This window comes from Polynucleobacter brandtiae (assembly GCF_002797575.1).
GTDB classification, from domain to species: domain Bacteria; phylum Pseudomonadota; class Gammaproteobacteria; order Burkholderiales; family Burkholderiaceae; genus Polynucleobacter; species Polynucleobacter brandtiae.
Map to the genome: position 1 here is coordinate 688,864 of NZ_PGTX01000001.1, position 55,410 is coordinate 744,273.

At 44.6% G+C, this 55,410-nt stretch carries 65 protein-coding genes and 1 tRNA gene; 27 read left to right on the forward strand and 39 right to left on the reverse strand.

Features of this window, described 5'->3' with window-relative positions; translation table 11 throughout:
• Nucleotides 1-59 precede the first annotated feature (59 nt).
• Genes B0G85_RS03585 through B0G85_RS03605 form a run of 5 tightly spaced genes read right to left on the reverse strand, consistent with a single transcriptional unit; the run spans nt 60 to nt 3,491 of the window.
• On the reverse strand, nt 60-716 hold the full coding sequence (locus B0G85_RS03585) for a cupin domain-containing protein (RefSeq protein ID WP_100379040.1): 657 nt from the start codon (nt 714-716) through the stop codon (nt 60-62).
• Nucleotides 717-729: 13 nt separating this feature from the next.
• Entirely contained in the window at nt 730-1,488 is a 759-nt protein-coding gene (gene modA / locus B0G85_RS03590) for a molybdate ABC transporter substrate-binding protein (protein ID WP_232725917.1), read from the reverse strand.
• A 4-nt stretch (nt 1,489-1,492) separates the two neighbouring features.
• Nucleotides 1,493-2,197, reverse strand: a complete 705-nt coding sequence (locus tag B0G85_RS03595) for a DUF2461 domain-containing protein (protein ID WP_100379041.1) — start codon at nt 2,195-2,197, stop codon at nt 1,493-1,495.
• Nucleotides 2,194-2,862, reverse strand: coding sequence for a DsbA family oxidoreductase (locus B0G85_RS03600; RefSeq protein ID WP_100379042.1), 669 nt, complete (start codon nt 2,860-2,862; stop codon nt 2,194-2,196). The genes B0G85_RS03595 and B0G85_RS03600 overlap by 4 nt, the downstream gene beginning before the upstream one ends.
• A gap of 2 nt (nt 2,863-2,864) precedes the next feature.
• The gene (locus tag B0G85_RS03605; RefSeq protein ID WP_100379043.1) at nt 2,865-3,491 is read right to left on the reverse strand and encodes a flavin reductase family protein; all 627 of its coding nucleotides are present in this window, start codon (nt 3,489-3,491) and stop codon (nt 2,865-2,867) included.
• Nucleotides 3,492-3,651: 160 nt separating this feature from the next.
• Between B0G85_RS03605 and B0G85_RS03610 the strand changes: the two genes are divergently transcribed.
• Nucleotides 3,652-4,431 (forward strand): hypothetical protein, encoded by a 780-nt coding sequence (locus B0G85_RS03610; RefSeq protein WP_100379044.1) that lies wholly within the window; start codon nt 3,652-3,654, stop codon nt 4,429-4,431.
• Here B0G85_RS03610 and B0G85_RS03615 read toward each other — a convergent pair.
• Both B0G85_RS03615 and B0G85_RS03620 read right to left on the reverse strand, forming a co-directional pair.
• Nucleotides 4,412-4,975, reverse strand: coding sequence for an SRPBCC family protein (locus B0G85_RS03615; protein WP_100379045.1), 564 nt, complete (start codon nt 4,973-4,975; stop codon nt 4,412-4,414). The two genes, B0G85_RS03610 and B0G85_RS03615, sit on opposite strands and share 20 nt — an antisense overlap.
• A 92-nt stretch (nt 4,976-5,067) precedes the next feature.
• On the reverse strand, nt 5,068-5,670 hold the full coding sequence (locus B0G85_RS03620; protein ID WP_100379046.1) for a nitroreductase family protein: 603 nt from the start codon (nt 5,668-5,670) through the stop codon (nt 5,068-5,070).
• A gap of 150 nt (nt 5,671-5,820) precedes the next feature.
• Between B0G85_RS03620 and B0G85_RS03625 the strand changes: the two genes are divergently transcribed.
• Nucleotides 5,821-6,690, forward strand: coding sequence for an oxygenase MpaB family protein (locus B0G85_RS03625; protein WP_100379047.1), 870 nt, complete (start codon nt 5,821-5,823; stop codon nt 6,688-6,690).
• 37 nt (nt 6,691-6,727) lie between these two features.
• Here the strand turns inward: B0G85_RS03625 and B0G85_RS03630 are convergent, their stop codons facing one another.
• Together B0G85_RS03630 and B0G85_RS03635 are read right to left on the reverse strand one after the other, a co-directional pair.
• Nucleotides 6,728-7,114: a DUF4149 domain-containing protein gene (locus tag B0G85_RS03630; protein ID WP_100379048.1), complete on the reverse strand. Its 387-nt coding sequence runs from the start codon at nt 7,112-7,114 to the stop codon at nt 6,728-6,730.
• 8 nt (nt 7,115-7,122) lie between these two features.
• The gene (locus tag B0G85_RS03635) at nt 7,123-7,434 is read right to left on the reverse strand and encodes a hypothetical protein (RefSeq protein WP_157799271.1); all 312 of its coding nucleotides are present in this window, start codon (nt 7,432-7,434) and stop codon (nt 7,123-7,125) included.
• Nucleotides 7,435-7,606: 172 nt separating this feature from the next.
• Here B0G85_RS03635 and B0G85_RS03640 point away from each other — a divergent pair, with 172 nt between their 5' ends.
• Genes B0G85_RS03640 through senB form a run of 3 tightly spaced genes read left to right on the forward strand, consistent with a single transcriptional unit; the run spans nt 7,607 to nt 11,070 of the window.
• Complete coding sequence (locus B0G85_RS03640) at nt 7,607-8,590, forward strand: NAD(P)/FAD-dependent oxidoreductase (protein WP_100379050.1); 984 nt, start codon at nt 7,607-7,609, stop codon at nt 8,588-8,590.
• Nucleotides 8,591-8,617: 27 nt separating this feature from the next.
• On the forward strand, nt 8,618-10,045 hold the full coding sequence (locus B0G85_RS03645; protein WP_100379051.1) for an exonuclease domain-containing protein: 1,428 nt from the start codon (nt 8,618-8,620) through the stop codon (nt 10,043-10,045).
• A gap of 14 nt (nt 10,046-10,059) precedes the next feature.
• Nucleotides 10,060-11,070 (forward strand): selenoneine biosynthesis selenosugar synthase SenB, encoded by a 1,011-nt coding sequence (senB, locus tag B0G85_RS03650; protein WP_157799272.1) that lies wholly within the window; start codon nt 10,060-10,062, stop codon nt 11,068-11,070.
• On the opposite strand, the gene egtD is transcribed toward senB, so the two are convergent.
• From egtD to B0G85_RS03685, 7 genes are read right to left on the reverse strand one after another with little or no spacing between them, the layout of a single operon-like run.
• Complete coding sequence (gene egtD, locus B0G85_RS03655; protein WP_100379053.1) at nt 11,035-11,958, reverse strand: L-histidine N(alpha)-methyltransferase; 924 nt, start codon at nt 11,956-11,958, stop codon at nt 11,035-11,037. The genes senB and egtD overlap by 36 nt on opposite strands.
• A 6-nt stretch (nt 11,959-11,964) precedes the next feature.
• Complete coding sequence (gene phnE, locus B0G85_RS03660; protein WP_100379054.1) at nt 11,965-12,807, reverse strand: phosphonate ABC transporter, permease protein PhnE; 843 nt, start codon at nt 12,805-12,807, stop codon at nt 11,965-11,967.
• Complete coding sequence (locus B0G85_RS03665) at nt 12,804-13,646, reverse strand: PhnE/PtxC family ABC transporter permease (protein ID WP_100379055.1); 843 nt, start codon at nt 13,644-13,646, stop codon at nt 12,804-12,806. Before B0G85_RS03665 ends, phnE begins: the two co-directional genes overlap by 4 nt.
• A gap of 12 nt (nt 13,647-13,658) precedes the next feature.
• A complete protein-coding gene (locus tag B0G85_RS03670) occupies nt 13,659-14,438 on the reverse strand; it encodes a phosphonate ABC transporter ATP-binding protein (RefSeq protein WP_100379056.1) in 780 nt (259 codons plus the stop codon).
• A gap of 45 nt (nt 14,439-14,483) precedes the next feature.
• Nucleotides 14,484-15,347: a putative selenate ABC transporter substrate-binding protein gene (locus tag B0G85_RS03675; RefSeq protein WP_100379057.1), complete on the reverse strand. Its 864-nt coding sequence runs from the start codon at nt 15,345-15,347 to the stop codon at nt 14,484-14,486.
• Between the two features lie 53 nt (nt 15,348-15,400).
• Nucleotides 15,401-16,441 (reverse strand): selenide, water dikinase SelD, encoded by a 1,041-nt coding sequence (selD, locus tag B0G85_RS03680; RefSeq protein WP_100379058.1) that lies wholly within the window; start codon nt 16,439-16,441, stop codon nt 15,401-15,403.
• A 48-nt stretch (nt 16,442-16,489) separates the two neighbouring features.
• The gene (locus tag B0G85_RS03685; protein WP_100379059.1) at nt 16,490-17,647 is read right to left on the reverse strand and encodes an SUMF1/EgtB/PvdO family nonheme iron enzyme; all 1,158 of its coding nucleotides are present in this window, start codon (nt 17,645-17,647) and stop codon (nt 16,490-16,492) included.
• Between the two features lie 56 nt (nt 17,648-17,703).
• Here B0G85_RS03685 and B0G85_RS03690 point away from each other — a divergent pair, with 56 nt between their 5' ends.
• The 5 genes from B0G85_RS03690 (at nt 17,704) to katG (ending at nt 22,545) form a co-directional block, all read left to right on the forward strand.
• A complete protein-coding gene (locus tag B0G85_RS03690; RefSeq protein WP_100379175.1) occupies nt 17,704-18,348 on the forward strand; it encodes an LON peptidase substrate-binding domain-containing protein in 645 nt (214 codons plus the stop codon).
• The gene (locus tag B0G85_RS03695; RefSeq protein WP_100379060.1) at nt 18,348-18,626 is read left to right on the forward strand and encodes a SemiSWEET transporter; all 279 of its coding nucleotides are present in this window, start codon (nt 18,348-18,350) and stop codon (nt 18,624-18,626) included. Before B0G85_RS03690 ends, B0G85_RS03695 begins: the two co-directional genes overlap by 1 nt.
• A 156-nt stretch (nt 18,627-18,782) precedes the next feature.
• A complete protein-coding gene (locus tag B0G85_RS03700; protein ID WP_100379061.1) occupies nt 18,783-19,442 on the forward strand; it encodes a peroxiredoxin in 660 nt (219 codons plus the stop codon).
• Nucleotides 19,443-19,685: 243 nt separating this feature from the next.
• Nucleotides 19,686-20,222: a TIGR00645 family protein gene (locus B0G85_RS03705; protein WP_100379062.1), complete on the forward strand. Its 537-nt coding sequence runs from the start codon at nt 19,686-19,688 to the stop codon at nt 20,220-20,222.
• Nucleotides 20,223-20,394: 172 nt separating this feature from the next.
• On the forward strand, nt 20,395-22,545 hold the full coding sequence (gene katG / locus B0G85_RS03710) for a catalase/peroxidase HPI (protein ID WP_100379063.1): 2,151 nt from the start codon (nt 20,395-20,397) through the stop codon (nt 22,543-22,545).
• Nucleotides 22,546-22,606: 61 nt separating this feature from the next.
• On the opposite strand, the gene B0G85_RS03715 is transcribed toward katG, so the two are convergent.
• A complete protein-coding gene (locus tag B0G85_RS03715) occupies nt 22,607-23,035 on the reverse strand; it encodes a BLUF domain-containing protein (protein WP_100379064.1) in 429 nt (142 codons plus the stop codon).
• A 121-nt stretch (nt 23,036-23,156) separates the two neighbouring features.
• Nucleotides 23,157-23,843 carry a glutathione S-transferase family protein gene (locus tag B0G85_RS03720; protein ID WP_100379065.1) on the reverse strand — a complete coding sequence of 229 codons (687 nt, stop codon included), beginning with the start codon at nt 23,841-23,843 and terminating at the stop codon, nt 23,157-23,159.
• Nucleotides 23,844-24,081: 238 nt separating this feature from the next.
• On the opposite strand from B0G85_RS03720, the gene yghU reads away from it, so the two are divergent.
• Nucleotides 24,082-24,936 (forward strand): glutathione-dependent disulfide-bond oxidoreductase, encoded by an 855-nt coding sequence (yghU, locus tag B0G85_RS03725; RefSeq protein ID WP_100379066.1) that lies wholly within the window; start codon nt 24,082-24,084, stop codon nt 24,934-24,936.
• A gap of 80 nt (nt 24,937-25,016) precedes the next feature.
• Here yghU and B0G85_RS03730 read toward each other — a convergent pair whose 3' ends face one another.
• The 9 genes from B0G85_RS03730 to B0G85_RS03770 all read right to left on the reverse strand — a co-directional run bounded on the left by B0G85_RS03730 (nt 25,017) and on the right by B0G85_RS03770 (nt 30,009).
• A complete protein-coding gene (locus B0G85_RS03730; protein WP_100379067.1) occupies nt 25,017-25,382 on the reverse strand; it encodes a hypothetical protein in 366 nt (121 codons plus the stop codon).
• Complete coding sequence (locus B0G85_RS03735; RefSeq protein ID WP_100379068.1) at nt 25,379-25,687, reverse strand: heavy-metal-associated domain-containing protein; 309 nt, start codon at nt 25,685-25,687, stop codon at nt 25,379-25,381. Before B0G85_RS03735 ends, B0G85_RS03730 begins: the two co-directional genes overlap by 4 nt.
• 19 nt (nt 25,688-25,706) lie before the next feature.
• On the reverse strand, nt 25,707-26,345 hold the full coding sequence (locus B0G85_RS03740; protein ID WP_232725918.1) for a hypothetical protein: 639 nt from the start codon (nt 26,343-26,345) through the stop codon (nt 25,707-25,709).
• Entirely contained in the window at nt 26,342-26,623 is a 282-nt protein-coding gene (locus B0G85_RS03745; protein WP_100379069.1) for a copper-binding protein, read from the reverse strand. Before B0G85_RS03745 ends, B0G85_RS03740 begins: the two co-directional genes overlap by 4 nt.
• Nucleotides 26,624-26,691: 68 nt before the next feature.
• A complete protein-coding gene (locus B0G85_RS03750; RefSeq protein WP_100379070.1) occupies nt 26,692-27,030 on the reverse strand; it encodes a hypothetical protein in 339 nt (112 codons plus the stop codon).
• A 177-nt stretch (nt 27,031-27,207) separates the two neighbouring features.
• Entirely contained in the window at nt 27,208-27,390 is a 183-nt protein-coding gene (locus B0G85_RS03755) for a hypothetical protein (protein ID WP_100379071.1), read from the reverse strand.
• A 9-nt stretch (nt 27,391-27,399) separates the two neighbouring features.
• Complete coding sequence (locus B0G85_RS03760; protein WP_100379072.1) at nt 27,400-27,630, reverse strand: hypothetical protein; 231 nt, start codon at nt 27,628-27,630, stop codon at nt 27,400-27,402.
• Between the two features lie 223 nt (nt 27,631-27,853).
• Nucleotides 27,854-29,380 carry a cryptochrome/deoxyribodipyrimidine photo-lyase family protein gene (locus B0G85_RS03765; protein ID WP_100379073.1) on the reverse strand — a complete coding sequence of 509 codons (1,527 nt, stop codon included), beginning with the start codon at nt 29,378-29,380 and terminating at the stop codon, nt 27,854-27,856.
• A 26-nt stretch (nt 29,381-29,406) separates the two neighbouring features.
• Nucleotides 29,407-30,009 carry an alternative oxidase gene (locus B0G85_RS03770; RefSeq protein ID WP_100379074.1) on the reverse strand — a complete coding sequence of 201 codons (603 nt, stop codon included), beginning with the start codon at nt 30,007-30,009 and terminating at the stop codon, nt 29,407-29,409.
• A gap of 251 nt (nt 30,010-30,260) precedes the next feature.
• Here B0G85_RS03770 and B0G85_RS03775 point away from each other — a divergent pair, with 251 nt between their 5' ends.
• From B0G85_RS03775 to B0G85_RS03785, 3 genes are read left to right on the forward strand one after another with little or no spacing between them, the layout of a single operon-like run.
• Nucleotides 30,261-31,031, forward strand: a complete 771-nt coding sequence (locus B0G85_RS03775) for an ATP-binding cassette domain-containing protein (protein WP_198508689.1) — start codon at nt 30,261-30,263, stop codon at nt 31,029-31,031.
• Nucleotides 31,024-32,580, forward strand: a complete 1,557-nt coding sequence (locus tag B0G85_RS03780) for an ABC transporter permease/substrate-binding protein (protein WP_100379075.1) — start codon at nt 31,024-31,026, stop codon at nt 32,578-32,580. The genes B0G85_RS03775 and B0G85_RS03780 overlap by 8 nt, the downstream gene beginning before the upstream one ends.
• Nucleotides 32,581-32,592: 12 nt before the next feature.
• Nucleotides 32,593-32,901: a hypothetical protein gene (locus tag B0G85_RS03785; RefSeq protein ID WP_100379076.1), complete on the forward strand. Its 309-nt coding sequence runs from the start codon at nt 32,593-32,595 to the stop codon at nt 32,899-32,901.
• A 116-nt stretch (nt 32,902-33,017) separates the two neighbouring features.
• On the opposite strand, the gene B0G85_RS03790 is transcribed toward B0G85_RS03785, so the two are convergent.
• Entirely contained in the window at nt 33,018-33,665 is a 648-nt protein-coding gene (locus B0G85_RS03790; RefSeq protein WP_100379077.1) for a PNPOx family protein, read from the reverse strand.
• Nucleotides 33,666-33,676: 11 nt separating this feature from the next.
• Nucleotides 33,677-34,021, reverse strand: a complete 345-nt coding sequence (locus B0G85_RS03795; RefSeq protein ID WP_100379078.1) for an HNH endonuclease — start codon at nt 34,019-34,021, stop codon at nt 33,677-33,679.
• A 166-nt stretch (nt 34,022-34,187) separates the two neighbouring features.
• On the opposite strand from B0G85_RS03795, the gene B0G85_RS03800 reads away from it, so the two are divergent.
• Nucleotides 34,188-34,808, forward strand: a complete 621-nt coding sequence (locus B0G85_RS03800; RefSeq protein ID WP_100379079.1) for a DsbA family oxidoreductase — start codon at nt 34,188-34,190, stop codon at nt 34,806-34,808.
• 144 nt (nt 34,809-34,952) lie between these two features.
• On the opposite strand, the gene B0G85_RS03805 is transcribed toward B0G85_RS03800, so the two are convergent.
• Nucleotides 34,953-35,027, reverse strand: a tRNA-Cys gene (locus tag B0G85_RS03805).
• Nucleotides 35,028-35,112: 85 nt separating this feature from the next.
• On the opposite strand from B0G85_RS03805, the gene B0G85_RS03810 reads away from it, so the two are divergent.
• Nucleotides 35,113-35,508 (forward strand): dihydroneopterin aldolase, encoded by a 396-nt coding sequence (locus tag B0G85_RS03810; protein ID WP_100379080.1) that lies wholly within the window; start codon nt 35,113-35,115, stop codon nt 35,506-35,508.
• A gap of 95 nt (nt 35,509-35,603) precedes the next feature.
• Here B0G85_RS03810 and B0G85_RS03815 read toward each other — a convergent pair whose 3' ends face one another.
• The 3 genes from B0G85_RS03815 to B0G85_RS03825 form a co-directional block, all read right to left on the reverse strand.
• Nucleotides 35,604-35,984 (reverse strand): VOC family protein, encoded by a 381-nt coding sequence (locus B0G85_RS03815; protein WP_100379081.1) that lies wholly within the window; start codon nt 35,982-35,984, stop codon nt 35,604-35,606.
• A gap of 108 nt (nt 35,985-36,092) precedes the next feature.
• A complete protein-coding gene (locus B0G85_RS03820) occupies nt 36,093-36,281 on the reverse strand; it encodes a hypothetical protein (RefSeq protein WP_100379082.1) in 189 nt (62 codons plus the stop codon).
• A gap of 32 nt (nt 36,282-36,313) precedes the next feature.
• Nucleotides 36,314-36,955 carry a hypothetical protein gene (locus tag B0G85_RS03825; RefSeq protein ID WP_100379083.1) on the reverse strand — a complete coding sequence of 214 codons (642 nt, stop codon included), beginning with the start codon at nt 36,953-36,955 and terminating at the stop codon, nt 36,314-36,316.
• A gap of 314 nt (nt 36,956-37,269) precedes the next feature.
• On the opposite strand from B0G85_RS03825, the gene B0G85_RS03830 reads away from it, so the two are divergent.
• Entirely contained in the window at nt 37,270-37,737 is a 468-nt protein-coding gene (locus B0G85_RS03830) for a DoxX family protein (RefSeq protein ID WP_100379084.1), read from the forward strand.
• An 85-nt stretch (nt 37,738-37,822) separates the two neighbouring features.
• On the opposite strand, the gene B0G85_RS03835 is transcribed toward B0G85_RS03830, so the two are convergent.
• Nucleotides 37,823-38,275, reverse strand: a complete 453-nt coding sequence (locus B0G85_RS03835) for a hypothetical protein (protein ID WP_100379085.1) — start codon at nt 38,273-38,275, stop codon at nt 37,823-37,825.
• 98 nt (nt 38,276-38,373) lie between these two features.
• On the opposite strand from B0G85_RS03835, the gene B0G85_RS03840 reads away from it, so the two are divergent.
• The 3 genes from B0G85_RS03840 to B0G85_RS03850 are packed head-to-tail and all read left to right on the forward strand — an operon-like array spanning nt 38,374 to nt 41,010.
• Nucleotides 38,374-39,012, forward strand: a complete 639-nt coding sequence (locus B0G85_RS03840) for a class II aldolase/adducin family protein (RefSeq protein ID WP_100379086.1) — start codon at nt 38,374-38,376, stop codon at nt 39,010-39,012.
• A 37-nt stretch (nt 39,013-39,049) separates the two neighbouring features.
• Nucleotides 39,050-40,414 carry a glutathione-disulfide reductase gene (gene gorA, locus B0G85_RS03845; RefSeq protein ID WP_100379087.1) on the forward strand — a complete coding sequence of 455 codons (1,365 nt, stop codon included), beginning with the start codon at nt 39,050-39,052 and terminating at the stop codon, nt 40,412-40,414.
• Nucleotides 40,415-40,464: 50 nt separating this feature from the next.
• Nucleotides 40,465-41,010: a cytochrome b gene (locus B0G85_RS03850; RefSeq protein WP_100379088.1), complete on the forward strand. Its 546-nt coding sequence runs from the start codon at nt 40,465-40,467 to the stop codon at nt 41,008-41,010.
• A 22-nt stretch (nt 41,011-41,032) separates the two neighbouring features.
• On the opposite strand, the gene ribA is transcribed toward B0G85_RS03850, so the two are convergent.
• Nucleotides 41,033-42,109, reverse strand: coding sequence for a GTP cyclohydrolase II (ribA, locus tag B0G85_RS03855; RefSeq protein WP_100379089.1), 1,077 nt, complete (start codon nt 42,107-42,109; stop codon nt 41,033-41,035).
• Nucleotides 42,110-42,237: 128 nt separating this feature from the next.
• On the opposite strand from ribA, the gene B0G85_RS03860 reads away from it, so the two are divergent.
• The gene (locus tag B0G85_RS03860) at nt 42,238-43,050 is read left to right on the forward strand and encodes a RibD family protein (protein WP_232725919.1); all 813 of its coding nucleotides are present in this window, start codon (nt 42,238-42,240) and stop codon (nt 43,048-43,050) included.
• A gap of 8 nt (nt 43,051-43,058) precedes the next feature.
• Here B0G85_RS03860 and B0G85_RS03865 read toward each other — a convergent pair whose 3' ends face one another.
• Genes B0G85_RS03865 through B0G85_RS10350 form a run of 3 tightly spaced genes read right to left on the reverse strand, consistent with a single transcriptional unit; the run spans nt 43,059 to nt 45,565 of the window.
• A complete protein-coding gene (locus B0G85_RS03865) occupies nt 43,059-44,150 on the reverse strand; it encodes a glycosyltransferase family 4 protein (protein ID WP_100379090.1) in 1,092 nt (363 codons plus the stop codon).
• Nucleotides 44,151-44,152: 2 nt separating this feature from the next.
• Nucleotides 44,153-44,554: a 6-pyruvoyl trahydropterin synthase family protein gene (locus tag B0G85_RS03870; protein WP_100379091.1), complete on the reverse strand. Its 402-nt coding sequence runs from the start codon at nt 44,552-44,554 to the stop codon at nt 44,153-44,155.
• A gap of 9 nt (nt 44,555-44,563) precedes the next feature.
• Nucleotides 44,564-45,565: a zinc-dependent alcohol dehydrogenase gene (locus tag B0G85_RS10350; RefSeq protein ID WP_232725920.1), complete on the reverse strand. Its 1,002-nt coding sequence runs from the start codon at nt 45,563-45,565 to the stop codon at nt 44,564-44,566.
• A 155-nt stretch (nt 45,566-45,720) separates the two neighbouring features.
• Between B0G85_RS10350 and mdoH the strand changes: the two genes are divergently transcribed.
• The 5 genes from mdoH to htpX all read left to right on the forward strand — a co-directional run bounded on the left by mdoH (nt 45,721) and on the right by htpX (nt 52,267).
• Nucleotides 45,721-47,502: a glucans biosynthesis glucosyltransferase MdoH gene (gene mdoH, locus B0G85_RS03880; protein ID WP_198508691.1), complete on the forward strand. Its 1,782-nt coding sequence runs from the start codon at nt 45,721-45,723 to the stop codon at nt 47,500-47,502.
• A 19-nt stretch (nt 47,503-47,521) separates the two neighbouring features.
• The gene (locus B0G85_RS03885) at nt 47,522-49,285 is read left to right on the forward strand and encodes a glucan ABC transporter ATP-binding protein/ permease (protein WP_100379093.1); all 1,764 of its coding nucleotides are present in this window, start codon (nt 47,522-47,524) and stop codon (nt 49,283-49,285) included.
• An 18-nt stretch (nt 49,286-49,303) separates the two neighbouring features.
• Nucleotides 49,304-50,188: a class I SAM-dependent methyltransferase gene (locus B0G85_RS03890; protein ID WP_100379094.1), complete on the forward strand. Its 885-nt coding sequence runs from the start codon at nt 49,304-49,306 to the stop codon at nt 50,186-50,188.
• A gap of 88 nt (nt 50,189-50,276) precedes the next feature.
• Nucleotides 50,277-51,251, forward strand: a complete 975-nt coding sequence (locus B0G85_RS03895; protein WP_100379095.1) for an alpha/beta hydrolase family protein — start codon at nt 50,277-50,279, stop codon at nt 51,249-51,251.
• Nucleotides 51,252-51,382: 131 nt separating this feature from the next.
• The gene (htpX, locus tag B0G85_RS03900) at nt 51,383-52,267 is read left to right on the forward strand and encodes a protease HtpX (protein WP_100379180.1); all 885 of its coding nucleotides are present in this window, start codon (nt 51,383-51,385) and stop codon (nt 52,265-52,267) included.
• 55 nt (nt 52,268-52,322) lie between these two features.
• Here the strand turns inward: htpX and B0G85_RS03905 are convergent, their stop codons facing one another.
• Nucleotides 52,323-54,098, reverse strand: coding sequence for an ABC transporter transmembrane domain-containing protein (locus B0G85_RS03905; RefSeq protein WP_100379096.1), 1,776 nt, complete (start codon nt 54,096-54,098; stop codon nt 52,323-52,325).
• Between the two features lie 392 nt (nt 54,099-54,490).
• On the opposite strand from B0G85_RS03905, the gene B0G85_RS03915 reads away from it, so the two are divergent.
• Nucleotides 54,491-55,195: a transporter gene (locus B0G85_RS03915; protein WP_255408127.1), complete on the forward strand. Its 705-nt coding sequence runs from the start codon at nt 54,491-54,493 to the stop codon at nt 55,193-55,195.
• Nucleotides 55,196-55,410 lie beyond the last annotated feature (215 nt).

The following is a 55,410-nucleotide window of genomic DNA, read 5'->3' on the forward strand; positions in this document are numbered from 1 at the left end:
CTCGTATAAACCTACAATCAATATCATTGAATGGTGAACAGGAAAGAAGCCTTAAACTTCTAGGACTGCATTAAATGCCCCGTTTTTACAAAGATCGTGCAGCCCTCTTTACTAAAAGGCTGATGCCTACTCATGTGCGGACTCCGAATCCAAGATCCAGTTGGATATCGTCCATGCTCATCTTCAAATACACCCTCCACCACAAAAATTTCTTCTCCACCAAAATGCTGATGAGGATTGAAATAGGTTTGCGGTGCCCACCTCACTAAAGTTGATCCAGATCCTTGTCGCATGAGCGGCATTACCGTCAAGCCCGGCACCATTCCCTGAAACCACTCAGCTGATTGAGTATCGAGCACCTCTCGCACTACCTGATCAACCCCTAAATGTCGTAACTTAACAAAAAGTATGCAGCCACTTTCGGTATATGGGGCATGCGCTGATCCCGGAGGATTCATGATGTAAGTACCAGCAGGGTAGTCCCCCATCTCATCACTCAAAATGCCATCCAATACCAATATCTCCTCACCAAGCTTATGCAGATGTAATGGAAAACGGGCACCAGGCTGATAGCGTACGATCGAAGTCGCTTTTGCCACTTCGTCACCAATACGATCTAACATTTTTCGCTCTACACCGGATTGGGGGCTTTTGGCCCACGGCAAATCATGATGATCAATCACTACTCGCTTGCTGTAATCACTATTGACATCCATTAATATCTCCTGTTCAGGGTAATACAAAACCATAACTAGACATCACTTGTCGCGCGGCAGGTTCCTGTAAATAGGTATAAAAAGTCTTCACGCCTGGAGTAGCACCCTTAAGCAAGACCATTTTTTGCCGCATCGGCCTATGTAGCTCCTCGGGAATCAGCGCAAAGTTTGAGAGTGGCTTTAGTTGTGGGGCCGACGCTAAAGATAAGGCAGAAATTCCAAAATCAGCAGCGCCTGTTAAAACATAAGTCGTTGCTTGAGAGATATTTTCACCATAGACTAGCTTGGGCTCAGCCATTTCCCATAAACCTAAAGATTGCAAGTACTCCTTACCAGCCCTGCCATAGGGTGCATGCTCAGGATTCGCGATGGCTATTTTCTTAGCCCGCTCAATGGCCTTGGTCAAATTTTCCTTATCGGCACTGATTCGAAAGGGGCTCTCTTTTTTCTGAATCAGAACAATTCTGCCGATTGCGTAAAGCTGACCGGCATCCTCAGTTTTACCTGCTTTGTATAACTGATGAATCATTTGCTCATCGGCAGACATCAACATTCCAAATGGCGCCCCGTTGATGGCCTGCTGAGTGAGAAGCCCCGATGAGCCAAAAATTAGCTTGATCGTATAGGAATGTGTTTTCTGAAAATTGACAGCGATGTGCTCTATAGCAAATTTCAAGTCTGAAGCGGCAGCTACGTTATCAGCTTGGGCTCGAGTAATGCCGTTAGCCATCACAAGTAAGACAAAGATAACAGCTTGAATCCAATATTTCATGGCATTACTCAGAAAATTTACTAATGGAGTGCCAACCAAAACTCAGCAATGGCAACAGATCTTTAGCGAAAATAGCTACCTCTTGAATTAATTCCGTTGAGCACACTACCTTTTTTGAAAGTGGTTTACGAATAATCCAGCTTTTCAGTTTGAGGGCATGCTCTATCTCGATAGGCGCATCTATAAATCCCCTGGGCACCCTTGCTAAGGCATCGGAATAGTCGAGCACATACCCTTTTTTATGAAGCGATTTCTCCAAGAGAAGCCAGGCTTTAGGGTTATCAAGGATCCCCATACGAAGCTTTTTAAGGACGTGTGGCTCTGGTTGCATATACCCCGCTGCCACCCTACTCCCCAATGGATCTAAGCGAAAATACAAAACACCAGGCGCATGTTTATCGCCCGTAATACTAAATAAGCCGCTGGCATGCATGTTGTATGGATGCTTCGCTTTTGAAAAACGTGCATCACGATTAATTCGAAATAAGGATCTTTTAGGATCGCCCCATAGAGGAATATCTTTAGTCCTCAGAAAATCAGAAAGCGTCACCGTAAATTCCCGCAGAGGATCGCGCACATAATCCTCATACTCAGAGCGGTGCTCATTAAACCAAAGACGGTTTTGATTATCTGTCAACGCCTCTAAAAAGGTAAACGCCTTTGGACTAAAGCCCTCAAATAATGGCTTATTTTGAGCGGCTGTTTTCATGAAGAGTGTGCTGAGTCGCTTAGTATTTTTTCTATCGCATTTTGATATGACTCGACAGACTGCGCTCCTGAAATCAACGATTGATTGTTGAAAATCACTGCTGGCACCGCTGAAATACCAGCCTGAGTGTATTCACGCTCGAGAGCCTTCACTTCGTCAACATATTGATTGCTCTGAATAATCTCCCGTGCTGCTACCCGATCCAACCCGGCCCGGTCCACTGCATTAAGCAATGTATTTATCTCGTCCATATCGCTAGCATCCTCAAAATATGCCTTGAGTAATTGATGCTTCAACTGATGCTGAGCACCAGAGCCTTTCTCAAGCAATGCCCAGTACAGCAATCGATGACAGTTAAAAGTGTTGTAAACACGCTTGCGCCCCTCTGGATGAAAATCATACCCAGCAGTTTTTGCTCTAGCGCGAATGTTCGCCTGATTTGCTTTTACTTGCGCCTCATCCATTCCATATTTTTGCGTCAAATGCTCAATCGCATCCTGGCCTCCGACTGGCATGGAGGGGTTTAACTCAAAAGGCTGAAACTCCAGATTAATTTTCTCTCGAATTCCCAGCGCGTCGATGGCTTGCATCAGATTACCAATCCCAACCGCACACCAAGGACAGGCAATATCGGAAACAACATCAATTTTAAGATTTGTAACCATATTTAGATTGATTTAGGTCTAGTCATTTTAAATAGCTGCTCTTGGCCTACGGTGAAGTAATCTGCTGGACCACCCCCTCTTAAAATATGGCCAGCGCTAGCAGTGTCATAGATACCACCCTTTAGAAACGCTTCATCAATATGAATATTTAGCACCTCCCCCAATATTAGCCAGCTTTGTACTTTTTGCTTGTCTAGACCTTCGAGTTGAATAATTTGTGTTGCCCTGCACTCAAAGCTCACAGGACTTAATGCCACTCTAGGGACTGATAAGATGGTGGAAGCCACAGTATCTAAGCCCGCCAATACAAATTCATTCACGTCAGGACCCACGCTGGTACAAGTCGTATTCATTTGTTCAGCCAAGGACTTGGTGACTAAATTCCAAACAAACTCTCCATTCTCTTCAATGTTTCTTAGGCTATCTTTATGGCCAATACTAGAAAAACCGATAATGGGAGGAACATAATTAAAAGCATTAAAAAAGCTGTATGGGGCAAGATTGCAGATTCCTGCATTACTTTTTGTCGAGATCCAACCTATCGGTCTTGGGCCCACAATGGCATTAAAAGGATCATGTGCCAAGCCGTGACCATTTTTGGGTTCGTAACTATAAAATCTGGAATGCATACAATTGACCCTTGGTGCTTTTTTTGCCGTTATAAATACTGAGTTGGTTTACCTCAAATCATAACAATAGAAATCCATCTACATACTTTTAGCTCATAAAAACAGGCTTATAAAAGCAGAGGGTGACTTAAAATAGAATGAAATACCTAAGTTAAAACCAATGATCTCCCAAAAAAAACCAAGCGTCGTGATCGTCGTAGGCAGCGCACCAGATGCCTCACGCTATACCCTATGGGATAAGTCGACACACACCATTGCCGTTATTAACAATGCGTGGCGTATTCGATCGGACTGGGATTATTTGGTATTTCCTGAAGACTTTCCCCCGGAAAATGCTCCAACAATCATTCAAGCAAGCCAGCGTCTGATTGTTGCCAAAGACTTTGTGCCCACCCAAAATGCCTATGGCGGTTTTGTCTATGGCGGTGGAACGATGGCCTATACAGCAGCCTATTGGGTCTTAGGGGCCCTTAAACCAGATGTAATGGCCTTCATTGGCTGCGATATGGTTTATCCAAGTGATGGTAGTCAAACGCATTTTTATGGCAATGGCGCGCCTGATCCATTAAGAGATGATGTGACCTTGCAGTCTCTCGAGGCTAAATCGAACCGACTATTAGCTCTAGCAGTGGGGCAGCAATGTCTTTGCGTCAACCTGAGTGATCAACCCGCTTCAAGGCTGATGTTTCCTCGCATGTCGATTGATCAACTACAGGCCCTTACTGAGCAGGACTTTAATCAACACCTCAAAAATCTTCAAGATCAACTTGATCAGCAACACATACAAGCGGCATTAGCCTCTGAAGAAAAATTAGGCTACTTTGTTGAGTCTGGACGCTACTGGGAAGAGGCGCACTTACTATCTCGCGTTGAACTTGCCAAAATCGATGATCAGTGGATGGCAGTACAACCCAAGCAGCCTACTTACAAGACAGGATAGACTTTTGAGCAAATTGGTAGGCATTTTCTGCCATTTTTTCGAAGCGTGACTGAATGCTATTTTCAATAAAGTACTCGATCACAATATTTGGCATCACAGAATTAGGCTCGACTAAGCTCTGATATTGAAAGAGGATCTTCTTTCCTTCGTCCGTAAGGCGCCATGTTCCTTTATAAAAATTGTTATCGCCGCTGATTTGCTCAAAATCTAAACCACGATTTGGTAACTCTGAATACTCAACTACCGATCGTATATTGATAGGAATAAAGAGGATCCTCTCTTGGACTAGCCTCTCCACCTGAACCTTACTTCTCGCCCTAGAAATTACCTTAGACTCAATAATGCCCGGGATATTTCTAGCGCCATCATAGTCAGTCAAAAATTGATAAGCAGCACATAAGGAGATAGGCAAACGATAAGATGCTTGCACTTTCAGATTTTTTCCCACCCTTGATACATCAACATCCACGTCAAAAGAACTAGAGGTCGATTGGGCTAAATCCGAAAAGTGGATCAAGACCAGAAGAGATAGGAGCCATTTCATAGAATGATTTTACGGCCAACCCAGAAAAATATAAATAAAAAATATAAGAAAATAGCTGACCAAGATCAGCTATTTTTTCTTAGAATCTTAAATTAGAAATGATTTTCTATCAGCATTTCAGTCTTGGAAATAAACCCTGGCTTAGGCCATGCAGACTGAATTCCCTTGCCAACGACGAGCATTGCGCCCACGGCATAGTTTTTTGGTAGCTTGATGATTTGCCCTACCTTATCAGAGTCAAAGCCAATCATGGGGCAAGAGTCATATCCCATTGCTTTTGCAGATAACATCATGGTTTGCAGCAATATACCCACAGAACGCATTGCCTCATCACGCTGGAGCTGCTCATTACCTGCATAAAATGGATTAATCCAAGGCACCAAAATATCTTGCGCCTCTTTAGGTGCATTAACCCAATATCGTTGCGGATCTTTTTCCCAGGCCTTCAAATCAGTACAGACAACGAACAATAAAGAGCCATCTGTTACTTGGGCTTGATCATGAGCCGCTGCACGCAATTGCATTCTGATTTTAGGATCTGTGACATTCACTAGTCTCCAGTGCTGGATATTAAAAGACGACGGGGATTGCATTGCTAAGTCAATTAATTGCTCTAGCTCTTCCTTTGGGATCGTAAATGCCGGGTCATAGTGCTTCACTGCCCGTCTTGCGCGAATTGCGTCCAGTGTATTCATAATCTTGGTCCTTAATGAGGGTAAAGGGTCACGATAGCATGTATGGCTCATTGAGACCTCAGGTTCAGGCGGGGATTTATGTGGGAACACACAACAAAACGCATTCCAGCCTAAACTGCGGTCTATTAAACTACTATTGCGTTGTCAACCATGATTGAAGAATCCATCCGCAAAGCCATTCGTGAAATGGTTGGGGGCAGCAAGGGTCCGCCGGTAGCTTTTTTAGAGCCAGCAGGTGACCGAGGTCTATTTGGCCCCGAATCCATGTCCTGGGAAATTCATGCAGATTTTATGTCCATGATGATTGGCGGCATTAGCTCCTTAATTTTGCAGGCGCTTCACCCGGGAGCGCTTGGTGGAGTCTGGGATCACTCTACCTTTAGAGAGGATCTTAAGGGACGCCTAGGTCGAACTGCATTCTTTATTGCTGCTACAACATACGGGCCAGTATCGATGGCTGAAAGTATCATCGCTAAAGTTAATCAGATTCATCAGAAGGTGCAGGGCATAGATGAGTATGGAAAGCCCTATAGCGCAACTGATCCCCACCTATTGGCCTGGGTACATAGCACTGAAACCAGTAGTTTTTTAAGCTCCTACTTAACACATAAAAATCGCAATATCAGCATACGCCAAGAGGATCAATATTTTGATGAGATGACTTTATTAGCCGCTAAATTGGGCACCCCTGGTTTACCAAAGACAAAAATAGAAACACTGCATCTCATTCGCCAATATAAATCGGAGCTTCATTACGGGGAGCGGGCCAAGAGTATCGTTCAGCTACTAGACCACTTTCCAGCAAGCTTGCCCACTAAACCGTTCGTTAAGCTCATTACTGAGGCGGGCTTTGCCAATCTTCCTGATTGGGCCTTTGCGTTTATTGAGCGAAAAAAACCTTCAGCACTACAAAGAGTGGCCATCAATACTGCGGTCGCCATGATTGCTAAACCAGTCCGAATGGCTTTAAAGGATGGTGTGGCAGCTCACAGCCATAGAAGAATTGATGGGAAAGGTTAATCTTTACAGAGAAAAGCAGCGGGGCTAGGTCTCATTTTTATTCGTAGAGCAATACGTAGATAAAAATACCAAACTGAATCAAATTAACCAACACACTCAGGCCATGAAGGAGTCCAAAGTACTTCTTATTCCCCGAGTCAGCGGCGCGATTAATCGCCGGCATCAATATTAACAGTGCGAACAAAAATAAAACTGTACACAAAATCAAAAGAAGGGTGTTCACATTTCCCTCAATCAAATAGGCAGACAGCAAGCTAAAAAGGCCTAGAAAAATATAATATTTTGGAAAAAAAGCCCTGACATACTTACTTGACCATTCTTGAGGCAGCACCTTAAATACCGTAGGCGCAACGGCAACAGTAAAAAATAACATGATGCCCAGCATTCCAGCAACGATATACAAACTCAGTAAATTTGAACTCATGCTATTCCCTAAGCTTTCATTTTGGCATCATTGACCATGCATACTTTTTCGGCTGATTGTTGAGCCTCTTTAAACCGGCTTGATTTATTATCCCAGCCATTCATTTTCAACTCATTTAACTGACGATTGTTGAGCTTATCGGAAACTGCTTTGGCTACACATGCGCAATAGGGCTGAAAATCTTTTTCCACAAGGGATTTGTTCAGATTGCTATGCGCCTTGACTTGCTCTCTTTGGCAGGCTTGAATCAAGTCTGAGGGTAGATCTGCAAAGACAGGCGAAGAGAGCATCGCTAGAGTAAGAAAAAGAAATCGGATCATATTTTTTGAGCGCTTAAGTATTCACAACACTACGAGATATCAATATAGTCTTTTATTGAAAATTGTGCAGCTAGAAACACCCCTCCTTTTAGAGGAATAGAGATCCCTGTGCCAAGCAGGCAAGACCCAAAGGGATTAAAATATAGCTCAATTTAATGAATTATCCTTTTTAATGAAATCTCTCAAAGTTGGCATCATCGGCGCTGGCATCGCAGGACTCTCTTGCGCCCATCAACTCACACTAGCAGGACATAAAGTAGTCATCTTCGATAAGAGTCATGGTGTGGGTGGACGCATGAGCCACCGCAATTACGAAAAATGGGGCGCCGATCATGGAGCTCAATACTTCACTGCAAAAGATCCTCTTTTTGCTGAAGAGGTACAGCGGTGGATTCAGGCTGGAGTTGCTAGTCCCTGGCTGGGCAAGATCGTCAGCTACACCCACGGTCAGATTGTAGACTCAGATCCCACCAAAAAAAGATACGTTGGCGTGCCAGAAATGAGCTCCCCCGCCAAGTATCTAGCAAAGAATGTTGTACTTGAACTTTCTCAGACTATTACGGAAATTACCAAAATAAATGGTTATTGGGAAGTCTCCTCAAAAGAATCTGGTGTACTACCTCACCAGTTTGACTTTTTGATCTGCGCCACTCCTCCAGCCCAAGCGAAGAACCTCATTGGAAAAAACTCACAGAACCTTCAAGTGATGTGCAGTGAAGTTCAGATGCAGCCCTGTTGGACTTTTTTAGCTTACCTTAGAAATCCCTTAACGCTTGATTTTGATGGTGCTTTTATCAATGACCATATTTTCTCTTGGATCGCTAGGGATAATACGAAACCTGAACGCTCAAGATACGAAACATGGGTAGCCCAGGCTAACCCTGCTTGGTCTGAAGAGCATCTTGACCTCAGTCACTATGAAGTAGAGCCTTTATTAATAGAGGCCTTCCAAAACTTAACGGGCGCTGAATGTGATTTATATCAAACACATTTATGGCGTTACGCTAAATTAGAAAATGAAAGCCAGTCAAACTATGGCTTAGATACACAAAATCAACTCGCACTCTGTGGTGACTGGTTAAGAACGTCCACAGTAGAGGGGGCATGGATGAGTGGCTTTCATCTGGCTAAGGTTTTGAATCGAATGTATTCTTAAGGCGTATGTCAGCGCCCTTTTCTAATAATGAAAACCCTATCCGATGATTTTCCAGAACTTGCTTTTGTTGATATAGAAACAACCGGGTCTAATTTTGAGCGGGATCGCATCACGGAAGTTGGAATCGTCACACTACACAAGGGCGAAATAGATGTTTGGGAACAGCTCATAAATCCAGAAACATGTATTCCAAGCAATATTCAAGCGCTCACCGGTATCCGACCTGATATGGTGGCTAATGCTCCAAACTTTGAAGAAATCAGTCGCGCATTATCTAAAAAATTAGAGGGGAAGATTTTTGTTGCCCACAATGCCCGCTTTGACTATGGATTCTTAAAAGCATCCTTCAAGCGGGTGGGAATTGACTTCAAACCCAAAGTACTATGTACCGTCAAGTTATCCCGTAAGCTTTTTCCAAATCAAGTAAGGCATAACTTAGATACCCTAATTCAGGCGCATCAACTCAAAGTGAGTAGCCGTCACCGCGCCCTAGGAGATGCTGATTTATTACTGCAGTTTTGGAATTGCTGTATCAGCAAATTAGGCTCAGAAGAGCTCTATGCTGCCGCTCAATCTTTATTGGGAAACTCAAGCCTACCGAGCCATATTGATCCAGATCTCATGAATCTGCTACCTGAAAAACCTGGGGTCTATATTTTTTATGGTGAAAATAAAATGCCAATTTATATTGGCAAAAGTATTTCGATTCGCACCCGTGTATTAAGCCATTTTCAAAGCGCCCTTTCTAAGCGAAAGGAAATGAACTTAGCCATGCAAGTAAGGGACATTGACTGGATTGAAACAGCCGGCGAAATTGGCGCTCTATTACTAGAATCTAAGCTGATTAAGCAGCGATTGCCCACACTAAATGTCAAATTAAGAAGATCTAAGGATTTATGTGCCTGGCAATTAACGACTAATTCTGCTGGCGTCCTCATTCCAGAGTTGGTAACCCACCATCAACTGAAGCCCGGAAGGCAAGATAATCTATTTGGACTTTTTTACAGTCGGCGTGAGGCAAAAATAATGCTTAGTTCGATAGCTGAACGAAATCACTTATGCCTTGGTCTGCTAGGTCTTGAAAAACTCACAAAAGATCAACCCTGCTTTGGATACCAAGTAAAAAAATGCCAGGGTGCCTGTATTGCCAAAGAGTCGTATGAATTACACAACATTAAACTTACTACGGTTCTTGAGAAATTTAAGGTAGCCCACTGGACTTTTAAGGGACCAATCGGCATCCAAGAGGGAAACGTGGTTCATATCATTGATCACTGGTGCTATTTAGGTACCGCCATGAATGAAGAGGAAATTGCAGAATTATTAGAATCTGGTGAACCTGAGTTTGATCTGGACATCTATAAGCTGATTCAGAAAAGCTTACGCACTATTACTAAATCTAGAGTATTTGAGCTCACTTCTAAACTTCATCAAAGACAAGCTGAATTGGGGTAGGTAAGATGGTAGCGATGACTATAAAACCCTCCTCCTCCCGAAACAAGATCAAAATTAATATCGTGACTCCTGCTCCGGTAGGCAGCCTACATGGCAATCGCATTACTGCTCAGCGTTGGGATAGATTTTTAAAGAAATTAGGCTACTCATCTCGAATAACTGAGTCATGGGCTCAAGGCGATACAGACCTTCTCATTGCACTACATGCTTATCGAAGCCATGACTCCATTTTGCGCTTTAAGCAAAAGTACCCTCATAAGCCTGTCATTTTGATGATGACAGGGACTGATCTTTATCGAGATATCAAACAACATCCCGAGGTACTGATCTCAATGCAGCTGGCGGATAAGATCGTATTACTCCAGTCGGCCGCTATGGAAATCATCCCTAAGGCACTACAGAAGAAGGTGCATGTCATTTATCAATCAGTGAAGGCAATTTCGCGTAAGCCCCTCTTAAAGCGGTGTTTTCTGGTTAGTGTTATCGGTCATCTACGCCCAGAGAAAGATCCTTTTTGCACCGCACGCTGTCTTGCAGAGCTTCCCTCTGAGAGCGTTATTCGCGTTCAGCACTTAGGTAAAGCCATGAGTCCCGATATGCGGCAGATGGCAATCAGATATCAAGCTAAACTCCCCCGTTATGAATGGCTGGATGAAGTGAGTCATGCCCAAGCATTGCAGAGGCTGGCGCGCAGTCATCTCATGGTAATTACCAGCCTCATGGAGGGGGGAGCTCATGTTGTATCCGAAGCGATTGCAATTGGGGTACCGGTAGTTGCCTCTGACATTCCTGGAAATCGGGGGCTACTAGGTGAGTCTTATTCTGCTTACTTCCCTGTGGGTGATGAAAAAGCTTTAGCTGCTTTACTTCATCGAGCTGAAACTGAGCCTCGGTTTTATCGATCCCTAGAAAAACAGATTCATGCACGCCAAAGCTTAATAAAGCCCGCTTTTGAAATGCGCTCTATCCAATCTTTAGTAAATTCCGTCTTACTGAGCACTGGCATAACACACCAAAAAGTGTGAGTTTGAATCAGTCCAAGTCTGCGCACTCTTAAAGCCTGCGTCCAGCAGCATCTGCGTAAAATTGGCAATCGTATATTTGTAGCTATTTTCCGTATGAATAAGCGCGTCCTTCTGAAATGACTGCTTCCCACTGGGCCAAGATACCTGGACATCACGTACGGCACGTAAGTACATCTCAATGCGTGAAAGAGATTCATTAAATATAGCGTGGTGCTCCCAATCGCGTACATCAAAGTTAGCATTAATCAATCGATTAATGTGAAGCAATGCATTGAGATTAAAGGCTGAGGTTACTCCAAGAGAGTCGTTATAAGCACGATGCAGCACCTCCCGATCTTTGATCAGATCCACACCAATTAACAGGCCACCAGCACCTTGACATACCTTAGCGATATTCTCAAAAAATCGTTTTGCACTCTCAGTATCAAAATTACCAATAGACGACCCTGGATAAAAGAATGTTTTACGCTGATTGATGAGATCCGGAAAATCCAAAGGCTGAATTAAGTCAAAGGCCTGTGCCTGCATCTCAATCATCGGAAACCGTTTTTGCAAATCTGCCACCGCAGACTCTAAAAACGCTTTAGAAATATCGAGTGCCCGATACTGTTTTGGCTTGATTGAATCAAATAACGCGCTGGCTTTTGCGCAATTGCCTGCACCGAGGTCTAGCAGCACATCGCACTGACCAACGGCAAGGGCAATTGCCTGACTATTGGCCTCCATAATAGACTTCTCAGTACGGCTTGGGTAATACTCATCCAACAAGGTAATCACCTCAAACAAGCGAGAGCCAATATCGTCATAAAAAAACTTAGGAGAAATCGATGGCGTACTTGCCTGCAGTCCAGAGATAATTTCTTGAGTGGTGTCTGAAGCCTGAGTCATGATTTATTAACCTAAGTTATGCATTTGTATTCGGCGTAATCGATTGCTGATGGCGTCCACTAAAAAAACTAGTAGCAACATAGCAATAATTACAGTGGAGGCTTTTGGTTCACGCAGCAAAGATAATTCATAAAACAGCATTTGCCCTAAACCACCGGCCCCAACAAACCCTAAAATCGTCGCCATTCGGATATTCATTTCCCAACGATAAAGGCTATAGGATAGGAGTTGTGGTGCTATGCCTGGGAAGGTGGCGTATAAGAAAGCGTCTATGGGCCCTGCGCCGCTGAGGGTTAATGCATTACTGGCGGCAGGCGGATAATTCTCTAAAGTCTCGCCAAATAAACGCCCAAGCACCCCGGTAGTATGTAAAGTCAGGGCAAGTGTTCCAGCAAACGGACCAAGCCCTACTGCCAACACCATTAAAACTGCCCAAACTAGTTCTGGCACAGAACGTAAAAAATTACACATAAAACGAGCGACAACTTTCGCGGGCAAACCAAAGCGCCCCGCCACTGGTAATGCTAGGCCGATACTCAGTACAGCAGCGGTCAGGGTAGCTAAGGCAGAAATAGCAATGGTTTCTAAAAAACCGGCACCAATTTTCCTCAAGAAATCATCACTAAGGTCTGGTGGGAAAAATCGCCCCACAAACCCAAATAGGCTACTCAATGCCTCACTGGTAAATAAAGCAGCAGGATTAAGCGAGAGATACATAAAACTCAGTACAGTTAAGCCCAAGATGAGGCCCAAGGTAATCAGGCATCGGATGCAATACAGACGGGCAGGCTCAGTGCCAATTGAATGGATGACAGTTTTGATCGCTTCACTATTGGCCTGTATCTTCATTCGAGCTGCTTTCGAATGAACAAGCTAATATAGTCAGCCAAAAGAACAAGGCCAAGAAACACTATCAGGATGGTGGAGACCTCACCACCGTTGAGCATCTTCATCGACTGATCCATCAGCTGCCCAAGACCGCCCGCTCCCACAAAACCCATAATGACGGACGCCCTGACGGCACACTCCCAACGATAAACCGTGTAAGAAGCTAATTCCTGCGCACAGCCTGGCAACATTCCATAAAAGAAGGCCGCTAAGCGACCCCCACCAGCTAGTAAGATCGCCCTTGCTGGCAAAGTATTACCTGACTCTAAAATCTCAGAGTAGACCTTAGCCAACATACCGCCATAAGTAATGGCAATAGCAAGCACCCCTGCAATGGGGCCCAGTCCAAAAATTCTTACTAACAATAAGGCCCAAACAATCTCGGGAATTCCCCGTAACACCAACATCAAAAAGCGAGCAAGCCAGCGAACACTTTGCGCAAAAGGATGATACGAGGCAGGGCCAATTCTAGAAATGGATAGGCTATAAGAAATAATCAGTCCTAAAGGTGCCGCTATTACTAACGCTAAAGCGATACCTGCTGTCGCCATTGCTAAGGTTTGGATCGTTGCCGTCAACACCAATTCCAAAAAATCTACCTGTAGATTGGGCGGAAAGAATTGAATTAGAAAATCACCAAACACCCGAATATTATTGGGGTCCAGCAACAACAAGGGATTGAACTGTGCCAACTGCAGCAGAGGCCACAACAAGCAGAGTCCCAAGACTATTCCCAAAAGGCGATAGGGGGCAGCAGGATCAAGGGTGCCTAGGTAAGATCGAGTTACTGTGGTCGCCATATTGCAGACTCTTTAGGCAATGGTGGGGTGATTTTGCATCGGAAGCATCCCCATTTCAGAGGAATACAGTTGTTTGAGTAAGTCTTGCGTAACTTTCTCAGCAGGAAGATCAAAGGCAATTTCACCATTGCGAACACCAATAATGCGAGGAAACCAGCGTAGGGCTACATCTACAGCATGCAGGCTAGCCACTAGAGTAATCTTTCTCTCCTTAGCCTCATTCATCAGCTCACTAATAATGAGATCCGATAAAACGGGATCCATAGCGGATATTGGCTCATCCGCCAACAGCAGATCAGGTGCTTGATATAAAGCCCTTGCCACTCCTACCCTTTGCAATTGGCCGCCTGATAGACAATCACACCGCTCAAATAGCCGATCCGATAAATCTAATCGCTCCAGGCAGGCGCGGGCACCAGCAATATCCAAGGGATAGATCAGAGAGACGATGGATTTCCATAGTGGCCATTGACCGAGGCGCCCTGCCAAAATTGCCGTTATCACACGCTGACGTGATGGAATGGGTGGAGCCTGATGAACTAGACCGATGCGCGAACGCAGTCGCTTGAGTTCACCGCTTGACAAGCTCCACGGATTCTTCCCATTGAGTGCTACAGAGCCACCAGTTGGCTTTAAAGCGGTAACTAAGATGCTGAGTAAAGATGTCTTACCCGAGCCCGATGCCCCAATCACTGCAATGCACTCCCCAGCTTTAGCCGAAAGAGTGATGTTCTTAAGGGCTTGAACGCCATTTGTATGCTGAAAACTGAGCTGCTGTACTGAAAAATCCATTTGCTTATTTAACTTTTTCTTAATGACTTACTTGGCTCACCGGAGTTATTTAATTAAACCGGCAGATTGCGCAGCTTTTTCAATATCGTCATAGTTTGAAGACTTGGTAGTCACATACTTAGTCGCACGCTGTAAGTCCATTAACTCCTTATAACTAGGATTACTGGCCTCTAATTTTAGGAATGCATTGCTAATTTTTTTGACCAGTGCAGGATCCAGGTCTCCACGAACAGTCCAGTTGTAATCAAAATAAGTTGGCGTTGTAGAAAGCACTTTTACTTTCAATGCATTGGGATTTTTTGACTCAAGCAATTTATCCCACACAGAGATATTCAATGCGCCAACATCTGCTTTACCACTAGCTACGAACGCTACGGTTGCATCGTGTGCACCTGAGAAAGCAATATTCTTAAAATCTTTATCTGGGTTTACGCCAGCTTGCATTAAGAAGTAGCGCGGCATTAGGTGGCCAGAAGTCGATGATGGTGAACCAAACGCAATGGTGCCGCCCTTAAGCTTGAGCTCAGGCAAAGTCTTGACAGTGCTGTCAGCCGGGACGATGAACACGCTTCTGAATTTTTCATCTTCTACGCGTTGAATGATCGGTAATGCTGTTCCATTTGTTCTAATTTTTGTCTGAACATAGGTAAAGCCACCAAGCCAAGCCATATCAATCTTTTTAGTTGCCAAAGACTCAACAACAGCAGCGTAGTCAGTCACGGGAGTGAACTCTACTTTCATCCCAGTCTCTGCTGCTAAATAATCACCCAAAGGCTTAAATTTGCGCTGCAGTTCTGTTGGCGCCTCATCAGGAATAGCAGAGATTCGCAAAACATTTTGGGCGTTTGCCTGTAAACCCATCACACCAAAAATAAAACAAGCCGCAGCATATCGAAGAAACGTTTTCATATTAATTTTCAATTTCTGAATAATTTCAATAGAAGTAAAAAAGTTAAAGTTGTTTACGCGACTGAGACCCCAGATCCCAAGACGAACTGGCCAATCTTTTTCGCGCTATTAAATCCACCTGCCTGCAAAATAGAGAGTACTTCTGCTTCTGCTTCTGGCGCACAAGAAATCAATAATCCACCGCTGGTCTGGGGGTCCGTTAAGACATTCTGTTGCCAAAGCGCGATATGCTGAGCTAGCTTCACCTCGTCGCCAAATCCAATCCAGTTACGAGTAGACGCCCCCGTATAAATATCTGCCTGAACTAATTTGATTGCCTCTTCCACTACCGGAATGGCATTCCATTCCAGCTGCGCCTCTAATTTAGCGCCTCTTGCTAGCTCGAGAAGGTGTCCAGCTAAGCCAAAGCCAGTCACATCTGTTAAGGCATGTACGCTATCGAGCTGGGCCAATGCCACACCTGGTTTATTGAGCTTTGTTGTTAAGGCAATCATCTCTTGGTAGCCGGCATCTGAAAGTTTTTCTTGCTTTAATCCAGCAGACAAAATCCCAACCCCCAATGGCTTACTCAAAATAATACTGTCGCCTAATTGGGCGCCGCTGTTCCGCTTGAGTTTTTTAGGATCCACCACGCCAATCGCGACTAGGCCATAAATAGGCTCAACTGTGTCTATGGAGTGACCACCGGCAATCATGATGCCGGCATCGTTGCAAACAGATTCTCCACCTGCCGTAATCTGCTGAATAACCTCTAGTGGCAAAACATTGATGGGCATGCCCAACAAAGCAAGTGCAAATAAGGGCTGAGCGCCCATGGCATAGATATCTGAAATGGCATTGGTTGCTGCAATCCGACCAAACTCAAATGGATCATCCACAATTGGCATAAAAAAATCGGTAGTCGCCACAATCGCCTGGTTCTCATTGATCTGATAAACAGCTGCATCTTCGTTATTGTCAGACCCAGCTAGTAATGCAGCAGGGATATTGCGGATTGGTGAAGCTTTCAGAATATCGCTGAGAACGCCCGGCGCAATTTTGCAGCCACAGCCGCCGCCGTGAGATAAAGAGGTGAGACGACCGTTATAGGACATAAATATTCATTTAATTGAGAGATTGATTAAGGAAGTAGCTTACTCAATTTAGAGCAAACACGTACGAAAGCCGCAAAAGTGATCGCTGCGGCTAGGTTTATAAAAATTACGCAGTGCCGGACGTCGCATACGCTCAGGCGTGTAGGCGCTCCACCCTTTAAGCACTTGATAGCTACCATCAAACCAAGGCTGGGAATAATCCGCGTAAGGATCCGCCGTAAAGCCCGGGAACGGTGCAAAGACGCTGGTAGTCCATTCCCATAAATTGGAAGCCTGCCATACCTGGCTCTCTTGTGACAGTAGTAAGCTTAATTCATACTCGGTAGGCATGCGAACGCCTGCCCACTGACAATATTGCTCAGCATCTGCATAAGCGATGTTGCGAACCGGCTCATGAGGGATGAGTGGACTCCATTGATCAAAAGTACGCTCCATCCAGACTGCACCTTCTTTTTTCCAATGCCCCAGAGGAATTAAAGGGTTGATCTTTGATTGATTCTGATCTGACTCAAGAAACGCTAAGTAAGCAGCATTACTGACGGCCTGCTGTGCAATAGAAAAGGCAGGTACAGCTACTGGATGCTCCCACTTCTCATTATCAAAGATAAAGCCGCTGTACGGCCTTGAACCTGCAAACACCGTAGTCTCTGCAAATGTAATATAGGCATTAGAGGGGGATGTGGATGGCGAGACCTCTTTTTTACCGAAGCGCTCAAACGGAGCGGCATACCCTAGCGTATGCCACATATAGGCGAATGCTTCATTATGCATATCTTGATGAAAGATCGCCAGCTGAATAAAGTACAGATCCTCTGCTGATAAGGCCTGCTTCAAGAGACATTGGGTGCGCCAGACGACTTGTGCATTAAATTCTAGCAATGCATCAATTGAGGGCATTGCAATGCTCCACCGATCGGCATGAGCAATATCTGAGGAATTGAACCAATAATCGGCATTTTGTAAAGCAGATGGGGATTGATCGCTACCCTTGCGCTGAACCCAAAATTCATGGAACCAGGTGAGGTGCCCAAATTCCCAATAGGGAGGATTCACAATATCAAGTTGCGGGACCAATTCTTGACCAGCTTGCAGATTTTTCAGAATCGAACATGTCAGCGCATTGGATTCTCCCAGCCATTGAGCTAAAAGTAGTGGATCTGGAGAGGGGCCATAGCAGTGGTGATCCGGCAAGGGAAGATCGTACATCCTCTTATTTTAGAGCTATGCCAGCAAAACTTCCCTAAATCCTTTACATTTGAATGATGACTAATACCATTGCCGACACGCAAACAATTCCCTTATTTCCCCTAGGCACCATTCTTTTTCCAGATGGCATCATTGCCTTGAAAATTTTTGAAGCGCGCTATCTCGATATGATGAAGCGCTGTCTTCGCGAAAAAACAGAATTTGGCGTCATCAGCATCGTTAATGAAGATAATCTGAGCTCAGATAACCCATTAGCGGCTTTCTCTCCAATGGGTACGCTTGCTCAAATTGAAGACTTTGACCCCATTCAGCCCGCCTTGTATATGACCAAGTCCTTCGGCACCAGACGCTTTAAGCTTATCAGCGCCAAACAAGAAGCAGACGGTCTGTGGTTGGGGGAGGTAGCGATGATGGATAACGATCCCCTCATGGCAATTCCACCAGAACATCAGAAAGTAGCTACCCTCTTAGAAGAAATCATCTCGGTGATTAAGAAAGAAGATTTATTGGGCGATGCTCCATTTAAAGAGCCATATAAGATGGATGACTGCGGCTGGGTGTCGAATCGACTCGCGGAGCTTTTACCAATCTCATTAGCGCAAAAGAATCATTTGCTCTCTCAAACCAATCCCAGAATCCGACTGGATCTCGTCACTGAAATTATTGAAGATGACCAACTAAAGAATGTCATTGTTCACTAATGGATTTCGATAACATCCTGGGCTTCATAGCAGCTGCCATTACGACTGCAGCCTTCATTCCGCAAACCTATCGCTCAATCACTACCCGCGATCTGTCGGGCATCTCATTGGGAATGTATACCGCATTTACATTCGGAGTCTTTTTGTGGATCATTTATGGCATTCGGATCGGTAGTGGCCCTATTCTGGTCGCCAATATCATTACCTTTGGCTTATCTGCCACTATTCTGTATCTTAAAATTGAACATTTACGTAACTCTGATCAGAAATATCACTGAATTAAAGCAATATAGCCTAATGATCGTTGCTGGTGAGGCCTATATTCCAGCTGAATATAAGTGCATCACTTTTTAATCGCTTGCAATACGCACAATAGGACTACAGTAATGAGTGATCTACAAAATCATGTCCCCTTACCTTCAGGAAAATAAATAATGTCTCTCAGAATAAATGATGTTGCACCCGACTTTACTGCCGACTCTACAGCTGGAAAGCTAACACTTCATGAATGGATTGGCGATCACTACGCTATCTTATTTTCCCATCCAAAGGATTTCACACCCGTATGCACCACAGAATTTAGTGCTGTAGCTCAGCTATCTTCGGAGTTTGAAAAGCGGAACACTAAAGTGATGGGCGTCTCTGTTGATAGTGTTGAAGAGCATCTGAAATGGAAAAAAGATATTGAGGCTACTGCTGGTGTGCCAGCCAACTTCCCGATCATCGATGATCGCTCATTAGAGGTTGCCAAGCTCTACAACATGTTGCCTGCAGAAGCATATCTACCAGACGGTAGAACCCCAGCCCATACAGCGACTGTTCGAACGGTATTCATTATTGGACCCGATAAAAAGATTCGCCTAACGATCTCTTATCCAATGGCAGTGGGTCGTAATTTTGCTGAGATCTTACGCGCTTTAGACGCCATCCAAATAACTGATGGCGCACCAATTGCCACCCCAGCCAATTGGCAAATAGGTCAGGATGTGATTGTGGGCTTAGCCTTAACTGATGAAGCAGCCAAAGAGCGATTTGGCGCGCTAGATATTAAGCTTCCTTATTTACGTTTTGCCAAGGCGCCCACCAAAAAATAATCTGCACTCGATCAAAAAAAACCGCTTCTGGTGAAATACAGAAGCGGTTTTTTACTATTGAAGCCCTTTGCAGCAGTAATCAAACCACTCCTTGGGCGTGCGGAGACGACTAGATGAACCGCCACCAAAGCACAGAACAATAAAGTCATACAGCTGGGGTAATATTCAAGCTAGATTGAAAGTATGATCTTTTAAATATTGAATATTTTCACGTCAAGAATTTACCCCTAGGATAAAAATATTATGCCAGTTGAACTTTCTGATTTAGAGAAAAAACTAAAGCCATTACCAAAATGGATCTTTATGACGCGGTGGTTGCAGGCGCCGCTATACATTGGCTTAGTAGTCGCTCAAGCAGTCTATGTTTGGCAATTTTGGGTAGAGCTAGTGCACCTCATTTCACTCTTAGTTCAGAGAATGCCGTCTGAAACTGAAATTATGTTGGTGGTACTGGGACTCATTGATGTTGTCATGATTTCTAATTTACTCGTCATGGTCATCGTAGGTGGGTGGGAAACTTTTGTCTCTCGCTTAGAGCTAGAAAATCACCCCGATCAACCAGAGTGGTTGTCTCATGTTAATGCTGGGGTTCTAAAGGTAAAGTTAGCAACTGCCATCATTGGAATTTCATCGATTCACCTATTAAAAACGTTTATTAATGCATCAAGCTATGATGAAAAAACATTAATGTGGCAGACTTTAATTCACTTGACCTTTGTTTTTTCAGCTCTAGCAATTGCTTACACTGAAAAAATTACTGCTTCTGCCAAATCACATTAAGCACATGAAATGCATGATCACTCTTGAGCAGCTTGAGCAAGCTGCTCAAGTCCCGATACTAGTTCCAGCACTATCGCTTTATTAGATAAGGGATATTTATTTAAATCGTTAGGCTTATGCTCACTTAAAGCGCATGATGAATCCACAGTAGTTCAATCAATAGGAGATTCATATGTCGTCAAAAGGAATGTGTCCAGTCGCTCATGGGGCCAATACCGAACAAGGGGATAGCCCCGCTTGGTGGCCCAAGTCACTCAATTTGGATATATTGCATCAACAAGATGCCAAAACCAATCCCATGGGGTCTTCGTATGACTATCGAGATGCGCTAAGAACGTTGGATGTCGATGCCCTCAAGAAGGATATGAAGGCATTGCTATTGGATAGCCAAGATTGGTGGCCAGCAGACTGGGGTCACTATGGCGGCCTCATGATCCGGATGGCATGGCATTCAGCTGGAACCTACCGCATTGCAGACGGTCGCGGGGGTGCAGGCACAGGCAATCAACGCTTTGCTCCACTGAACTCCTGGCCCGATAATGTCAATCTAGATAAGGCCCGTCGCCTGCTGTGGCCTATTAAAAAGAAGTATGGCAATCAAATTAGTTGGGCAGACTTAATGATTCTGGCTGGCACTATTGCCTATGAATCTATGGGTCTCAAAATATTCGGATTTTCATTTGGTCGTGAAGATATTTGGCATCCACAGAAAGAGGTCTATTGGGGGTCTGAGAAAGAATGGTTACAAAAAAGTGGTGGTGAAGGTAGTCGCTATAGCGGTGAGCGCGATCTGGAGAACCCATTAGCTGCTGTCATGATGGGGCTCATTTATGTCAATCCAGAAGGTGTTGATGGTAACCCTGATCCCTTAAAAACCGCTCAAGATATTCGTACTACTTTCTTGCGTATGGCAATGAACGATGAAGAAACTGTTGCCCTGACTGCAGGTGGTCATACCGTCGGTAAATCACATGGTAATGGTGATGCCGCTAATTTAGGCCCTGTACCGGAGGCTGCTGATATTAATGAGCAGGGCCTAGGCTGGATGAATCATCAGACTAGAAGTATTGGTAGAGATACTGTCTCCAGCGGTATCGAAGGCGCCTGGACAACCCACCCCACACAATGGGATAACGGCTACTTCCATTTACTACTCAACTATGAGTGGGAGCTCACTAAGAGTCCTGCGGGTGCTTGGCAATATGCGCCCATCAACATCAAAGAAGAAGATAAGCCGGTCGATGTTGAGGATGCAACGATTCGCTGCAACCCAATGATGACCGATGCCGATATGGCTATGAAAATGGATCCGGAGTATCGCAAGATCTCGGAACGGTTTTACCAAGACCAGGCCTACTTCTCTGAGACCTTTGCACGAGCTTGGTTTAAGTTAACCCATCGTGATATGGGTCCAAAGGCAAGGTACTTTGGGCCAGATGTTCCCAAGGAAGATTTAATTTGGCAAGATCCAGTACCCGCAGGAAATACACAGTACGATATTCAGGCAACGAAGACCAAAATCTTAGCTGCAGGTCTATCTAGCGTTGATATGATTAATACTGCCTGGGATAGCGCTCGCACTTATCGAGATTCAGATAAGCGTGGGGGTGCAAATGGCTCTCGCATTCGTCTTGCGCCACAAAAAGATTGGGAGGGTAATGAACCTGAGCGACTCTCCGCTGTCTTAGCTGCATATGAAACTATCGCCAAGGACACCGGAGCAAGTATTGCCGACATCATTGTTCTAGCGGGCAATATCAGTATTGAGCAAGCCGCTAAAGCAGGTGGTTTTTCTGTGCAAGTTCCCTTCACTGCTGGACGAGGAGATGCCACACCAGAAATGACCGACATTGAGTCATTTGAAGTGTTAGAGCCCTTAGCCGATGGTTACCGCAACTGGCTTAAGCAACACTATGTTGTTACGCCCGAGGAGCTACTACTCGATCGTACACAATTGATGGGTCTCAGTGCGGTAGAGATGGTCGTCTTAATCGGCGGTATGCGGGTCCTTGGCACCAACTACGGTGGCACGAAACATGGAGTATTCACAGATCGGGAGGGCGTTCTAAGCAATGACTTTTTCGTCGCTCTGACTGATATGGGCTACACGTGGAAGCCGACCGGTCGAAATAGTTACGATGTGGTTGATCGCAAGACAGAAAAAACTAAGTGGACAGCAACGCGAGTAGATCTTGTTTTAGGATCTAACTCGGTCTTGAGATCCTATGCTGAAGTCTATGCACAGGACGACAATCAGAAAAAGTTTATTGATGACTTTGTGGCATCATGGACTAAGGTAATGAATGCGGATCTGAGTCTATAACTTGTATTGGTGAGGCATGAGTTGAACAGTAAAGAGAGGGGGCACATTGCTGCTCCCTTTTTTATTGCTTTTTAGCTCCATCTGATACGGAGCGCATCGCTGCCAACAGCTCAACATCATGATTAGGAATGCCATCGAGTAGGCCTGTCAGATGGGGAACATCTTTAGCGATCAAATCACCGCCATAGAATCGGATACCCCAATTCGGAAAGGCTCGTTCTTGAATGCTATTAAAAGCAAGCTGGCGAACAATCTGATGCCGATAGTCCTTCTGAATTTTTCCCCAAATCTCTTGAACATCGGCTCTTTTGCCCTCAATAATTTGCGAGAAAAATTGATTTTCATAAAAAAGAACGCCCGTGAGACCGTGGTCGTCATTCCATTTTAGAGAGACATCAAATAAATGAATCAAGCTGGACAAACCCATATCTTGGGTCGCCTTACTGATATAACTTAATTCTATCAATTGATCTGGGTGCTCTAAATCCACTCTACTCCTCAATGTGTCGGAAACCGCTCATAGACATTAAAATTCTATTCTTTTATATCCGTGAAAAGTATAAGGATTACCCTTAAGTTTTGTTTTTAATATTTAATTAGACAAATGTAAACTATTTATTTAGGCGTTCATTGGCAGGAAAGAGATTTTGCAATGCGTCTTTGTCCATTTCTACTTTAAAAGCATGCTGGGTTTTAATGGCCTCAGCCTTTTGAGCTGCAGGCCTAGCATTAATTTCATCTAACAATCGCTTGACATTGGGTAGTTGCTCAAAAGCATCAGCTCCCAATACAAATGGAATAACCCTGGCCCAACCCCATACAGACATATCGACTATGGAGTAGCTATCAGCCACCATATATTGTCTAGCCGCCAAATGTTCATTGATAATTTTCCAATGACGCCAAGCTTCAAAATCATAGCGATTCACAGCATATTCTTTTGGCTCAGGTGCAAAGTGCTTGAAATGCACAGCTTGCCCACAATAGGGTCCGATGCCCGTGGCTACAAACATAAGCCATGAGAGCATCTCTGCCTTAATTTGAGGAGTGCTTCCTGGTAAAAATTGTTGATATTTTTCTGCCAAGTAAATTAGGATGGCGTTGCTATCAAAAACCCGAATATCACCATCCAAAAGAGCTGGCGTTTTTGCATTTGGATTGATCCGCATAAAATCAGGTAGGTGCTGCTCACCCTTACGAGTATCAACGGCAACTACCTCATATGGAATGTTTGCCTCTTCCAAAAAAAGTGCCACTTTAAGTGGGTTTGGTGAGGGATGAAAAAATAGCTTAATCATTAAATTCTCCTGGGGGATGGCTTATTTTTTAATTGTCCGCCGATATAGATAGTCAATCTAACACAACCCTATGACGATGCGACATTCGATCAAATGGGGCCCATCATCGATGTATCCACTAGGTATATCGATAGAATCAGGCAAACTGAAAAACGAACACTGCATCAGTGCTTGGTCTTATGATGCTAGCTAATTAGCCTAATAAAATATAGCTGTTTACCTACCCCTGGAGAGAAAAATGACAGATTCAACCCAATACAATCCCCCTCAAGTTTGGGCCTGGGAAAAACCAAATGGGGGTGAGTTCGCCAGTATTAATCGGCCGACCGCTGGAGCAAGAGAGGAAAAAGAATTACCTATTGGGCGACATCCCTTACAGCTGTATTCCATGGGCACCCCCAATGGCGTCAAAGTGACCATCATGCTTGAGGAGCTTCTTGCTCTGGGTCATCAGGGCGCAGAATACGATGCGTGGCTCATTAAAATTGGGGACGCTGATCAATTTGGCTCTGATTTTGTCAAAATTAATCCCAATTCTAAAATTCCCGCTCTTCTTGATCGTGGCACATCAACACCTATTCGCGTGTTTGAATCGGGATCTATTCTGTTTTATTTGGCAGAGAAATTTAATGCCTTTCTTTCTAAAGACACTGCAACTCGAACAGAAACAATGAATTGGTTATTTTGGCAAATGGGTAGCGCTCCATACTTAGGGGGTGGCTTTGGTCATTTTTATTCCTATGCTCCCTTTAAGATGGAATACCCGATTGATCGATTCGCGATGGAAGTAAAGCGGCAGCTTGATGTTTTGGATCAACGCCTGGCAGTCAGTGAATATTTAGCCGGTGATACTTACACCATTGCAGATATCGCAAGCTTTCCCTGGTATGGCGCACTAGCCAAAGGATTGCTCTATGGTGCTGGGGAATTTTTGAGTGTTCATGAGTATGTCAACGTTCAACGCTGGGCCGATACGATACTGTCACGTCCAGCGGTAAAGCGGGGTCGTATTGTGAACCGCACTTGGGGTGAGCCTCTACAGCAACTGCTTGAGCGTCATGCCGCCAGCGACTTTGATGGTAAATCGCTTTAAGGCATCAAATTCCATGGCTGGTTGAGCATCCAGCCATGGAACGACACTATTTTTATCTCACTTTAAATTTCTACACTTCACTAACTAAAGATAATCGGTGCAATAAAGGCGAAGAATCCACCGACCAGGTAAAGCCCCAAACTCAATAGATAGATCCACTTGGAGGCTGCTCTTGTTGATCTGCATGCCTCTCGCTGGTCAATTGGACAGGCCATATTTCTTGATCGATATTGCACTATGCCGCTAATGAATAACATGGCACCAGAAAATCCAAAAATCAGCTCTTTATTTTCACTCACCCAAACGATCTTGGGAAAAATAGTGACTGCAGCAGATAGAGTGGCACCAGCTCCAATAGATACTAGTAGAGCGGGAAGAGCACAGCAAATCAGAGTCGAAGAGCTCGATAGTAAAGTGATCAAATTAGCAAAATATCGCTTGTTCATTTATTGATCTCTGCAATCGACTTCTGAATCAGGCTAGCACTGACCACCTCAAATCCAGAATCAACGATTTCTTCTTTAATGAGTTTCTCATTTAAGGTTTTACCCTCTTTAGCTTGTACTAGAACTAATTTCTTTTTCAAATCAACAGTGACCGCCGCAGTTTCAGGTAGTGCCTTCATGCGCTTTTCAATACCTTGGGCGCAGAAGGCGCAAACTAGACCATTTACCGTCAAACTCATCGTGGTGGTTGCAAACGCTTGAACAGAGATAGCCGAAAGGGCTAGAGCAAATATCATTTTTTTCATGATCATTTTTCCTAAAAAGTTAGTAGGTATACATAAAGTTAATACGAGGCTGGCCTTGTAGGTTTGCCCCTAATTCCAAAAAGTAGCTTTTGTCGATAATGCGCAGCATGGGGGTGTACTCATATTTTGGTGATACAAAAGACATGCGCCTTGCTTCAATAATGAGCCATGGCTGCGCTTCATCGTAGTTAGTTTCATAAAATGAAAAGCCCGTTCTAAATGAGGTATTGATGCTACTGGCGTTATTAGCAAATGATGACTTAACCGTTGCAGCCCCATAAATTCGGGTGGTCTCATAATCCACCTGAATGCCGGGAGATACAGTCGGCTTTGTAGTAGCTGATTGATTAGTCTTCATTTCTCCAGCGCCTAAAAATAACCAAACGTTAGCTTGTGCATCCGATAAATTCCAGCGATGCGCAAGGCGAGTGTAGGCGAGCTCATTGGTCAAAGATGTTCTTGAGCTACTATCTGTTTGCTGATACACGCTGGTAATGCCGATGGCATCTTTTGCAGTAACAGAGTAGTTAAACCCTAAATCTGTACTAGTTTTTGAATAATCAGCCATTCCCATCATGCCGTCCTTATAGGCTAATGGTGCCGCCATGGCATTAAAAGAGCTCACTATCAAAACAGTCAGTAAGGATTGCTTAATCACTTGACCCTCTCTATCTGGCTGATTTCCATATAGCCGTTAATTTGCTTAAGCTGAAAGCGAATTTGGTCGTTGGGTTGGTATTTAGAGATATCAACGCTTTTACTAATATCAAAGGACATACTCATCGAAGGCATGCCAATTGATTTAATTTCGTCATGCTTTAAAAATAAACGGCTTTTGCTAGCATCAACCCGAATTACCTGTGCATTAGTCCATTCGCCCGAGGCATGAACCACAGTGGCAACTACAAACAATGCTGCAAATATGATTTTTTTCATACGAAACTCCTAATTTTCTGTAAGTAAGTTCAAAGCGCCCAAATTTTGGACGGACTACGGGATTGAACTTAAGAAATAGGTGGTTTTGCGAGTAACTGGGTTGGCGCCGAATCCTTTAAGGAAGCATTTCCTAAGGGTGCACCATTTGGAATGTCACTAAGACTATGAGACGCGTCTTGATGGGGAATAGCTGCTATACATAGATCGCAACCAGGATGGTCTTTATCGGAGTGATTAGATGGGTCATGCTGACCAGCATGGTGGGAAGTATGACCGAGATCAGAGGCTGCGTGCTCAACCGCTACCTCTTGGGCGATACTTTTACTCAAGCCAGCTACAGGCATGCCCGCCGCATGAATGAGGCTGGAAAATAAACTTAGGCAGATAAGTAAACAAATACGGCGCATGTTTAGATATTAAGCCTTTTTGATAGATTCTGCTTAATTAGCGGCATTCTCACAAGCAAACCTTAAAAGCATACTTTCTCAACTAATCTTTGTCCTGAAACTCTCTAACCGTGAGGACTAGTCCAATAATTAGTAGCAAAAAGATGAATATTGCTGGGTAGAGGAGATCACTAAATATCATGATTTCTTCCTCATCAGTGCGCACAGCTTGAAATAGATCCCAAATGTAAATATTGCTGGGATCCAAATCGCTGTGAAGATTGCCTGCATCTGGTCTTTCAGTACAAACCACATATAAGCTGAAACAACAAATGAAAGCATCACTGCCAAAATAATAAAAAAGTCTGATGGTTTGAACATGTTTTTTCCTTAAGTCTGTTGTTCTTGTAAGTCAAAAAAGAAATGCGTGGCAGCGCTAATTAAGCAACCAGATATAGCAATAGAAGCAATAATTCTTATGCCAGACGAAATTCCGAACGAAAAAATTTCAAAATCGTAGGCACCAATCAAGCCCAGCAACAACATTAAACAACCAATCAGCGTTAGCGCATAACCAATCAGAATGGCTAATTTGTAAGGGGTTGTTTTGCTGGTTTGCATATTAAAGTTTAAGGTTAGAGGCAATCTGAACTGCGCTAATTTAGTACTTAAATTCGGTATTACGGTAATACTATCTGAAAACCAGAGAAGAAGGTGCTAGGCAAATGAACATGGTACAAAAACACCCATATGCCTTATCTGCTAGACGTTAATACACCCTAATAAATATAGTGTAGGGGTGGCCTGCTGCTGCATAAGGCCAAAGAAGCCGTCAGTTTCGCCGTTAAAAATCAAAGCCTAGCTGCTCTTTAGAGTCAGATTTCTTTAATGAGGAGCTCTTGCGTTTAATTGGCTTCTTACGTGAAGCATGCCTTTCAACAACGCCTTGCTTGCCAGCCCTCACCTCTGGCTGTTGACGCCTGCTATGAATCCGGCTCTTAGACTCTTTTGTCGCCAAGCTAAGATCTACTATTGGTAGCGCTATCTCAACCCCAACCTGAACGCCAGCATCTGCCTGAAGCTGTGGCGTCATGAGCCAAGGCTCAAACAACCAGGAATGAGGCACTGCGCTCATATGTGGTAACCACTGCCGCACGAAACGGCCGTGGGGGTCGTGATCCTGGGCCTGTTTAATAGGGTTGTAAACCCGGGTGGTATTAATTCCCGTCGTACCTGACTGCATTTGCAGTTGGCTCCAATGAATACCTGGCTCGTAGTCTAGAAACTGAGTGGCCAACCACTCCCCTACCGGGCGCCAATGAAGCCATAAAGGATAGGCAGCAACAGAAACCAGCATCGCTCGCATCCGAAAATTCAACCACCCTGTTTCTCGCAACATGACAACGCAGGCATCCACCATCGGCCAACCGGTTCTACCTGCCTTGAGGGCCTCAAAGTGCGCTTGATTAAAATCATGCTCACGAAGCCCATCATAACCAGAGTGCATGTTTCGCCACTCAATAGCAGGCTCACTTTCTAACTTTTGAATAAAGTGACAGTGCCAATACAGGCGACTGACAAAAGCAGATAGGCCCGCTCGATGTCTGATGGCTTGTGGTGGTAACTGCTCCATATATTCATAGGTTTGCTGCACAACTTCGCGCATGCTAATGCACCCCCAAGCTAAATATACGGATATGCGCGAACAAGCATTGGGAGCCGACAGTGGTGAAGAGATGCCACCTCGATAACCTAGGCTGCGGGCATTCAAAAAGCTATGAAGCGTTGCAAGGGCAAGCGCCCTTCCGCCTCTTAATCTTTGTGGTGGGTTGTGCTGCAGGTGACTTGGAGCCTTCATTTGCCAAACATCTAAGCCAGGACTCTTCCAAAAAGTAAGGCCCACTGGATGTTGCATAGGAGCTGCCATGTGCTTTTCCCATGCCCCCTGCCATAAATTGCGGTTTTTTATACCTCGCACAACACCAAACTGTGGATACTCAGTCCAATGTACTTGATGCGCTTGACACCAGGCGGCCACCTTTAAATCACGCGAGTAAGTAAAGCCGTTACCAGTTTCTTCGTGTGAATGCAGGCGGTGAAAAGGAGCCTCTTGCCATAGGCGTTGCAGCACTTCGCTTAGCTCACCCTGATGAATTTCTATACAGCCGCCCTGAAGGCGAAGGTCTGCATCGAGCACCCTCAATGACTCATGTACAAACTCAAAATGTTGCAAAGCCATGTCTGGCTGCAGCCAAAGCTCAGGCTCAACAACATAAATACAACGCACAGCACCCAGACGTGCAGCTTGCACTAGTGCAGCATGATCCTGACAACGCAAGTCCCTCTTAAACCAAACCAGCTCATAACCCATCAGAGGCGCGCAGTAACTATGTTCATTTATGCCAAGGCATCAAACTCATCAGCATACGCATGGTTTACTTCGCTATGCCCCTGCTCATCGGCCCGTACTGCAATAATCACATCACGCAATCTAGCGTCTACTGGTAAATTCCAATAATCAATTGCAATTTTGGGTGCGGCAATATTTAAGTGAGGATTTTCATCAATCTGCTCTAAATATTGAGTGTAGCTAATGACCGCCTCCTCCTCAAAATAGCCAATCATTCTGTGGGCCGTTCTTGGTGCGAAGACAAAAAGCACAAAGTAAAAATGCCAAAAAAGAAACTGTGCAAATAAGATTAAATTTCTCTCTAATTTAGTGGGTTGTGCAATTTCAATAAACGTCATCAAATGCATGCGCTCATTTTCAGCCTCGCCTAATAAAGTTCGGATCTTTGGTCCGTAACCTGTTTTCGCTTGCCGCAAGCTTTTAAGGTGTATCCACATACCAGAAACCATTCCCGGTACCGCTGCCACTGTCTCAAGCACAACTGCGCGATGCCCGTAACGCTTAGAAAAGAAAGTATCTGCCAATAAACGCAATGATCTAGTAATGCCGTAGGCAATACGATCGCTAAAAGTATCTAGTTGTTTTTTCATTATTTTTTCCAATGATCATTACCCGTAAATTATGTTCTTAATCGGTGGAATTTGCAGAGCAAGGCAGGTATCTGGGTCAATTAGACCTGTAGCGCGATTCAATCAGTCAATTGCGATTTCAGGCTTCCGCATTTAAAATCCGATTTTAATAGCCTTGGTGGCATTATTGCTATTAATGACTACTAACCCAACGGGTAGTGCTGGATAACAATTTTCACTTTGTCCCCCCTAATTTTAAAGCGAGAATTCTTTTGATTGAGCTGGACCACATCAGTAAGCGCTATCAAAGCTCAGTTGATCCCGTTATTAATGACGTTTCACTCAGCATCGCCACTGAATCATTTATAGCTTTACTAGGGGCCTCCGGTTCTGGCAAAACGACAATTCTGAAAACAATTAACCAGCTCATTCAGCCTAGCAGCGGAGAAATCAGAATCAATGGAATACCTACAAGCTCGCTGAGCCCACCTATTTTGCGCAGGGGAATTGGTTACGTATTTCAGGGTTCGGGCTTATTTCCGCATTTAAGTATTTCTGAAAATATTGGCATCACGCCAACCCTCTTAGGCTGGTCACAACACAAGATTAAGCAGCGGATAGAAGAACTACTCAAAATGGTGGAATTACCGCAGCATTTTGAGAGCAGGCTACCACACCAATTATCTGGTGGTCAGCAGCAAAGAGTTGCCATTGCCCGCGCTTTAGCCGCCTCCCCTCCTATTTTGTTAATGGATGAGCCTTTTGGTGCACTAGACCCTATAACACGCGATTCTTTAGGAAGAGAGTGTCGCGCACTACACGAAAGGCTTAAGCTGACAACGGTAATGGTGACACATGATATCCAAGAGGCGCTGCTACTGGCCGACAGAATCATCATCATTAAAGCAGGTCAAATCATGGCGGATTTTCCATCTCATTTAGCGCTAGAGCAAACGAATACTGATGTCCAAGCAATGATGGATGTTCCCTTACGCCAAGCAAAGCAATTACAAGAAATGCTCAAGGCTAAAGCCCATGAATGAGCAAATTTTACTAGCCTGGAGCCAGCTACCGCTTTACTTGACTCAGCATATTTTGCTATCGGCATCAGCGATCCTGCTTGCGTTCGTAATTGGTTTTCCGTTAATGATTATTTGCACTAAAAGCACCTATTGGCGTAATGCATTACTCAGTAGCGCTGGTGTCATTCAAACAATTCCGGGATTGGCCTTGTTAGCATTGTTTTACCCGCTATTACTCGGCCTATCAAAAATAACAGATGCTTTGTTTTCGCTTACATTGCCAGCATTTGGTTTTTTACCGTCGCTATTGGCGCTTGCCTTATATGCCCTACTACCGATATTGCGCAATGGAGTCGCCGCCCTGTCTGGGATAGATCCTTTAGTCATTGAAGCCGCAGATGGCGTTGGTATGACTGCCCAGCAAAAATTATGGCAAGTTGAATTACCGCTTGGTGCGCCAGTGCTCATGTCTGGTATTCGCATAGCAACGGTGTGGACTATTGGGGCAGCTACTTTGGCAACCTCAGTGGGGCAAGTTAGTCTGGGCAACTATATCTTTTCCGGCCTGCAAACTGAAAACTGGGTGTCGGTATTGTTCGGCTGTCTTGCCGCCTCAATACTGGCTCTTGTGGCTGATTTCGCACTGAGCTTAGTCGAAACCGGTTTAGTACTTCGGCAACGAAAGAGGCTCTCTTTAGGAATATTGATATTAGTAGTTGGCGTCTTGTCAGCCCTAGTTCCAGCCCTTAGCAGGCCAAAACATGACTATGTCGTAGGGGCTAAAAATTTTAGTGAACAATTTATTCTTGCTCAACTCATTGATGATCGCCTGCAATCCATGGGAGCCAGTGTTCAGCAGAGTACAAGTCTAGGATCAGCAGTAGTATTTAAAGCGCTTGCTAATAATGAAATTGATGTTTATGTAGATTACTCTGGAACACTCTGGAGTAACGTATTAGGCCACACCACAAGGCCGCCCCGCGCGCAGCTTATGGCGAAACTCCGTCAAGAGCTACATACTCAATACGGCGTTACTTTGCTCGGTAGTTTAGGGTTTGAGAATGCTTATGTATTGGCCATGAAAGAGCATCAAGCACAAAATAGCAACATCACTACCATCAACAACCTCTCTGAAAAAGCCCCTAATCTCAGACTAGGCTCAGATCTTGAATTCTTAAGTAGGCCCGATTGGGCGCTACTAAAGTCAGCCTACAAGCTATCATTTAAAAGTGAAAAGTCGTTTACGCCGACCTTAATGTATCGCGCCTTAGAAAGTGATGGAGTAGATGTCATCTCTGCATTTTCAAGTGACGGTCGCATTCAAGCGCAACAGTTACGCATTCTGACTGACTCATTAAATGCAGCACCTTCGTATGACGCAGTCGTTCTCATAGCGCCAAAGCGCGCTAATGATGACTTCTTACGTAAAGCCATCTCCCCACTGCTATCCGCTATTGATGTGACACTAATGCAAGAAGCAAACTATATGGTCGATCGGGAGAAAAATAAGGCCACCATTAGTCAAGCAGCTGAGTTCTTAAAAAAACAGCTAGTCATTTCTGGAAAATAGACAAAAGATCTGATGAATCTCTTAAGTTATCCAAATAGACCAATAATCAAAACAGGCGCGGTCATTTTTTTAATGGCTTGCCTCAATACTGGACACACCATGGAAAATAGTAATCATTCAATTTCTGTTACAGCGCCACCAACGTCGACGATGGCAGCGATGGCACGAATAATCCAAGCCTGCCAATCATTTCTGAGCAACGAGAACACAAAAGATTTTGATACAGGACTGTGCCTGGGCATCATTACTGGCGTTGAAGATAATGCGCGCTATGATAAAAAATCTGTATTCCAACAAAAACTGTTATGCGTCAAAAAGTAGAGGTCATTTTGACATTCATACAAAATAATCCATCACTCATACATGCAGGCTTTGCATCCAATGTCTTTGATGCTTTAAGTACCCAGTGGCCCTGTACTACCAAGTAAGTCCAATTCTCAAGGCTGAAGATGGACAACTCGACCATCAGGCGTGACTCGCGCGCGGATATGGCTCTCACGACCAAGAGATAGCCAATCCATTGACTGCACTGCAAAAGTCAGTACAGTTAAATGATGATCTTTACCCTTCTGGCTCTCTTGCTTATTTTGGCTATTTTGACCTGCTTCCGCATCATTTAAAAAAAGACTTCCAGGTGCCACTCGACTCAAATAATCTTTTGAGGCCCTCGACTGGCTTACCTTAAGCCAAGCGGCATCCACTAATGCGCCTGAGGTGTGCACTCTTGCCTGCGTGGATATACGTAACTGCCAATGCAATCTGGCACTCCAAAAAACAAATTGAGCGGTGTCCGATTTCATTAACTCTGCACATTTGGGGCTTCGTGCATCGGTATATACGGCTAATGCCCACGAGACTGGGTCTGCGTTTCGCAAGACTACGGTGCGAACTTGAGGTGTGCCATCTATTCCCGTAGTCGCTAAAGCCGGTGTCTTCCAGTCATGATGACGATCGTGTGTAGCCCGTGTCAACTCTTGCCAAAGACGCTCTACTAAGTTTTCTGGAGGCATTTGAATGCTGTCTACTAGAGCGATTTCTATAGGATCGGGCATAGGGGCAATGGTTTTCTGATGGTGACTATCCATTGAGCGCGCTTTTATAAGCGTCCTTTGTCACGACTACGTCGAATGGTCGCATTGAGATCAGCGGGCTTATCCTTAACCCAATCAATAAATTTAATGATTTCTGGGTGAGCGCTCAATGCTTCAATGCTGGGGTAATGACGAGCTAATTGCGTTTCCGTTAAAAGCGCATGGATCTGTCTGTGACACAAACGATGCAACAAAACCGTAGCAACACCACCGCGGGATTTTGGAACCAAATGATGCGCATCTTGCTGGGATTGTGGAATTAATCTCAAACACAAAGGACAGACCACCTCAGCAGGCAAGCAAAAAGGCTCTTGTATTACGGCTTGGTTTCTCTTGATGCGTCCAATCATAAGAGCAAATTCTAAACCGACTCGTCTTAATTTGCTCGAGCGAAAAAAAGGACATTCAGCCTATTAATGAAGCAATTGGGCCGCTGAAAGCTGGGCAATTTAGGGGTCAACTAAGAGAAATGTATGCAACAATAAATCACTCATCTTTTAAAAATAAGCCAATTCAATGATTCAAATACAAATTTGGGGCGACTTTGAGTGCCCTTACTCCTATCTTCAAACCTTAGCACTGATGAAATTGACGAAACACTATTCAAATCAGATTGAGGTTTTATGGAGAGCGCCCGAGTTGAATACTTCGCGCGAGAACGCTGCGCCCAGCAAGAGCTATGTCGAAAATTTAACCATTGCCTTAGCTGAGCCTATTGCCCAAGAAAATACGCTGACATTAAATGCCCCAGTACTACTAAAGGATACTTGGCTAGCACAAGAAAGTGCTTGTTATGCAAACCAGCAGGGCTTGTCTTTACCCTTCGCGCTTGCTGTATTTGAAGCCGTATTTTCAAAAGCTGTTGATATTAGCATTGAAGAAGAAATACTAGAAATTGCTGCGCAGGTAAATATGAATGCCGAGCGCTTACGTGATGGCCTTAATAGCGGCATCTTAACCAAGCAAACCCTATTAGATGCTGACGAGTTCAAGACATACGGCTTTCAAGGCGTTCCAGCCATGCTCATTGGTGAGAAGAACTTTTCACCAAGAAGTTTTAGTCCGATTACCGGCTATACAACATTTGAGGAGCTTGTCGAGCTAATCCCAGCAAACTCATTGATTGGCAATAAATAATCACAAAATCAAATAGCAATCAAAAAGTGACGAATGAATCTATATAAAAAACTCATCTCAATCAAAAGAAGTATTGAGCGAACTTTTGATGATATCCAGAGTTTTATTAAAGCCAATTTACGGTAACGAATTTACAGTAAATTGTGGAGGCGGAATCCTGGAATCGAACCAGGGTATACAGCTTTGCAAGCTGCAGCATAACCACTCTGCCATTCCGCCATTTTTAAGAACTATTTTCTTTGTTACTGTTTAAGCAGTATATCCAATTGATGTCAAAAGCGTGCTAAATCATTTAAAGAAAATTATGAACTCCATAGCGACTATAGAATTAAGAAATCTTGAATTAAACACGCAGATTGGAAGCTATGCTCCTCACGCGACAATACCTAAAAAACATCTTTTAGATATGACCTTATGGATTGATCCACAGCTCATCATGATTTCCGAGGATAAGATGGAACATGTCTTTGACTACGATCCACTCATTGTTGATATCGAGCTATTGGCAAAAGGATACCATTACGAAACTCAAGAGAGGCTATTAACACTCATCATTCAAGCCTGCGCTAGCTATCTCGCTATTGAGTCATTGGAGATCAGCCTAAGAAAGTTACCGGTCAGCTTAGATTCTGGTGAGCTGGGTATTCGATTAAAAGTAGACAACGAAACTTTAAGCCAATTAAGGGTAAAAACAGGCTAGGCCTGGAATAACAAAAGAAACCCATGGCAAATCACTTAGAAGCAATGGGTTTCAATTGAAATTATTTTCTAATATCCCCGACCTATTGGATGCTCTTATTTAGGAGGTCTATGCATTGCACAAATTTTATTGCCAGCTGGATCTCTTAGCCAGGCGATATAAACTGTGCCCGCTACACCCTCACGATAACCAGGGTCGCCCTCACATGAAGTTCCGCCATGGGCAACACCGATGGCGTGAAAAGCATCCACATCTGCCAAAGACTTCGCAGCAAAGCCAATGGTGCCGCCGTTAGCATGGGTAGCCTCATTTCCATCTATCGGCTTTGTAATTGCAAATACGCCACCTGGTCCACGATAAAAATATTTGTCATGGCTAAAGGTACCTGGCTTTATTCCAATAGCCCCTAGAGCAGCATCATAAAAACCTCTGGAAACTTCTAGGTCGTTTGCACCCAACATAATATGACTAAACATGTTTTTTCCTATTTGTTAACTATTGATAGATTAATAAGCGTTTAATGGTGAAGCAATGCTGATGCACTATTGATGCCGAAGTAATGTTAATTAGGTAGTGCTAATGGCCTAATTTAAGGGCTCAGCTAGGGTTGCCCGTAACAGAGTATTGCGAATAAATTGCTTTTCATAATGACGATTACGCCTAGACTTCTTAGCTAGCGAACGTTGCCCTCTTCGCTTGTCACAAACGATACTTCCGAGTTGACTCAGATCATCGAGATCTTGTATCTGATTAGGAGAATTGCGAAGAGCCATAAATAATGTCAAAAACTCAAGGAACTGAAAGTTTAATCAGTTTTCTTTAGAAAAATTTGTGCCGTCATTTTTCCTGCAAAAATCATATTTAACTGCACACCATCATTACCTTTCACAACGTCAATACCGTCCTTCTCAGCAGGCGATGTTTTTTCTAAAATCAACATATTAGCCGGCCAATCCACCCTTAATTTAGCAGCCATGGGCAAGTAACCGTCAAAGTAACGACGCATCAGCGGACCTGCATTCAGCTTAAAACGACCATCCCCTAACTGATCCAGCGCCCTAGACTTCAAACCAATACAGATTGAGGCACCCCGCTCGACATCCGTCAACACTACTTCATTGTCTTTAACCACAGCCGAGGTCATTTTGTCCAAACTTTGAATAGCGATAGCCTGTATGCGCTCAGGATTAAAAACAATGACTACCTTAGCAATTGGGTCTAATTGATAGTGGCAAGTAGCAATCTCCACACTCCCCGTTTCTAGGCTTTGGGGGGTAATTTTTACCCGAGACTCATAAGAATAAGCGCCAGGATCAGGTCTCACCTTCAAATACTTAATTTCACCCTCAAGGGCAAGGTCACTTATTTCTAATGCCAGGCTAGAAAAACTACCGCTAAATAGACAAATGAATACAGCGATAGGAGCTAAGTTCTTTGATATCAACATTTGCCTGTAGGCCTGTATTTTTTAAGTTCATTAATAAACATAAATCATACGCACTTTATAAAGAGCTTGTTTGATAGATCAAAAGGGGCTGAAAATGCAGTCATTGAAGCCGTTTATGAAAGCCTGGCTTAATAGATGAGTAGCTAAAGCCTATGGTAGGCGTGGCTTAAGCACAATACTCATTTCTGCTCTATATTGACCAAGTTGATTCATACCTTTCTCAACTGATAAAAAGTTCACCACCCACCATCTAATACGCGAGACAGTTAGGCTTGCTTGACAATTTGGCAGCCATTAAAGAAAAATAAAAGAAAATGAAAGAGCAGACGTTAAAAATCTATTGGAAGTTATTGCCGGATTTCAGTTGGAGTCATTTATTGCTGCGCATTCCACTCGCAGTGGTATTTCTCGAGCAAGGCTTAAGTAAGCTACCCTTTGATCCGTCGGTTGGGGCGGCCTTTGCCATACCTAAACTTGTGTGGTGGGTAGTGACTTACGGTGAGATCGCGGCTGGCGCCGGACTGTTAATTGGAGGCCTCGCCTCACTTAATCTGATACGTAACATTCCCTATGTAGCTGAATTAGGCGATTTGATTACGAGATTTAGCGGCATCACTATGTGCTCTATTTCAACAGGTGTTATTTGGATAGTATCGAAGCCCGAAAGTTTGACCCAAGTTATTCTTTACGACAACTTACACGTATTTTTATGGGTAGGCGGGCTTTACTTTGCCCTCAGAGGCAACTGGGCGGTAGCGACAGATAAGAAGAAATCGCTTTAACAGGGTACTCTTGCTTTTTTATAAGCAAGAGCCCAATTTAGCCGCTGTTTAGCAATAAAGCGGCAAGAAGCAATTTTTAATTGAACTAATTATTTAGCTCAACGCTGACTTTTAACTTCTCTGCATTTGTAAATAGATGTCCACAAACCACGCTGTCTACCGTCGTAACACAGGTATCAGGGCTTTCCTGCCATATTGCCCCCTTAATTATTGAGTGACATTTCTTGCAGGTAAGACTCCAGCCCTTAAAGATGCTTGTCACTTGATAATCCGCGAACTTTACAAGGTAAATAGCAAAACCTATATTTTCTGTTAGTTGCTTTTCATTTGTAATAATTGTTTCAAGAACAGCATCACCGTTGATTGTCGTTTTTGTTCTATGAAAAGCAGTGGATTTGTTAGCGAGGTCTGATGCAGGGGTGGTCGAATAAATGATCGTGAAAGCTTGAGAGGGTGGCATCAGATGCACTTCTAGGCTTTCATCCTCAAGCATGTTTTGAATTTTTTGAGAAAAATATTCGGTATCTTTATTAATCATTTTTTCATCATCAATACAAAAGAATTAAAGAGTACAGTGGATTGAAGAATATTTCATTTTGCATTGCCACCATATTTTATAAATAGAAGGAAAAGTATATGTTAGAAACTATTTGCGATGTCATGTTGGATGCCTATCAGCGGAACTGGATTACCAGTCGTGATGGAAACGTCAGTATTCGACATCACGACAGAGATCATTTTTATATTACGCCTAGTGGTATTCGTAAGCAGACCTTGCAGCCCGATCAATTTAAGAAAATTAAGATCGTCAGTGGTTCCGAGTCAAATGAATATTCATGGGAAGAGATGGAGCATACCGCTATTAGTAGCAGACTCACACCTTCCGGTGAAATTCCCTTACATTTTGGTCTTCAAAAAATGATGGGGCAACATCAAGATGAAGTTCGTGTAGTTGTCCACGTACACCCTACCTACTGTATTGCAGCAATGCATGCTGGCATTGATCTCTCCACTATCAGTACTGACTTTCCAGAATTAAATCGCTATACAAAGGTAGCTGCAAACGTGGGAGATGTCCCACCAACCAGCCAGAAACTCGCGGATGAGTGCTTTACTAAGTTAGCCTTAGATAAGCAAGGAAACATCAAATACGACATCGTCGGCATCAAAGGTCATGGGGTTGTTGCTATTGACTCTAGCCCGTGGAGTGCCTACGAGCATATCGAACGACTTGAGCATATTTGCAAAATAGTGTTGGCAAGTAAAAACTTTTAACAATAGGCTTCCATTTCACTTCTTTGTTTAGGTAACTATGAAAAATTTTGACTTAATCGTTATTGGTGGGGGATCCGGTGGTGTGCGGGCAGCACGTATCGCCGCTAACCATGGGGCCTCAGTTGCATTAATTGAGGAATATAGACTGGGTGGCACCTGCGTCATTCGGGGCTGTGTTCCAAAAAAACTGATGGTTTACGCCAGTCGTTTTGCCCATGATTTTGAGGAGGCAAAAGGCTATGGCTGGGACTTTGATAACGCGCGCTTTGATTGGTCGACATTAAAACTGAAAAGAGATCAGGAGGTTGCCCGATTAGAAGCAATCTATCGGAAAAATCTTCTTGCCGCTGGTGTAGTTATTTATGAAGGTCATGCCAGTTTCGTAGATTCAAAAACGATTCAACTGTCAGACAAAGAAATGCTTACCGGCAATACCATCCTAATAGCTACTGGTGGCGTACCAGTGCAGAATGATAGTTATGAAGGCGCTCAATACACAATCGACTCGAATGAATTTTTTGACCTAGAGAAGCAACCTAAAAAAGTAGTCATTCATGGGGCTGGGTATATTGCCCTGGAGTTTGCCTGTATTTTTCGATTACTTGGGTCTGAAGTAGACGTTGTCATTCGAGGTGAAAACATTCTCAGGGGATTTGATAAGGATATTCAATCGCAACTTACCAAAGAATTACTCATGTCCGGAATTAATCTTCATTTTTCTAACAATATTAAGGCCATCAAAAACGAGGGCGGATCGTTTACGGTTGCATTAAATGATGGTGCCCTTCTGGACTCAGATTGTGTTTTACGCGCTATTGGACGGGTTCCGAATACCACTGCTTTGGGCTTAGAGAAGATTGGTATCGCATTGAATAACCAAGGAGCTATTGTCGTCAATCCCTTTTCCGAGACCACTGTTACCGGTATTTATGCTGTCGGCGATGTAACTAATAGAGTTAATCTGACCCCAATGGCTATTCGTGAGGGGCATGCCTTTGCAGATACCGTATTTGGGAAAACGCCACGGGTAGTGGCTCATGATTTAGTTCCAACCGCAGTCTTTACAACTCCAGAAGTTGGTGTTGTGGGATTAACAGAAGAACAAGCATTAAAGCAATTTCCAAAGCTGGATGTTTACAGCACGGTTTTTCGGCCAATGAAGGCCACATTATCGGGCTCAGATAGTAAGGTTTTATTTAAGCTGCTCGTTGACCGAGTCACTGACAGGGTGCTGGGTTTTCATTCGATCGGCCACGACACCGGAGAAATGATTCAACTACTGGGAGTCGCTTTGCAAATGAAGGCGACTAAAAAAGACTTGGATGCCACGCTCGCAGTACACCCCACCGCTGCAGAAGAATGGGTCACCTTTAGGGCACCCACTACGCAGCACAATTTGTAATTAAAAAAGGGGGATGTGGTTTAGACTAGCGAAAAATAGGGGGAATATTGATGCGATCAACTTACTCTTTAGTAGCGCGTTTACTCCACTGGCTCATCGCTTGCTTGGTACTCATACAGCTCGTATTGGGCGTTTGGATGATAGCGAGATCAGGGGCCAATCTTTGGGATGCCCTTACAGATACCCTGTATGCATGGCATAAGCTGATTGGCTTTACTGTCTTGCTAATGATGGTTCTGAGATTACTGGTTAAGCTCAACTCTCAGCGCCCGCCCTACCCTTCAAGCGTCTCCGCTGTAAATATAAAATTAGCTGCTGCCGTTCATGGCTTGCTGTATCTCTTATTACTAGTGGTGCCACTACTAGGTTGGGCCGGTGTGACCGCCTATCCAGCATTAATTACTGTCGGTGGCTTTGATCTACCATCCATGCCTGGTATTTCTCAGGATGAAGCGCTTGCCAAACAGCTGTTTCAAATACATGGTTACCTCGCACTACTACTAGTCGGGATTGCCTCTGCCCATATTGCTGCAGCAATGGCCCATCTCTTGATTAAAAAGGATGGTGTATTTCAGCGGATGTGGATTGGGCGCTAAGCCCATTTAGAAAGCGTAGTAATTAAAAGAGGTGTCCACTTTTAATAGCTTTAGTCTGGAGATACTCTTCGTTGTGCTTGTTAGCGGGATAGGTGTGGGATATCCGCTCCACCACTTCTATATCGTGTCGAGCTAAAGCCGCTACCTTCAGTGGATTATTCGTTAGCAACTTAATGCGGTGCACACCGAGCTTACGCAACATCTGAGCAGCAGGAAGATAGTTGCGCTCATCTGCATCAAAGCCTAGCTGTAAATTAGCATCCACCGTATCAAATCCTGCATCTTGCAATTGATATGCTCGAAGCTTATTGACCAAACCAATACCCCGCCCCTCTTGAGCAAGGTACAACAGAATTCCGCTACCGACACGTGACATTTCAGTAATAGCTCCTCTTAACTGATTGCCGCAATCGCAACGCAAAGAGCCAACAAGATCACCTGTAAAACATTCGGAGTGGAGTCTAACTAAGATAGGTTCTGCAGGATCGATGTCACCAACAACGATTGCTAAATGTTCAATGCCACCATCGCGAGGACGGAAGGCAACTACGCGTGCATTTTCTGCATTTTCTAAAGGTACCTGCGCTTCACTCACCTGCATCAATGATTCAGCGGCATTACTAATATACGATTGAATCTCGCTGGCCTCCACAACTAAGGTATCAGGAGCAGCTTGCGCCCCCTCAATAATGAGAGCTGCAGGAAGAAGGCGTGATAACTTGCATAGCGTAATAGCAGCTTGCGCTAAATCGCCGGCATCACTCACTACAAGACCATCTAGACTGGGATGATTCATTAAAGCTGCAAGTGGATTTGCTAAGCACTCAATCACGTCCAGTGTCAGTCCCTGGGGATGAGAGACCATACTGACTGCACGATCAGTTTTGTCGATACCCAATACATTTGCGCGGGTACCTGTGATCACAAGTGCAGCTTCGCCAGCCTGATAATTACCCAGCATTTCTAATTGCTCAGGAGTCAAGGCTTCTGCAGCAACCATTAAAAGGTGCTTTTTTTCACCAATCACGCTTACGGCAGCACCTCTGCGCAACTCAGAAATTGCGCGGTCAACATGAACCAGGGGATCGGGTATTGCCATAAATAATTAAGCCAAAAAAACTATCAAAAATGTATCAAATGTACTAACTGAAAACTAATTATGACACCATATGGTAAATTATTCAGATGAGACCGTTGCTTTATAACCATCTATAAGAGCTTTACACTTTGGCCTCATCCAAACCTTACTCCTCACAGAAAATTAGCCCTAAAGCCTCTGAATCTCAAGGGGTAGATGATCGCTGGGAAGAATTTCTATCCCTCTTTTTTGGCGCTGACACATTACCTTCCTCAGAATTTCAGGCGCTTTTTGAGCCCATCAGAACAGCGGCAATTGATTCCATGCTGGTGGTTGGGCAAATTGGGCAAACGATGGATGGTCGTATCGCTACAGTCACAGGTCAATCTAAGTATGTAAACGGCCCTTCTGGCCTCCTTCATCTACATCGACTACGCGCCTTAGTAGATGCCGTTGTTATTGGAGTAGGTACAGCAATTGCAGATGATCCACAGTTAAATGTCAGATTAGTGCAAGGTAGAAGTCCAGCCCGCGTCGTTATTGATCCTCAAGGCAGGCTGGGTAAGCAATCTCGAGTGTGGCACTCGGATGGCACCAGAAGAATATGGATCGTTGCACAAGGCAGTAAAGTGACTCCTCCCCCCGGAGTTGAAGTGCTGACTCTGCCAATGATTGAGGGTCGCATTCAGGCAAATGCGATTTTAAATAGCTTAAGTCAGCAAGGTCTTCACCGAATGCTAATTGAAGGGGGCGCTCTGACCTTGTCGCATTTTATGCAGGCCGGTTGCTTGGATCGTCTTCATATCATCACTGCCCCGATCATTATGGGATCAGGACGACCTAGCTTTCAGCTTCCTGCTATTGAACACATGGGTCAAGCTACACGCCTCAAAGTACAAACCCATCTTCTGGGTGATGACATCCTCTTAGATTGTGACTTGAGCGATCAACGTATTATTTAGCTCAGCAATCAACATCCCACAAAGCGTGACAGCACTTCAGAGAAACGCTTTGATGAATCTTCCCAGGTAGTTTGCAGAGCAGCTACTTCAGATGCTCCCTGTGATAAGGCTAAGCGGCATTCCTCGTCTTGAATCATTCTTTGTAAAGCGATCGTCAAACTCCGCACATCATCTGGGGGAACCAATAAGCCTGCATTGGCCGGTACCGTATCCGCAATTGCTCCAGCGTTAGTACCAATCACAGGTATGCCGCGGGCAATAGCCTCTGCATAGGCCATGCCATAACCCTCAAAGCGGGAGGCAAGAACAAAAACATCTGCTTGGCAATATAAATTTTCGAGATGCTCTTCAGTGACAGCCCCCAATACACGTACACGATCTTGCAAACCGAAGCGAACGATATTTTTCTCCAGTTGCTGATAAGCGAAGGGGTCGCGCGTTATGTCCCCTGCAATAGACAGCATCCAAGGTAGCGCTATTAATGGGTATAAAGCCTCCAATAAAACATCAAAGCCTTTGCGATGGATGACGGAGCCGACCGATAGTAGGTGGAGCCTCCCATCGGATTGTTTGAATACTTCTTCACTGCGATTTTTTATTGCCTGACGATCTGTGCCCGGAAGAATCAGCTCAATATTGCCAGACTGCACACCTAAGAATTGCGATACCTGTTTCGCAGTGGTGGGACTATTGACAACGACCTGTTTGACACAACTAAGGGCTAGCGCCTCACTCGCTTTGAATGCTGCCGCTTGATCAGTGCTGATGCCTGTCTCAAAAGCTAAGGGATGGTGGATGAGGGCGATAACACAGTGTGACAGCGACAGCTCAGCAACTATCTCAGGCAAGACTCCCAAAGCCAGGCCATCCATCACGATCGGGATACCAGGTTTGAGATGGAGCAATAGTTGGCGGGCTGAAGTAATAACCTCTTGACTGGGATAAGGAAAACCATCCCCTAAGCTCAGAAGCTCTACTTGCCAACCTAATTGTGTTAGCCCATGAATGATGCGTCGATCGTAGGCATAGCCACCGGTGGGTGTGGCTAAGTCCCCTGGATATACAAAGATCAGCTGTTGTGTTTTAACGCCTGAGTCCAATATTAATGAATGGCCGCTTCATACCAAGCACGCGCCACATGAGATTCAGAGATAGTGACTCGAATAGCATGTAATTGACTACCATCACGGCCTAAGCCCCCACTACGGGCTGCATTTGCTAAGTGGTCAAAAATATATTTCGTTAGAAATTCGGTAGTGGTGTTGATACCCTCAAACTCTGGACGCTCATCCAAATTTGAATAATTTAAAGGCTTGAGAGTCGCCTTCAGCACATCAAGTGCCCGACCAATATCTATTACAACGCCATTGGCATCTAATTCTTTTGAAATAAAGGCAGCATCAACAACAAAGGTTGCTCCGTGCAAAGCCTGGGCAGGCCCGAAAAGCTCCCCACGAAAGGAATGGGCGATCATGATGTGGTCTCGTACTTCAACTGTAAACACGGTGACTCCTTAAGGGTAGCGAATAAGACAACAAAGTGCATCACTCTGTTGTCCAAGAATTTCTGGTAAGTGTGCGGGTAGCTCATCAAATTCTACCGCGGGTGTCAGCAGTACATCTAGACGCGCATCGTTGAGCATCCCAATCGCTGCACTTAGCCGGCGGCGATACGTCCAGCGTGGACGTCTTGATGTAGAAATATGCCCCACTTGACTGGACTGCAACCGAATCTGACGACTATGAAACGCGCCCCCTAGCGGAGCGCTAACGGAAGTCGCGCCGTACCAACTAAGCTCAAGCACAGTCGCCTCGTCTCCCGCACATGCCAGCGCAGTTGCCAAGCCAGACGTACTTGCACTGCAATGAATAACGATATCGCAATCGACCGGTGCGTATTCGGGTGAAGAGAAGCGCGCACCAAGAGCTTGTGCAATACCTGCACGTTCAGGTTTGATATCTACTAGCGTTACTTCAGTACCCGGTAAATGCGCGCATAAATAAGCAACTAAGCACCCTACTACTCCTGCGCCAATGATGGCTATTCTGTCACCTGGCCCAGGTGCTGCATCCCAAACCGCATTAAGCGCCGTTTCCATATTGGCAGCTAATACCGCTCTCTCCGGCTTGATCTCACTCGGAATTAACATGACGTCTTTACTATCTATCTGATAAAGCGTTTGATGCGGGGTTAGGCTAAAAACGAATTTACCGACTAAAGAAGGCGGACCCACTTCCACACGACCTACGGTGGAATAACCATATTTGACTGGGTATGGAAAAATACCCTCCATAAAGGGGGCTTGCATACGTTCAAACTCTCTCTCTGGAACCAGCCCCCTATAAACCAAGGACTCAGTACCACGACTGAGCGCCCCAAACACAGAGCGCACTTGTACTAAGCCAGCGGGCAATGGTTTGAGCGCTTCAGTACGAATCTCAGTACGCTCAGGGCCTGTATACCAAAGCGATCGACTGACCAGTGCAGCAGGAGAATGATTGGAAGTAGATGACACGAATGAATCCCAGGTGTTTTAATCAAATATAGCGTGTGCTTCAGGTGAGATGACAGTCACTAACCTATACTGCATATGCAATTTTTACAGTATAAGTGAGCTAGTCTCTGCTATTTGAATTGCGCCTCAAGGTTGCCTTAAATACCCTATTAAATATGTCGATAAACCTCCCCACCAAACATAATGTCAGAGTGCGCCGCTCTATTTTTGCGGGGTTGACCTTATGCACTTGCATTTTGATGCTTTGGCTCATTTATGAAGCGCTAACACCTCAAACTCCATTGATGCTGCATATTGCGCTACTCGTCTTAGTAGGCGTTACCTTGCCTTGGATGGTGATCGGTTTTTGGAATGCCATTATTGGTCTGTTGCTATGCCAGCTGTCATCTAATCCTGTCGCCCACATTTTGCCAGCAGAGATGCTTAAGCAAAATAGTCAAGATGGTCAGACAGTCACAGCATCAACCGCTATTTTGCTCTGCATCCGCAACGAGACACCCGAGCGACTTGTGCGTAATCTCGACGCTATGCTGCAAGGACTTTCTGCCTCAGTATTAAATACAGATAATGCTGTGAGTAAGCATTTCCATATTTATATTCTGAGTGATACGGATGATCTCAGTATCGCAGCGCAAGAAAGAGAATGCTTTTTAGCCATAGCGCAACGCTGGGAAAAACAATTCTCGGTAATCTATCGCTGTCGCACAGACAACACTGCTTATAAAGCTGGCAATATTGCCGATTTCTGTAAACGCTGGGGCGGCCAACACGAATTTGCGCTCACCTTAGATGCCGATAGTTTTATGACCGCTAGCGCAATTGTGCGGCTGGTCCGCATGATGCAATCGAACCCTCGATTAGGGATTTTGCAAGGCTTAGTAGTAGGCCTTCCTTCAACTAGTGCCTTTACCCGTCTCTTTCAGTTTGGGATGCGCCTAGGTATGCGTTCATACACTATGGGCTCAGCATGGTGGCAAGCGGACTGCGGCCCCTATTGGGGGCATAACGCCTTGATACGACTAGCCCCGTTTATAGCTCACTGTGATTTACCTCAACTACCGTTACGCTCTGGTGCGAGCCGCCCTATCTTGAGTCATGATTTAATCGAAGCGGTCCTCATGCGCCGAGCAGGCTTTGAAGTGCGCATCTATCCGCAAGAAGATGAAAGTTGGGAAGAAAATCCGCCAACATTAACTGAGTATATTCGTCGTGATTTACGCTGGTGTGAAGGAAATTTACAGTATGTTCAATTACTCACATTGCCTAAGCTTACATTATTAAGTCGCTTACAGTTGTTGCTTGCTATATTTATGTTTTTAGGCTCACCAGCTTGGATTGCCTTAATGGTGATCTGCACTGTTGCCATTAGTATCAGCACCTCACCATCAACTTTTATTAATGCTGGCCCAATGACATCCCTACTAAGCATCGCTTTAGTAATGTGGTACTTACCCAAGATAGCGGGAGCATTAGATGTCTTGTTGCGTAAACAAGAGCGGCAGCGTTTCGGTGGAGGCTATCGGTTTAGCTTGAGCCTGATTCTTGAAGTGCTATTTGCCTTACTCATGACGCCAATTACTTGGCTCAATCACAGTCTCTTTATGGTGGGACTCATCCTGGGTAAAAAACAAGGATGGATGGCTCAGTCACGAGATGATCACAGCATCCACTTATTAGAAGCCATCCGGCAATTTTGGCCACATACGTTATTAGGGGTCACCCTCTCGGTCATGCTTTACAAAACGTACCCACAAGCCTTAGCTTACGGCCTACTCTTTTTCAGCGGTCTGATTCTGGCTATTCCATTAGCAGTTCTGAGTTCTCAGCCTTGGCTTGGTCGTTTTATGCTCCGACGCCATTTGCTATCTTTACCTGAAGAAATCATGCCGCCTACGGTATTGCTTGTTTTAGATCTACCAGCACTCAAAACAGCATAGTGAACTTAAGTAACAACCAATGAACTTTTTACACCTGTATTTACGCGTACTAGAAAAGCTAGGATCAGATCGTCGACTAGGCTGGATTTTGGCATTAGCGAATGTCACCCTAGCAATCGCTCTATTTGCAGAGCCAGTGCTGTTTGGGCATGTAATTGATCAGCTTTCCAGCGCACCAAGAACGTCAGGAGATGTTGTTTGGAATAGCGTTTGGCCACTACTGCTTCTGTGGATCGGTTTTGGCCTGTTTACGATTATTTGCTCAACATTAGTCGCTTTATTTGCAGATAGACTGGCTCATCGTCGTCGTCATGCGGTATTCAGTGAATACTTTGAGCACGTATTACATTTGCCACTAGCCCAACAATCGCGCTTGCACTCCGGTCGCCTCATGAAAATCATGCTGGCCGGAACGGACACTCTTTGGTGGATTTGGCTTAGTTTTTTCAGAGAGCATTTAGCCGCGATAGTATCCCTGACAGTGCTTATCCCCTTAGCGCTGTATATTAATTGGCGCCTAGCTATTGTATTAATCGTATTGTGTATGGTGTTCGGCATTTTGACTCATTTCATTTTGCGTAAAACACAAAAGCTGCAACACCAAATTGAAAGCCATCACTCTGATTTGGCGGAGCTGGCATCAGATACCTTAAGTAATATCGCCTTAGTGCAAAGCTTTGCCCGAATACAGACAGAAGTAAAAGCGCTACATCACATCAGCCAGCGGGTGCTAGGGGCGCAACTGCCAGTCCTCTCTTGGTGGGCAATTGTGACTGTACTCACGCGTTCGGCAACTACGCTGAGCATTTTATGTATCGTCATTTTAGGTGTGTGGCTGTACACCCAATCACTTATTACTGTTGGTGAAATTGTTACCTTTATTGCATTCGCCGGAATTGTGATTGGACGGTTAGAACAGGTGGTGACCTTTGCGAATAAGTTAGCCATGGATACCCCTCGCCTTCAAGAGTTTTTCTCAGTATTAGATACCGATCCAGAAATTCAAGATCTACCAGGGGCGATTGATCCAGGCCGATGCACTGGGCTCATTGAATTTCGTCACGTGTATTTTTCTTATAACAATCAACATCAAGCTGTGAACAATGTATGTTTTACGGTCAAGCCTGGACAAATGCTAGCTCTAGTGGGAACGTCAGGCGCTGGAAAATCCACTGCGCTGAGTCTGCTCTACAGGGCTTTTGATCCTCAGTCTGGTCAGATTACGATTGATGGAAGTGATATTCGGAACCTTCAACTGACGGCATTACGCCGTAATATTGGGGTGGTTTTTCAGGAACCGCTCTTGTTTAATCGATCTATTGCAGAAAACCTTCGCATTGGTTCACCCCAGGCTACTGAAGATGAAATGCGAGCGGCCTGTTTACGTGCACAAGCACTGGATTTTATTGAGCGCCAGGCTGAAGGATTCGATACGATCATTGGAGAGCGAGGTCGCCATCTCTCTGGTGGAGAGCGGCAACGGCTGGCGATTGCACGTGTACTCTTAAAAGATCCCCCCATCTTAATACTGGATGAAGCAACGAGTGCACTTGATAGCACCACAGAAAATAGCTTACTCAAGGCATTACATGAACTTATCCGTACCCGTGCCACACTTGTCATTGCCCACCGCCTAAGTACAATCCGTCAAGCAGATCAGATTTTAGTCATGGATGCTGGGGAGCTTATTGAATCTGGTACCTTTGATACCCTCTATGAAAAAGGGGGGCGGTTTACAGAAATCGTAAACCAGCAATACCATCTGACCTCCAAACCCAATTGAACTGAATAGCAAACTACGATGACTGAATTCTCTTCACAATGGCTGGCCTTACGGGAGCCTGCCGATCACCGGGCACGTGACCGGGCGTTACAAGCAACGTTAGTGCGCTACCTGGAAAATATCGCATCAACCCGCATGGGGGCAATACGCCTAATTGATCTAGGTTCTGGAACGGGCTCTAATTTAAGAGCACTAGCTCCTTTTCTACCTAAGGATCAACACTGGACGCTGGTAGATAACGATCCAGTATTACTTCAAAAAGCACGTAGCGTCTTAATAGGGTGGGCCGATGAAGTGCCAGAAAAAAACACTACTCAAGGCAAGACCTCTATTAGCGCAATAGAACCCCTTACGATCGTAAAACAACATAAGCACATCACGATTGAATTTCGTTGTGATGATTTAGCCAAGAATATTGAATCTGTATTAGCCCTACCGGCTGATCTGATTACTGCTGCTGCTTTTTTTGATCTGGTTGCAGAACAATGGTTGCACCGCTTTTGCAATGCATTATCAAAACCGCTATATACCGTCTTGACCTATAACGGCCTCGAAAACTGGAGCCCACCAGAAGCTAGTGACGCCCAAGTCTTGAAAGCCTTTCATCATCACCAACAAACGGATAAAGGCTTTGGCGCTGCTGCGGGCCCGCATGCAATTGCTATCATAGAGTCACTACTTCAGCAAAGAGGATTTAAAACATGCTCTGCCTTAAGTCCTTGGTTACTAACAGATCAGGATCGATTTTTAATCGAAAGCTTAGCTAGTGGCAGCGCAGCGGCAGCACTAGAAACCCAGCTTGTTAGTCAGACTGTCGTTAATCAGTGGAGCGTTAGTCGTGCTCACGCTACTGAGTGCCAAATTGGTCATACGGATTTTTTGGCTATGCCAGAAGTATCTTGAAGTAGTTACTTAAAATAGTAATTCCAAGTATGTTTTGCGCCTCTGAAGATAAAATACAACGATGGTTAGAGACAGTAGAAGACAGTTTTTGAGGCGAGCAACATCTGCTTTGCTCTACCTTGCTTTACCCGCGCTCTCACTACAGCCGAGTTATAGCTTTGGCAATAGCTTTGGTGATAACTCTGGAGCTAGCGAGCTATTTAATGTCGACGATCAAGACTGGGTAGATATTGCACGAAATCGCCCGGTCCCTATTCGGTTATATATGCCGCAAACTATTCAAGAAAATGGTCTAGTGCCTCTAGTCATTTTTTCGCATGGTATTGGTGGCTCTCGCTTTGGGTATACCTATTTAGGCCAATACTGGGCCAGTCGTGGTTTTGCTAGCATGCATGTTCAGCATACTGGTAGTGATCGCTCTATTTGGTTTGGCAATCCATTTAGTCTAATTTCCAGACTACAAGAGGCGGCCCAAGATCAGGAAGCGATCGCTCGAACGGGTGACCTTCAATTTGCTCTCACACGCTTACTGGAGAGTCCGTCAGGCGCTAATATTAATAAAAAAAATATTATTGTTGCTGGGCACTCGTATGGATCTAATACCGCCTTACTAGCCTCTGGTGCTCGCGTCAGTCGCAACGGCATCCCCATGAATTTCCGTGATCCACGCATCACGGCTGCCATTCTGATTTCTACTCCCCCTTTTTATGGGCAAACAGCATTGCAAGATATTCTGGGGCCAATTGATATTCCAACGCTGCACATCACTGCCACTGAAGACACGATTCGTATTCCTGGGTATTACAGCGGTTATGAAGATCGTCTGGATATCTTTAACGCCATTGGCAGTAAAAATAAGTCTTTAATAGTGTACGAGGGTGGCACCCACAGTATTTTTACTGACCGCACCAATACGGGTGGTGCTATTTTGAATCAACAAATCAAAGAGGCGACGCAAGAGCTCAGTATTGACTTCTTAAGACAGTCGACTGGTCAGCATGCATCTCAAATACAGGCCTGGTCTGAACGTCATCAGTCGATCCTATTTAAGGTAGTGAAATAACACATCCCACATTACTGATGCAAGAAATTCCCCTCGCCATTAAAAGGCTATATACCTAGAATAAATGGGGGCTTTATGAATAGCATAGGATAGAGTGTCAGCTTACATCAAAAGCTTAGGAGGCGATGGATATGAAGCGCATTTTTCTATTTCTAGTGACGAACATTGCCATTATGTTGGTTATCACGGTCATCATTAATGTCTTTGGTCTTGGCCGCATTCTGGATCAAGAGGGCATCGGTATAGATTTGCCTTCATTGTTAATGCTTTCCGCAGTGGTGGGTATGACGGGATCTTTTGTTTCTTTAGCAATGTCGAAAACCATGGCTAAACACAGTACGGGAGCGCGCGTCATTGAGCAACCGCGTAATGAGCTAGAGCAATGGCTGGTTGGCGCAGTTCACAGACAAGCTACTGCTGCCGGTATCGGCACCCCAGAAGTCGCCATTTATGACGCACCGGATATTAATGCATTCGCAACAGGCATGTTCCGCAATCACGCCTTAGTTGCTGTTAGCACAGGCCTGCTAAACGGGATGACAAAAGAGGAGGTGGAGGCGGTGTTAGCGCATGAAGTCAGTCACGTTGCAAATGGTGACATGGTGACTTTAGCCTTAATACAGGGGGTTATTAATACCTTCGTATTCTTCTTATCCAGAGTCATTGGCCACATTATTGATCGTACCGTCTTTAAGACAGAGCGCGGACATGGCCCAGCCTATTGGGTAACCACCATCATTGCACAATTAGTACTTGGCATTCTGGCAAGCGCCATCGTAATGTGGTTTAGTCGCCAACGAGAATATCGTGCTGATGCCGGAGCTGCCTCTCTAGAGAGTAAGCAAAAAATGATTAGCGCACTAGAACGTTTACAAAAATCATCCAATCAACCACATTTGCCAGAACAGTTAGAGGCATTTGGCATCTCTGGTGGTATGGCGAGCGGACTGAAGCATTTATTCATGAGTCATCCACCACTGAGTGATCGTATTGAAGCTTTGCGCCGTGCAGTTTAAAAACACACTTCAATGAACGGTTGCTCACATTTAAAGATTGATTAATCTGTCATGTTTAAGCAAACTGCAGTTGGGCTAAGCGTGCATATAGGCCACCCTGCTTGATTAAATCAGCATGATTACCCTGCTCCACGATCTGACCCTCATCTAACACAAGAATGCAGTCTGCTCGAAGCACTGTAGCTAATCGGTGGGCAATCGTCAGGGATGTTTTCCCTGGCAAAACCGCATCTAATGCCCATTGCACCTCCCGCTCGGATTCTGCATCAAGGGCACTAGTAGCCTCATCTAATAGCAATATGGGTGGGTTCTTAATGATCGCACGAGCAATCGAAATTCGCTGCTTTTGGCCACCCGACAGACGCACGCCTCGCTCACCTAAAAAACTACCGTAACCGTGCGGTAAGGCCATAATAAATTCGTGGGCATGGGCGGTCTTCGCAGCAGCAATTACTTCCTCGTCACTTGCGTCTAATTTGCCATAGCGGATATTCTCCATGGCAGTGGATGCAAAAATAGTCGGCTCTTGCGGAACGATACCAGCCAGATTGCGCAACTCACTTACGGGCCATTGCGTAATATCTTGACCAAAGATCGTTATTTGGCCTGAGCTTGGCTCATAAAATCGTAATAGCATCGCAAACAAAGTACTTTTACCCGCACCTGAGGGGCCAACCACGGCATATCGAGTGCCCTGTGGAACCGCAAAGGATAGGTGATTGAGCGCCAGAGCATCTGGACGCGATGCATAAGTAAACGATATGTCATTGAGTGCTATTGCATTGACTTGGTTATTTTTCGTGTCTAAATTGAAGTTTGAGCTCACGGATTGAGGAGTATTTCGGTCAAAACTAGCACCCATCAAGGCGGGTGTTGCTTGCATCAATTCTACTAAACGCTCCATCGCCCCGGCGGCCCTTTGTAAGTCACCCCAAGTTTCAGAAAGTGCGCCAATTGATCCGGCAATCAGGACCGCATAGAGTACGAATTGGGTAAGCTCTCCTAAGGTTATTATTCCGGCGGTGACTTGCTGCGCCCCAATCCATAATACAAAAACGATCACTCCAAACGACATGACAATCGCCATTGCAGTCAGTATGGATCGCATCGTAATGCGTTTTCTTGCTTCACGAAAAGCGACTTCTACTGCGGCATTAAAGCGCAGTTGCTCATGGGGTTCGCGGGTAAAGGCTTGCACTGTCGTGATTGCATTTAAGACTTCCCCGGCCATTGCGCTGGTATCAGCCACTTTATCTTGACTTGCACGCGACATTTTTCGTACACGGCGGCCCAGCGCCCAAAGCGGTAAAACGATCAATGCCAGCAGAACAATCATCACTCCAGCCAGCCATGCACTGGTGACTAGCATCATGGTCATACCACCTACTAACATCACCAAACTGCGCAGTGCAATAGAGATGCTAGACCCTACTAAAGTTTGTACTACGGTCGTATCACTAGTCAGACGCGACAATACTTCCCCTGTTTGCAGAGTCTCAAAATAGCTTGGGCTCTGACGCAATACGTTTTCAAATACGCGTTGACGAATATCAGCCACCACACGTTCACCCAACCAGGACATCATGTAAAAGCGACTGGCCGTCATTAGGGCCAATAGAACCGCCAATAGGAGTAAGTAGATAAACTGGCGATCAATGGCAGCACTAGTCAGACCAGTATCGACTACCCCCCGAAATGCTAGAGGTACCGCCAAAGTGGCTGCCGCTGCTAATAATAAAAATACTGCCGCTAAGATCCACTGCGTTCTGTAGCGCGCAAGGACCTGGTAATCGCGAAGCCAGCCAGTCAGGCTATTGAGTTTAGATTTCATGCATGAAGTGTACGTGAAGCTTGCTTTGGGGTTTAAAAGGCCCAAAAACCTTTGCGCCCCTTCACAAAAAACAGTAGCTCAAAGATAGGGCAAAATATCTTTACCCTCTTAAAATAACAGCGCTATGTATCGGTTAACAACTTCCCTTCTTTTGGTGATCTTGAGCTCACCCCTTTTAAGCTGGGGAATTGATCTACAGCCAAATGATCTGGTGGCGCCTCCTCCTGATAAAAACACTTTTACAGTGAGTTACTACGCTACAGAAAATTCAACTTTCTATAAAAATGGGGTGGCACTTACCCCAAAACAGCGACTGGCCATGGTTGCTTAACTAACTCTACCTCTGAGGGCAGTTAAAAAGGGGAGGATTACCCATCTATGCTAATCCCGTTATTGATACTCAAAGCACCATCGCCCGTTATGTGAGGACATATTCGGTTGGGGATTTGCCAGGAGCTTCTTATATTCAATTGCCTTATGGAAACACAAGGCCAGCTGGGTCATTGGCAAACAATCCAACCGATACTGGTATTGGAGACCTCACTCTAGTGACTGCATTATGGCCCTACGCTAATAAACAAACTCGAACTTATTTTGCAGTAGGAGGATATTTAATAGCGCCCACTGGAGGCTACTCCAGTCAACGTGCTTTTAATGTCAGTGAGAACCGCTATCGGATGGACCTACAAATAGGATTTCAAGCGCCTATTACAGATCGTATTGATGGCATGATTGCAGTTGACACAATGTGGTTCGGCGGTAACGGGCAGTGTGGCGTTGCTTGCCCTCCTTCTGGCAGCACATTAGCAACAACATCGCTTAATCAGAAGCCGTTGACCAATACTCAATTAGGCCCCATTTACCGCATTAACGATATCTTTACCGTAGGTGCCTCTTATATCTATGCAGCTGGGGGCGCCACTTCCATCAATAATGTTTATCAAAATAATGTTGTCAATACCCAGAGATTTTTATTGAGTGGACAAGCTCATACAGCACTTGGAAGATTCTCTCTTCAATACGGCAGGGATATGGAAATTAAGAACGGCTTTATACAGACTCGGGTGTTGGCAGTTCGATTTATGACCTATTTTTAGTCTGCTGAGGTTTAGTAGGCGGCCTACACTGCTACATTCCGATGAATAAAAATGTTCTTTAATAAGAGTTTTAATGAACTGTCATCTTTTTTGGGTCGATTAGTAGAAAGGCTTTTTCCACAATAAATAATGGCTGCAAACGAATCAATCTTATATCACCTAAGTTATCTGTACTTAACAATATGGATGGGTTTTAGCTCGATATATTATGTAAC

Excerpts from the sequence above, each read along its gene's own strand:
- B0G85_RS03735 (WP_100379068.1), bottom strand. The coding sequence starts at position 25,687 with ATGAAAAAAATGATATTTGCTCTAGCCCTTTCGGCTATCTCTGTTCAA.
- B0G85_RS03720 (WP_100379065.1), bottom strand. The coding sequence starts at position 23,843 with ATGATTAAGCTATTTTTTCATCCCTCACCAAACCCACTTAAAGTGGCA.
- B0G85_RS03600 (WP_100379042.1), bottom strand. The coding sequence starts at position 2,862 with ATGGTTACAAATCTTAAAATTGATGTTGTTTCCGATATTGCCTGTCCT.
- B0G85_RS03800 (WP_100379079.1), top strand. The coding sequence starts at position 34,188 with ATGATTCAAATACAAATTTGGGGCGACTTTGAGTGCCCTTACTCCTAT.
- B0G85_RS03780 (WP_100379075.1), top strand. The coding sequence starts at position 31,024 with ATGAATGAGCAAATTTTACTAGCCTGGAGCCAGCTACCGCTTTACTTG.
- phnE (WP_100379054.1), bottom strand. The coding sequence starts at position 12,807 with ATGAAGATACAGGCCAATAGTGAAGCGATCAAAACTGTCATCCATTCA.
- B0G85_RS03605 (WP_100379043.1), bottom strand. The coding sequence starts at position 3,491 with ATGCATTCCAGATTTTATAGTTACGAACCCAAAAATGGTCACGGCTTG.
- B0G85_RS03840 (WP_100379086.1), top strand. The coding sequence starts at position 38,374 with ATGTTAGAAACTATTTGCGATGTCATGTTGGATGCCTATCAGCGGAAC.
- B0G85_RS03675 (WP_100379057.1), bottom strand. The coding sequence starts at position 15,347 with ATGAAAACGTTTCTTCGATATGCTGCGGCTTGTTTTATTTTTGGTGTG.
- B0G85_RS03685 (WP_100379059.1), bottom strand. The coding sequence starts at position 17,647 with ATGTACGATCTTCCCTTGCCGGATCACCACTGCTATGGCCCCTCTCCA.
- B0G85_RS03700 (WP_100379061.1), top strand. The coding sequence starts at position 18,783 with ATGTCTCTCAGAATAAATGATGTTGCACCCGACTTTACTGCCGACTCT.
- B0G85_RS03730 (WP_100379067.1), bottom strand. The coding sequence starts at position 25,382 with ATGAACAAGCGATATTTTGCTAATTTGATCACTTTACTATCGAGCTCT.
- B0G85_RS03820 (WP_100379082.1), bottom strand. The coding sequence starts at position 36,281 with ATGGCTCTTCGCAATTCTCCTAATCAGATACAAGATCTCGATGATCTG.
- B0G85_RS03825 (WP_100379083.1), bottom strand. The coding sequence starts at position 36,955 with ATGTTGATATCAAAGAACTTAGCTCCTATCGCTGTATTCATTTGTCTA.
- B0G85_RS03695 (WP_100379060.1), top strand. The coding sequence starts at position 18,348 with ATGGATTTCGATAACATCCTGGGCTTCATAGCAGCTGCCATTACGACT.
- selD (WP_100379058.1), bottom strand. The coding sequence starts at position 16,441 with ATGTCCTATAACGGTCGTCTCACCTCTTTATCTCACGGCGGCGGCTGT.
- B0G85_RS03645 (WP_100379051.1), top strand. The coding sequence starts at position 8,618 with ATGAAAACCCTATCCGATGATTTTCCAGAACTTGCTTTTGTTGATATA.
- senB (WP_157799272.1), top strand. The coding sequence starts at position 10,060 with ATGACTATAAAACCCTCCTCCTCCCGAAACAAGATCAAAATTAATATC.
- B0G85_RS03670 (WP_100379056.1), bottom strand. The coding sequence starts at position 14,438 with ATGGATTTTTCAGTACAGCAGCTCAGTTTTCAGCATACAAATGGCGTT.
- B0G85_RS03905 (WP_100379096.1), bottom strand. The coding sequence starts at position 54,098 with ATGAAATCTAAACTCAATAGCCTGACTGGCTGGCTTCGCGATTACCAG.
- B0G85_RS03890 (WP_100379094.1), top strand. The coding sequence starts at position 49,304 with ATGACTGAATTCTCTTCACAATGGCTGGCCTTACGGGAGCCTGCCGAT.
- B0G85_RS03755 (WP_100379071.1), bottom strand. The coding sequence starts at position 27,390 with ATGTTCAAACCATCAGACTTTTTTATTATTTTGGCAGTGATGCTTTCA.
- B0G85_RS03615 (WP_100379045.1), bottom strand. The coding sequence starts at position 4,975 with ATGAAATGGCTCCTATCTCTTCTGGTCTTGATCCACTTTTCGGATTTA.
- B0G85_RS03760 (WP_100379072.1), bottom strand. The coding sequence starts at position 27,630 with ATGCAAACCAGCAAAACAACCCCTTACAAATTAGCCATTCTGATTGGT.
- B0G85_RS03810 (WP_100379080.1), top strand. The coding sequence starts at position 35,113 with ATGAACTCCATAGCGACTATAGAATTAAGAAATCTTGAATTAAACACG.
- B0G85_RS03705 (WP_100379062.1), top strand. The coding sequence starts at position 19,686 with ATGCCAGTTGAACTTTCTGATTTAGAGAAAAAACTAAAGCCATTACCA.
- htpX (WP_100379180.1), top strand. The coding sequence starts at position 51,383 with ATGAAGCGCATTTTTCTATTTCTAGTGACGAACATTGCCATTATGTTG.
- B0G85_RS03850 (WP_100379088.1), top strand. The coding sequence starts at position 40,465 with ATGCGATCAACTTACTCTTTAGTAGCGCGTTTACTCCACTGGCTCATC.
- B0G85_RS03745 (WP_100379069.1), bottom strand. The coding sequence starts at position 26,623 with ATGAAAAAAATCATATTTGCAGCATTGTTTGTAGTTGCCACTGTGGTT.
- B0G85_RS03790 (WP_100379077.1), bottom strand. The coding sequence starts at position 33,665 with ATGGATAGTCACCATCAGAAAACCATTGCCCCTATGCCCGATCCTATA.
- B0G85_RS03815 (WP_100379081.1), bottom strand. The coding sequence starts at position 35,984 with ATGTTTAGTCATATTATGTTGGGTGCAAACGACCTAGAAGTTTCCAGA.
- B0G85_RS03765 (WP_100379073.1), bottom strand. The coding sequence starts at position 29,380 with ATGGGTTATGAGCTGGTTTGGTTTAAGAGGGACTTGCGTTGTCAGGAT.
- mdoH (WP_198508691.1), top strand. The coding sequence starts at position 45,721 with ATGTCGATAAACCTCCCCACCAAACATAATGTCAGAGTGCGCCGCTCT.
- B0G85_RS03595 (WP_100379041.1), bottom strand. The coding sequence starts at position 2,197 with ATGAAAACAGCCGCTCAAAATAAGCCATTATTTGAGGGCTTTAGTCCA.
- B0G85_RS03610 (WP_100379044.1), top strand. The coding sequence starts at position 3,652 with ATGATCTCCCAAAAAAAACCAAGCGTCGTGATCGTCGTAGGCAGCGCA.
- gorA (WP_100379087.1), top strand. The coding sequence starts at position 39,050 with ATGAAAAATTTTGACTTAATCGTTATTGGTGGGGGATCCGGTGGTGTG.
- ribA (WP_100379089.1), bottom strand. The coding sequence starts at position 42,109 with ATGGCAATACCCGATCCCCTGGTTCATGTTGACCGCGCAATTTCTGAG.
- yghU (WP_100379066.1), top strand. The coding sequence starts at position 24,082 with ATGACAGATTCAACCCAATACAATCCCCCTCAAGTTTGGGCCTGGGAA.
- B0G85_RS03630 (WP_100379048.1), bottom strand. The coding sequence starts at position 7,114 with ATGAGTTCAAATTTACTGAGTTTGTATATCGTTGCTGGAATGCTGGGC.
- egtD (WP_100379053.1), bottom strand. The coding sequence starts at position 11,958 with ATGACTCAGGCTTCAGACACCACTCAAGAAATTATCTCTGGACTGCAG.
- B0G85_RS03885 (WP_100379093.1), top strand. The coding sequence starts at position 47,522 with ATGAACTTTTTACACCTGTATTTACGCGTACTAGAAAAGCTAGGATCA.
- katG (WP_100379063.1), top strand. The coding sequence starts at position 20,395 with ATGTCGTCAAAAGGAATGTGTCCAGTCGCTCATGGGGCCAATACCGAA.
- B0G85_RS03665 (WP_100379055.1), bottom strand. The coding sequence starts at position 13,646 with ATGGCGACCACAGTAACTCGATCTTACCTAGGCACCCTTGATCCTGCT.
- modA (WP_232725917.1), bottom strand. The coding sequence starts at position 1,488 with ATGAAATATTGGATTCAAGCTGTTATCTTTGTCTTACTTGTGATGGCT.
- B0G85_RS03770 (WP_100379074.1), bottom strand. The coding sequence starts at position 30,009 with ATGAAAAAACAACTAGATACTTTTAGCGATCGTATTGCCTACGGCATT.
- B0G85_RS03830 (WP_100379084.1), top strand. The coding sequence starts at position 37,270 with ATGAAAGAGCAGACGTTAAAAATCTATTGGAAGTTATTGCCGGATTTC.
- B0G85_RS03585 (WP_100379040.1), bottom strand. The coding sequence starts at position 716 with ATGGATGTCAATAGTGATTACAGCAAGCGAGTAGTGATTGATCATCAT.
- B0G85_RS03625 (WP_100379047.1), top strand. The coding sequence starts at position 5,821 with ATGATTGAAGAATCCATCCGCAAAGCCATTCGTGAAATGGTTGGGGGC.
- B0G85_RS03785 (WP_100379076.1), top strand. The coding sequence starts at position 32,593 with ATGAATCTCTTAAGTTATCCAAATAGACCAATAATCAAAACAGGCGCG.
- B0G85_RS03690 (WP_100379175.1), top strand. The coding sequence starts at position 17,704 with ATGACTAATACCATTGCCGACACGCAAACAATTCCCTTATTTCCCCTA.
- B0G85_RS03640 (WP_100379050.1), top strand. The coding sequence starts at position 7,607 with ATGAAATCTCTCAAAGTTGGCATCATCGGCGCTGGCATCGCAGGACTC.
- B0G85_RS03635 (WP_157799271.1), bottom strand. The coding sequence starts at position 7,434 with ATGATCCGATTTCTTTTTCTTACTCTAGCGATGCTCTCTTCGCCTGTC.
- B0G85_RS03620 (WP_100379046.1), bottom strand. The coding sequence starts at position 5,670 with ATGAATACACTGGACGCAATTCGCGCAAGACGGGCAGTGAAGCACTAT.
- B0G85_RS03795 (WP_100379078.1), bottom strand. The coding sequence starts at position 34,021 with ATGATTGGACGCATCAAGAGAAACCAAGCCGTAATACAAGAGCCTTTT.
- B0G85_RS03835 (WP_100379085.1), bottom strand. The coding sequence starts at position 38,275 with ATGATTAATAAAGATACCGAATATTTTTCTCAAAAAATTCAAAACATG.
- B0G85_RS03750 (WP_100379070.1), bottom strand. The coding sequence starts at position 27,030 with ATGCGCCGTATTTGTTTACTTATCTGCCTAAGTTTATTTTCCAGCCTC.